48 protein-coding genes, 2 tRNA genes and 1 pseudogene (1 of these 51 running past the window's edge) are annotated in these 56,585 nt (G+C 68.2%); 33 read left to right on the top strand and 18 right to left on the bottom strand.

Annotated elements, in window-relative coordinates; genetic code table 11:
* Positions 1–71, bottom strand: partial view of a signal recognition particle protein gene (gene ffh / locus TSB10GB4_RS01690; protein ID WP_186394301.1) — the 5' end (the start) only. It extends 1,504 nt beyond the left edge of the window; 71 of the gene's 1,575 nt are visible here — the first part of the coding sequence; the start codon lies at positions 69–71; its stop codon lies beyond the left edge, outside the window.
* Positions 72–383: 312 nt separating this feature from the next.
* On the bottom strand, positions 384–1,082 hold the full coding sequence (locus TSB10GB4_RS01685) for a YggS family pyridoxal phosphate-dependent enzyme (RefSeq protein WP_186394300.1): 699 nt from the start codon (positions 1,080–1,082) through the stop codon (positions 384–386).
* A 188-nt stretch (positions 1,083–1,270) separates the two neighbouring features.
* On the opposite strand from TSB10GB4_RS01685, the gene leuS reads away from it, so the two are divergent.
* Genes leuS through holA form a run of 3 tightly spaced genes read left to right on the top strand, consistent with a single transcriptional unit; the run spans position 1,271 to position 5,492 of the window.
* The gene (leuS, locus tag TSB10GB4_RS01680) at positions 1,271–3,880 is read left to right on the top strand and encodes a leucine--tRNA ligase (RefSeq protein ID WP_186394299.1); all 2,610 of its coding nucleotides are present in this window, start codon (positions 1,271–1,273) and stop codon (positions 3,878–3,880) included.
* A complete protein-coding gene (gene lptE / locus TSB10GB4_RS01675; protein WP_186387542.1) occupies positions 3,867–4,445 on the top strand; it encodes an LPS assembly lipoprotein LptE in 579 nt (192 codons plus the stop codon). The genes leuS and lptE overlap by 14 nt, the downstream gene beginning before the upstream one ends.
* Before the next feature lie 6 nt (positions 4,446–4,451).
* Entirely contained in the window at positions 4,452–5,492 is a 1,041-nt protein-coding gene (holA, locus tag TSB10GB4_RS01670; RefSeq protein ID WP_186394298.1) for a DNA polymerase III subunit delta, read from the top strand.
* Between the two features lie 40 nt (positions 5,493–5,532).
* On the opposite strand, the gene TSB10GB4_RS01665 is transcribed toward holA, so the two are convergent.
* On the bottom strand, positions 5,533–6,084 hold the full coding sequence (locus TSB10GB4_RS01665; protein ID WP_186394297.1) for an RNA methyltransferase: 552 nt from the start codon (positions 6,082–6,084) through the stop codon (positions 5,533–5,535).
* A 178-nt stretch (positions 6,085–6,262) separates the two neighbouring features.
* Here TSB10GB4_RS01665 and TSB10GB4_RS01660 point away from each other — a divergent pair, with 178 nt between their 5' ends.
* Positions 6,263–7,237, top strand: a complete 975-nt coding sequence (locus tag TSB10GB4_RS01660) for an NADPH:quinone oxidoreductase family protein (protein WP_186394296.1) — start codon at positions 6,263–6,265, stop codon at positions 7,235–7,237.
* Positions 7,238–7,264: 27 nt separating this feature from the next.
* Here TSB10GB4_RS01660 and TSB10GB4_RS01655 read toward each other — a convergent pair whose 3' ends face one another.
* On the bottom strand, positions 7,265–8,068 hold the full coding sequence (locus TSB10GB4_RS01655; RefSeq protein ID WP_186387538.1) for an exodeoxyribonuclease III: 804 nt from the start codon (positions 8,066–8,068) through the stop codon (positions 7,265–7,267).
* A gap of 282 nt (positions 8,069–8,350) precedes the next feature.
* On the opposite strand from TSB10GB4_RS01655, the gene lysM reads away from it, so the two are divergent.
* Both lysM and TSB10GB4_RS01645 read left to right on the top strand, forming a co-directional pair.
* Positions 8,351–8,788, top strand: coding sequence for a peptidoglycan-binding protein LysM (gene lysM / locus TSB10GB4_RS01650; RefSeq protein WP_186394295.1), 438 nt, complete (start codon positions 8,351–8,353; stop codon positions 8,786–8,788).
* Between the two features lie 152 nt (positions 8,789–8,940).
* Positions 8,941–9,660, top strand: a complete 720-nt coding sequence (locus TSB10GB4_RS01645; protein WP_186394294.1) for a GH25 family lysozyme — start codon at positions 8,941–8,943, stop codon at positions 9,658–9,660.
* A gap of 176 nt (positions 9,661–9,836) precedes the next feature.
* On the opposite strand, the gene TSB10GB4_RS01640 is transcribed toward TSB10GB4_RS01645, so the two are convergent.
* Together TSB10GB4_RS01640 and TSB10GB4_RS01635 are read right to left on the bottom strand one after the other, a co-directional pair.
* Positions 9,837–10,970, bottom strand: coding sequence for a Fic family protein (locus TSB10GB4_RS01640; protein WP_186394293.1), 1,134 nt, complete (start codon positions 10,968–10,970; stop codon positions 9,837–9,839).
* A gap of 319 nt (positions 10,971–11,289) precedes the next feature.
* Entirely contained in the window at positions 11,290–13,311 is a 2,022-nt protein-coding gene (locus TSB10GB4_RS01635) for a protein meaA (RefSeq protein WP_186394292.1), read from the bottom strand.
* A gap of 367 nt (positions 13,312–13,678) precedes the next feature.
* Between TSB10GB4_RS01635 and ccrA the strand changes: the two genes are divergently transcribed.
* The 3 genes from ccrA to TSB10GB4_RS01620 all read left to right on the top strand — a co-directional run bounded on the left by ccrA (position 13,679) and on the right by TSB10GB4_RS01620 (position 17,344).
* Positions 13,679–14,974: a crotonyl-CoA carboxylase/reductase gene (ccrA, locus tag TSB10GB4_RS01630; RefSeq protein ID WP_186394291.1), complete on the top strand. Its 1,296-nt coding sequence runs from the start codon at positions 13,679–13,681 to the stop codon at positions 14,972–14,974.
* A gap of 195 nt (positions 14,975–15,169) precedes the next feature.
* A complete protein-coding gene (locus tag TSB10GB4_RS01625; RefSeq protein ID WP_208984348.1) occupies positions 15,170–15,691 on the top strand; it encodes a CAP domain-containing protein in 522 nt (173 codons plus the stop codon).
* Between the two features lie 12 nt (positions 15,692–15,703).
* Complete coding sequence (locus TSB10GB4_RS01620) at positions 15,704–17,344, top strand: AMP-binding protein (RefSeq protein ID WP_186394290.1); 1,641 nt, start codon at positions 15,704–15,706, stop codon at positions 17,342–17,344.
* Between the two features lie 43 nt (positions 17,345–17,387).
* On the opposite strand, the gene TSB10GB4_RS01615 is transcribed toward TSB10GB4_RS01620, so the two are convergent.
* The 4 genes from TSB10GB4_RS01615 to TSB10GB4_RS01600 form a co-directional block, all read right to left on the bottom strand.
* Positions 17,388–18,527: a GNAT family N-acetyltransferase gene (locus tag TSB10GB4_RS01615; RefSeq protein WP_186394289.1), complete on the bottom strand. Its 1,140-nt coding sequence runs from the start codon at positions 18,525–18,527 to the stop codon at positions 17,388–17,390.
* A 334-nt stretch (positions 18,528–18,861) separates the two neighbouring features.
* Complete coding sequence (locus TSB10GB4_RS01610; RefSeq protein WP_208984338.1) at positions 18,862–20,241, bottom strand: lipopolysaccharide biosynthesis protein; 1,380 nt, start codon at positions 20,239–20,241, stop codon at positions 18,862–18,864.
* Between the two features lie 172 nt (positions 20,242–20,413).
* Positions 20,414–20,490 (bottom strand) — tRNA-Arg (locus TSB10GB4_RS01605).
* Positions 20,491–20,785: 295 nt separating this feature from the next.
* Entirely contained in the window at positions 20,786–21,799 is a 1,014-nt protein-coding gene (locus TSB10GB4_RS01600; RefSeq protein WP_186394288.1) for an AraC family transcriptional regulator, read from the bottom strand.
* 177 nt (positions 21,800–21,976) lie between these two features.
* Between TSB10GB4_RS01600 and TSB10GB4_RS01595 the strand changes: the two genes are divergently transcribed.
* The 12 genes and pseudogenes from TSB10GB4_RS01595 (at position 21,977) to TSB10GB4_RS01540 (ending at position 37,799) form a co-directional block, all read left to right on the top strand.
* The gene (locus TSB10GB4_RS01595; RefSeq protein ID WP_186394287.1) at positions 21,977–22,417 is read left to right on the top strand and encodes a cupin domain-containing protein; all 441 of its coding nucleotides are present in this window, start codon (positions 21,977–21,979) and stop codon (positions 22,415–22,417) included.
* Positions 22,418–22,617: 200 nt separating this feature from the next.
* Positions 22,618–23,448, top strand: a pseudogene (locus tag TSB10GB4_RS01590) (alpha/beta hydrolase); the annotation flags it as partial.
* A gap of 51 nt (positions 23,449–23,499) precedes the next feature.
* Positions 23,500–23,958 carry a cupin domain-containing protein gene (locus TSB10GB4_RS01585; RefSeq protein WP_186394340.1) on the top strand — a complete coding sequence of 153 codons (459 nt, stop codon included), beginning with the start codon at positions 23,500–23,502 and terminating at the stop codon, positions 23,956–23,958.
* Complete coding sequence (locus TSB10GB4_RS01580) at positions 23,955–25,190, top strand: flavin-dependent oxidoreductase (protein ID WP_186394286.1); 1,236 nt, start codon at positions 23,955–23,957, stop codon at positions 25,188–25,190. Before TSB10GB4_RS01585 ends, TSB10GB4_RS01580 begins: the two co-directional genes overlap by 4 nt.
* A 123-nt stretch (positions 25,191–25,313) precedes the next feature.
* Entirely contained in the window at positions 25,314–26,501 is a 1,188-nt protein-coding gene (locus tag TSB10GB4_RS01575; RefSeq protein WP_244296408.1) for an ABC transporter substrate-binding protein, read from the top strand.
* 219 nt (positions 26,502–26,720) lie between these two features.
* On the top strand, positions 26,721–27,545 hold the full coding sequence (locus tag TSB10GB4_RS01570; RefSeq protein ID WP_186394285.1) for an ion transporter: 825 nt from the start codon (positions 26,721–26,723) through the stop codon (positions 27,543–27,545).
* Between the two features lie 190 nt (positions 27,546–27,735).
* Complete coding sequence (locus TSB10GB4_RS01565; RefSeq protein ID WP_186394284.1) at positions 27,736–29,295, top strand: radical SAM protein; 1,560 nt, start codon at positions 27,736–27,738, stop codon at positions 29,293–29,295.
* A gap of 41 nt (positions 29,296–29,336) precedes the next feature.
* Positions 29,337–31,031, top strand: a complete 1,695-nt coding sequence (locus tag TSB10GB4_RS01560) for an AMP-binding protein (protein WP_186394283.1) — start codon at positions 29,337–29,339, stop codon at positions 31,029–31,031.
* The gene (locus TSB10GB4_RS01555) at positions 31,028–33,217 is read left to right on the top strand and encodes a cytochrome P450 (protein ID WP_186394282.1); all 2,190 of its coding nucleotides are present in this window, start codon (positions 31,028–31,030) and stop codon (positions 33,215–33,217) included. The genes TSB10GB4_RS01560 and TSB10GB4_RS01555 overlap by 4 nt, the downstream gene beginning before the upstream one ends.
* On the top strand, positions 33,210–33,461 hold the full coding sequence (locus TSB10GB4_RS01550; protein WP_186394281.1) for an acyl carrier protein: 252 nt from the start codon (positions 33,210–33,212) through the stop codon (positions 33,459–33,461). Before TSB10GB4_RS01555 ends, TSB10GB4_RS01550 begins: the two co-directional genes overlap by 8 nt.
* Positions 33,461–35,149, top strand: a complete 1,689-nt coding sequence (locus TSB10GB4_RS01545) for a carbamoyltransferase C-terminal domain-containing protein (protein WP_186394280.1) — start codon at positions 33,461–33,463, stop codon at positions 35,147–35,149. The genes TSB10GB4_RS01550 and TSB10GB4_RS01545 overlap by 1 nt, the downstream gene beginning before the upstream one ends.
* A gap of 28 nt (positions 35,150–35,177) precedes the next feature.
* Entirely contained in the window at positions 35,178–37,799 is a 2,622-nt protein-coding gene (locus tag TSB10GB4_RS01540) for a tetratricopeptide repeat protein (RefSeq protein WP_186394279.1), read from the top strand.
* An 18-nt stretch (positions 37,800–37,817) separates the two neighbouring features.
* Here the strand turns inward: TSB10GB4_RS01540 and TSB10GB4_RS01535 are convergent, their stop codons facing one another.
* Entirely contained in the window at positions 37,818–39,002 is a 1,185-nt protein-coding gene (locus tag TSB10GB4_RS01535) for a GGDEF domain-containing protein (RefSeq protein ID WP_186394278.1), read from the bottom strand.
* A gap of 495 nt (positions 39,003–39,497) precedes the next feature.
* Positions 39,498–39,573, bottom strand: a tRNA-Ala gene (locus TSB10GB4_RS01530).
* 340 nt (positions 39,574–39,913) lie between these two features.
* Here TSB10GB4_RS01530 and TSB10GB4_RS01525 point away from each other — a divergent pair.
* From TSB10GB4_RS01525 to folD, 3 genes are read left to right on the top strand one after another with little or no spacing between them, the layout of a single operon-like run.
* The gene (locus TSB10GB4_RS01525; RefSeq protein ID WP_186394277.1) at positions 39,914–40,204 is read left to right on the top strand and encodes a YggT family protein; all 291 of its coding nucleotides are present in this window, start codon (positions 39,914–39,916) and stop codon (positions 40,202–40,204) included.
* 20 nt (positions 40,205–40,224) lie between these two features.
* Positions 40,225–40,575 (top strand): DUF167 family protein, encoded by a 351-nt coding sequence (locus tag TSB10GB4_RS01520; protein ID WP_186394276.1) that lies wholly within the window; start codon positions 40,225–40,227, stop codon positions 40,573–40,575.
* Positions 40,576–40,625: 50 nt separating this feature from the next.
* Positions 40,626–41,522, top strand: a complete 897-nt coding sequence (folD, locus tag TSB10GB4_RS01515) for a bifunctional methylenetetrahydrofolate dehydrogenase/methenyltetrahydrofolate cyclohydrolase FolD (protein WP_186394275.1) — start codon at positions 40,626–40,628, stop codon at positions 41,520–41,522.
* A gap of 99 nt (positions 41,523–41,621) precedes the next feature.
* Here folD and TSB10GB4_RS01510 read toward each other — a convergent pair whose 3' ends face one another.
* Positions 41,622–42,230 (bottom strand): VUT family protein, encoded by a 609-nt coding sequence (locus tag TSB10GB4_RS01510; RefSeq protein ID WP_244296414.1) that lies wholly within the window; start codon positions 42,228–42,230, stop codon positions 41,622–41,624.
* 214 nt (positions 42,231–42,444) lie between these two features.
* Positions 42,445–42,747 (bottom strand): 50S ribosomal protein L28, encoded by a 303-nt coding sequence (gene rpmB / locus TSB10GB4_RS01505; protein ID WP_186387515.1) that lies wholly within the window; start codon positions 42,745–42,747, stop codon positions 42,445–42,447.
* A 543-nt stretch (positions 42,748–43,290) separates the two neighbouring features.
* On the opposite strand from rpmB, the gene TSB10GB4_RS01500 reads away from it, so the two are divergent.
* The 3 genes from TSB10GB4_RS01500 to TSB10GB4_RS01490 all read left to right on the top strand — a co-directional run bounded on the left by TSB10GB4_RS01500 (position 43,291) and on the right by TSB10GB4_RS01490 (position 46,760).
* Positions 43,291–44,148: a DUF3108 domain-containing protein gene (locus TSB10GB4_RS01500; RefSeq protein WP_186387514.1), complete on the top strand. Its 858-nt coding sequence runs from the start codon at positions 43,291–43,293 to the stop codon at positions 44,146–44,148.
* 201 nt (positions 44,149–44,349) lie between these two features.
* Positions 44,350–45,303 carry an acetyl-CoA carboxylase carboxyltransferase subunit alpha gene (locus TSB10GB4_RS01495; protein ID WP_186387513.1) on the top strand — a complete coding sequence of 318 codons (954 nt, stop codon included), beginning with the start codon at positions 44,350–44,352 and terminating at the stop codon, positions 45,301–45,303.
* A gap of 272 nt (positions 45,304–45,575) precedes the next feature.
* A complete protein-coding gene (locus TSB10GB4_RS01490) occupies positions 45,576–46,760 on the top strand; it encodes a murein L,D-transpeptidase family protein (protein ID WP_244296412.1) in 1,185 nt (394 codons plus the stop codon).
* Between the two features lie 35 nt (positions 46,761–46,795).
* Here TSB10GB4_RS01490 and TSB10GB4_RS01485 read toward each other — a convergent pair whose 3' ends face one another.
* From TSB10GB4_RS01485 to ispG, 3 genes are read right to left on the bottom strand one after another with little or no spacing between them, the layout of a single operon-like run.
* Positions 46,796–47,524 (bottom strand): DUF429 domain-containing protein, encoded by a 729-nt coding sequence (locus tag TSB10GB4_RS01485; protein WP_186394273.1) that lies wholly within the window; start codon positions 47,522–47,524, stop codon positions 46,796–46,798.
* Positions 47,525–47,551: 27 nt separating this feature from the next.
* Positions 47,552–48,436: a pyridoxal kinase gene (gene pdxY, locus TSB10GB4_RS01480; RefSeq protein ID WP_186394272.1), complete on the bottom strand. Its 885-nt coding sequence runs from the start codon at positions 48,434–48,436 to the stop codon at positions 47,552–47,554.
* Positions 48,433–49,701, bottom strand: coding sequence for a flavodoxin-dependent (E)-4-hydroxy-3-methylbut-2-enyl-diphosphate synthase (gene ispG, locus TSB10GB4_RS01475; RefSeq protein ID WP_186394271.1), 1,269 nt, complete (start codon positions 49,699–49,701; stop codon positions 48,433–48,435). The genes pdxY and ispG overlap by 4 nt, the downstream gene beginning before the upstream one ends.
* A gap of 184 nt (positions 49,702–49,885) precedes the next feature.
* Between ispG and TSB10GB4_RS01470 the strand changes: the two genes are divergently transcribed.
* From TSB10GB4_RS01470 to TSB10GB4_RS01455, 4 genes are all read left to right on the top strand, one after another.
* Entirely contained in the window at positions 49,886–50,797 is a 912-nt protein-coding gene (locus TSB10GB4_RS01470) for a 4-hydroxy-3-methylbut-2-en-1-yl diphosphate synthase (RefSeq protein ID WP_186394270.1), read from the top strand.
* A 90-nt stretch (positions 50,798–50,887) separates the two neighbouring features.
* Positions 50,888–51,643 (top strand): hypothetical protein, encoded by a 756-nt coding sequence (locus TSB10GB4_RS01465; protein ID WP_186394269.1) that lies wholly within the window; start codon positions 50,888–50,890, stop codon positions 51,641–51,643.
* Positions 51,644–51,830: 187 nt separating this feature from the next.
* Positions 51,831–52,613 carry a 3-hydroxybutyrate dehydrogenase gene (locus TSB10GB4_RS01460; RefSeq protein ID WP_186394268.1) on the top strand — a complete coding sequence of 261 codons (783 nt, stop codon included), beginning with the start codon at positions 51,831–51,833 and terminating at the stop codon, positions 52,611–52,613.
* Positions 52,614–52,716: 103 nt separating this feature from the next.
* Positions 52,717–53,733, top strand: a complete 1,017-nt coding sequence (locus TSB10GB4_RS01455) for a patatin-like phospholipase family protein (protein WP_186385973.1) — start codon at positions 52,717–52,719, stop codon at positions 53,731–53,733.
* Between the two features lie 483 nt (positions 53,734–54,216).
* Here the strand turns inward: TSB10GB4_RS01455 and TSB10GB4_RS01450 are convergent, their stop codons facing one another.
* Positions 54,217–54,765 carry a L,D-transpeptidase gene (locus tag TSB10GB4_RS01450; RefSeq protein ID WP_371328842.1) on the bottom strand — a complete coding sequence of 183 codons (549 nt, stop codon included), beginning with the start codon at positions 54,763–54,765 and terminating at the stop codon, positions 54,217–54,219.
* A gap of 122 nt (positions 54,766–54,887) precedes the next feature.
* Between TSB10GB4_RS01450 and TSB10GB4_RS01445 the strand changes: the two genes are divergently transcribed.
* Both TSB10GB4_RS01445 and TSB10GB4_RS01440 read left to right on the top strand, forming a co-directional pair.
* Entirely contained in the window at positions 54,888–55,721 is an 834-nt protein-coding gene (locus TSB10GB4_RS01445) for a pentapeptide repeat-containing protein (protein ID WP_186394267.1), read from the top strand.
* Positions 55,722–55,852: 131 nt separating this feature from the next.
* Positions 55,853–56,585: IS110 family transposase (locus TSB10GB4_RS01440; protein ID WP_186394098.1), on the top strand; the 733-nt coding region annotated here is incomplete at its 3' end.

The following is a 56,585-nucleotide window of genomic DNA, read 5'->3' as shown; positions in this document are numbered from 1 at the left end:
TCCGACAGCGCACCGCGCCGCGTCAGCTTGTCGAGAATGCCGCTGAGGCGATCTGACAGACTTTCGAACATGCCGTCTCCTTAAACTCTCTCGAGGCAGCGGCTGTCGCTGCTTCCGTGTCCCCCGGGCGGGACGAAGCGCGATCCGCAAAGCGGTGTGACACCCGAGGGCGCATCGCGCTGTCGGGTGTGAACCTCCGGGATCTCTTTATACCTCTGCGGGTCCCGGGCGGCGGATCGTAGTGTCGTCACTCTTTCGGAGTTAACGGGCTGATACCCGCAAACGCCAGCGAAAGTCAAGGGAGCCGGCGCATTCCCCTGCAAAACGCCCCCCTTTGCAAAACGCCCCCCCTTTGCAAAACGCCGAAGGCACGGCCTGCCGGCTCAGGGGTAGTCGCGCGTGCCGAAAATCGCCGAGCCGACGCGCACATGGGTGGCGCCGACGCGCACGGCGCTCTCGAAGTCCGAGGACATGCCCATCGACAGGCCGGCAAGACCGTTGCGCTCGGCGATCTTGCGCAGCAGCGCGAAATGCGGGCCCGGCGTGTCGTCGACCGGGGGGATGCACATCAGGCCGAGCAGCGGCAGGCGCAGTTCGTCCCGGCAGAAGGCGACGAACTCGTCCGCCTCGCGCGGGGCGATGCCGGCCTTTTGCGGCTCCTCGCCGGTGTTCACCTGAATGAAGAAGCGCAAGGTCCGGCCCTGTTCCGCGCATTCGGTGGCGAGCGCGCGGGCGATCTTCTCCCGGTCGAGCGTGTGGATCACGTCGAACAGGGCGACGGCGTCCTTCGCCTTGTTCGACTGCAGCGGGCCGATCAGGTGCAGCTCGATATCGGGAAACTCCCCGCGCAGCGCCGGCCACTTGCCCTGCGCCTCCTGCACCCGGTTCTCGCCAAAGACGCGCTGGCCGGCGGCGATCACCGGACGGATGGCCTCGGCATCGAAGGTCTTGCTGACGGCGATCAGCGTGACCGAGCCGGGCGTGCGCGCGCCGTCCTGCTCGGCGGCGGCGATCCTGTCGCGGATTCCGGAGATCCGGCCGGCGGCGTCGGTCTTGGTCGGTTCGGCGGCGTGCGCGGACATCTTGCTGGCTCTTCGTGCGTGGGCGTTGCGGTGGCTGCCATGGACATGCGACGGGTGCGGCGCGAATGCAAGTCCTGGAGGGGAGAGGCGCGCGCCGCCGGCCTTGCCGGTTGACCGGGCCGGCGATTTCTGGTGACAGTCGCGCCACATCATTTCTTTTCACGGCAACGAGCGAAGCACACGAGATCATGGCGACGGAGCGCTACAACGCCCGCGAAGCGGAAAGCCGCTGGCAGAAGGTCTGGGACGAGGCGAAGGTTTTCGCCACGCGCAACGAGGATCCCCGGCCGAAGTATTACGTGCTCGAGATGTTCCCCTATCCGTCGGGGCGCATCCACATGGGGCATGTGCGCAACTACGCCATGGGCGATGTCGTGGCGCGCTACAAGCGGGCGCGCGGCTTCAACGTGCTGCACCCGATGGGCTGGGACGCCTTCGGCATGCCGGCGGAAAACGCGGCGATGCAGAACAAGGTGCATCCGCGCGACTGGACCTATCAGAACATCGCGACGATGCGCGGCCAGTTGAAGATCATGGGCCTGTCGCTCGACTGGGAGCGCGAGTTCGCCACTTGCGATGTCGAGTATTACACCCAGCAGCAGCACCTGTTCCTGGATTTCCTGAAGGCCGGCCTTGCCTATCGCAAGAACTCCAAGGTCAACTGGGACCCGGTCGACATGACCGTGCTGGCCAACGAGCAGGTGATCGACGGGCGCGGCTGGCGCTCTGGCGCGCTGGTCGAGCAGCGCGAGCTGACCCAGTGGTTCTTCAAGATCTCCGACTGGTCGGAAGAGCTGTTGTCGGCGCTCGACACGCTCGACCGCTGGCCGGACAAGGTCCGCCTGATGCAGAAGAACTGGATCGGCCGGTCCGAGGGCCTGCGCGTGCGCTTCGCCTTCTCGACGCCCGCGCCGACCGGCGACACGTCGCTGGAGATCTTCACCACCCGGCCGGACACGCTGTTCGGCGCCTCGTTCATGGGCCTGTCGCCGGACCATCCGATCTCGCGCAGGCTCGCCGAGGGCGATCCGAAGATCGCGGCCTTCGTCGAGGAGTGCCGGCGCATCGGCACCTCGGCCGAGGCCATCGAGACGGCGGAGAAGATCGGCATCGACACCGGGCTGACGGTCGTCCATCCGCTCGACCCCTCGATCACGCTGCCGGTCTATATCGCCAACTTCATCCTGATGGACTACGGCACCGGCGCGATCTTCGCCTGCCCGGCGCATGACCAGCGCGACCTCGACTTCGCCCGCAAGTATCACCTGCCGGTGCGTCCGGTGGTGCTGCCGAACGGAGCGGATCCGGAGACCTTCGAGATCCGCGACGAGGCTTATACGGATGAGGGCACGATCTACAATTCCGCCTTCATGGACGGAATGTCGATCGCGGATGCCAAGGAAGCGGTGGCCGCGCGGCTGGAGGGGGCGATGCTGGACGGGGCGCCGCAGGCGCAGCGCCAGGTCAATTACCGCCTGCGCGACTGGGGCATCTCGCGCCAGCGCTACTGGGGCTGCCCGATCCCGGTCATCCATTGCGACGACTGCGGCGTGGTGCCGGTGCCGGTCGCCGACCTGCCGGTGCAACTGCCCGACGACATCGACTTCGACAAGCCGGGCAATCCGCTCGACCGCCATCCGACCTGGCGCAACGTCGCCTGTCCGAATTGCGGCAAGCCGGCGCGGCGCGAGACCGACACGATGGACACGTTCGTCGATTCCTCGTGGTATTTCGCCCGCTTCACCGATCCGCGCGCCAAGACGCCGACCGACAAGGCGGTGGCGGATGCCTGGCTGCCGGTCGACCAGTATATCGGCGGCATCGAGCACGCGATCCTGCACCTGCTCTATTCGCGCTTCTTCGCCAGGGCGATGAGCGTCACCGGGCATCTCAGCGTCAAGGAGCCGTTCCGCGGCCTGTTCACGCAAGGCATGGTGACGCACGAGACCTACAAGGCGCCGGGCGGCGGCTGGGTCTCGCCGGCCGAGGTGCGCATCGAGGGCGACGGCGAGGTGCGCAAGGCCTTCCTGCTGGAGAGCGGCGAGGAAGTCGCCATCGGTTCGATCGAGAAGATGTCGAAGTCGAAGAAGAACACCGTCGACCCGACCGACATCATCGAGACTTACGGCGCCGACACGGCCCGCTGGTTCATGCTGTCCGACAGCCCGCCCGAGCGCGACGTGCAGTGGACCGAGGACGGGGTGCAGGGCGCCTGGCGCTTCATGCAGCGCGTCTGGCGGCTGATTTCCGAGATCGGCGAGAGCGTGCCGCAGACGGCGCGCCCCGATGCCTTCGGCGAGGCGGCGACCGCCCTGCGCCGGGCGACCCACAAGGCCTGCCAGGCGATCTCGGCCGATATCGAGGCGCTGTCCTTCAACCGCGCCGTCGCCCGGATCTACGAACTGGTCAACACGCTGTCCAAGGCTTTGCAGGGCAGCGCGGAGGGCGACGACATGCGCTTCGCCCAGCGCGAGGCGGCGGCCTTCCTGGTGCAGATGATGGCGCCGATGGCGCCGCACCTGGCCGAGGAATGCTGGCGGGCGCTCGGCCACGAGAGCCTGCTGGCAACGCAGGGCTGGCCGCAGATCGAGGCGGCTCTCCTGGTCGAGGCGACCATCACCCTGCCGGTGCAGGTGAACGGCAAGAAGCGCGCGGACCTCGTCGTCTCACGCGAGGCTTCCAATGAGGAGGTCGAAGCGGCTACCTTGCTGCTCGAGGCCGTGCAGCGCGCGCTGGACGGCAAGCCCGCCCGCAAGATCATCGTGGTTCCGCAGAGGATCGTGAATGTCGTCGTGTGACCATCCGCAACCGCAGCAGCCCGCCCGCCGGCGGACGCTCGCCGTTCTCGTCATCGGTGCGGCGCTGCTTGCCGGCGCCTGCCAGGTGCGGCCGCTCTACGGCACCATCGGCGGAGTGTCGGGAGCCTCCCCCGCCGTCGCCAGCGAGCTGGCGGCCATCGACATCGATCTGGTGGAGACCTCCTCCAGGGAGGATCTCGACCGGGTCGGCCAGGTGCTGCGCAACGAGCTGATCTTCGGCTTCCGCCGCGGCCGCGAGGCGGGCGAGCAGCGCTACCGGCTGCGGATCCTGATCGACCGGCCGCTCAACGAGGTCGGCGTCGAGCGGCTCGCCGACGTGCCGTCGGCCTATACGGTCACCGTCAACGCCACCTATGTGCTGAGCGAGCTCGGTACGGGCCGCACGGTGACCACGGGCCGCGCCTTCGGCTCCGCCTCCTTCGACTTCTCCAGCCAGCGCTTCGCCAACCTGCGCGCCCAGCGCGATGCCGAGGACCGGGCGGCGAAGATGGTGGCCGGCGACATCCAGACGCGGCTCGCCGGCTTCTTCGCGTCCCGCGGCTGATCCGCGATGGTCGCGCTCAAGGCCGGCGAGATCGACCGTTTCATCGCCGAACCGCCGGCCGACGTCTCCCTCGTCCTCGTTTTCGGGCCTGATACCGGGCTCGTCTCCGAGCGCGCCCAGGCGCTGGTGACGCGCGCTTCCGGCGGCGTCGACGATCCGTTCTCGCTCGTGCGCCTGGATGCCGCCGAGGTGGTCTCCGACCCGGCGCGGCTGATCGACGAGGCCTCGACCGTGCCGCTGTTCGGCGGCCGACGGGTGGTCTGGCTGCGCGACGGGGCGGGCAAGAACCTGTCGCCGGCGGTCGATCCGCTGTTCGGCGAACTGCGCGCGGAAAGCGCGCTGGTGGTGATCGAGGCGGGCGACCTGAAAAAGGGCACGGGCCTGCGCGGCAAGTTCGAGCGCGACCGCAAGGCGGTGGCGATCCCCTGCTATGGCGACGAGGCGCGCGATCTGGAGCGGGTGATCGACGGCGAATTGCGCGAGGCCGGCCTTGCGATCAGCCGCGAGGCGCGACAGGTGCTGATGGGGCTGCTCGGCGCCGACCGGCTGGCCAGCCGCGGCGAGGTGCGCAAGCTCTGCCTCTATGCCTATGGGCGCGAGCGCATCGATGTCGCCGATGTCGAGGCGGTGATCGGCGATGCCTCGGCCTTTGCCGTCGACGAGTTGATCGATGCGGCCGCGCTTGGCGATCTCGGCACGCTTGACCACGGGCTGGAGCGGTTGTCGGCCAGCGGCCAGCGCGCCGACATGATCGCCTCGGCGGCGCTGCGGCATTTCCAGTTCCTCGCCCGCGCCAGGGCGGAGGTCGATCGCGGCGTGCCGCCGGCCCGCGTCGTCGAGCAGGCGCGTCCGCCGATCTTCTACAAGCGCCGCGACCTTGTCGCGCGGGAGCTGTCGCTGTGGTCGGGAGACGACCTTGCCAAGGCGGGCGAGCGGCTGGCGGATGCGGTGGCGGCGGCGCGCAAGTCGCCGGCCCTGGCCGAGGCGCTGGTCGGCGATGTGCTGCTGACGCTCGGCCGGGTGGCCCGCTCGCGCGGCCGGCGCTGACCTCGCGCCGCCGATCCACCCTTGGAGCGCGCGTCTCCCGTTAGTCCGGCTGGCCGGGGATCTTGCGTCCGGTGCGCATGATCGGGCCGCCATGCCTGTGCTCCGGGCGCGGCGTCTTCGGGCCGCCGGCGGTCAGCGGGCGTGCGGCATATTGTCCATGCACCCGGTGGCGGTCATAGAGCACCACCGCCCCGGCGATCGCGATGTTCAGGCAGAACTTGCTCGGGATCTTGATGATGTGCTGGCAGGCCGCCTGCATTTCCGGCGAAAGCGAGCCGCGCTCGGGGCCGAGGATATAGGCTGCCTGCAGCGGATGCATGAAGCTCGGCAGGTCGACAGCCTCGTCGGTCAGTTCGACGCCGACAAGCTGGCAGCCCTGCGGCAGGTCCATCTCGGCGATTGAGGGCCAGTGGAACAGCGGCAGATGGCCGGTGCTCTTCGACGTGTCGGAGGCCGGCGCCCTGCGGATCCGCTTGTCGGCATCGACGGTGAAGAAGAAGCTCGCCCCGAAGGCATGCGCCGAGCGCATCAGGTTGCCGAGGTTCATCTGCTTGGAAATGCCTTCCGCCCCGACAGCGAAATAACCGCGCATGACGCCTTGCGACCTCCTTTTCGTTGTGCCCGGCCGGTGCCGGGCAACCGCAGGTGCCCGGAGATAGCGGCTGGCCGCGGCCCTGGCAAGTTTGCGGGCCTTCGCTGCTTCCAGGACTTCGCAGGCCGTGCTAGGCGAGGCTTGGGGAAAACTTGGGGAACAGTTGGGGGAATCATCCGTGAAAGCCATCTTGTGCGAACGCTTCGGCGCGCCCGAGGATCTCGTCCTGCGCGACATCGAGATGCCGACGCCCGGGCCGGGGGACGTGCTGGTGGAGGTCCACGCCGCGGCGCTCAACTTCTTCGATACGCTGATCATTCAGGGCAAGTACCAGTTTCGTCCCGAGATGCCGTTCTCACCCGGCGCGGAGTTCGCCGGCCGGGTGCTGGAGACGGGCGAAGGGATCGAGGCGTTCGAGCCGGGCGACCGGGTGATGGGCTATGTGCGCTGGGGCGCGGTGCGCGGCGCGGTGATCGCCAGCGAGGACGATCTCATCGCCCTGCCGGACGAGGTTTCGGACGAGGCGGCGGCCGGCCTGTCGGTCACCTATGGCACAACGCTGCATGCCTTTCGCGACCGGGCGCGGCTGGAGCCGGGCGAGACCGTGGCCGTGCTCGGCGCCTCGGGCGGCGTCGGACTTGCCGCTGTCGAGATCGCCAAGGCGATGGGCGCGCGGGTGATCGCCTGTGCCTCCAGCGCGGACAAGCTGGAGCTCGCCCGCGCCCATGGCGCCGACGAACTGGTCAACTATGCCGAGGACGACCTCAAGCTCCGGCTGAAGCAGCTCACCAATGGCAGCGGTGTCGATGTGGTCTACGATCCGGTCGGCGGCGACTACGCCGAAGCGGCGCTGCGCGCCACGGCCTGGCGCGGCCGCTATCTGGTTGTCGGTTTTGCTGCCGGCGAGATCCCGAAGCTGCCGCTCAATCTGGTCATGCTGAAGGGCTGCGACGTGCTCGGCGTGTTCTGGAGCGATGCCATCGTACGCGAGCCGGAGGCGCATCGCGACAATATGGAGCAGTTGCTCGCCTGGGTGCGCGAGGGGCGTATCGTGCCGCATCTGCACGCGGCCTATCCGATCGAGGAGACGGCGCGCGCCCTGCGCGAACTCGCGGACCGCAAGGCCCAGGGCAAGGTGATCATCCGCCCGTAAGGGCGTTGGAGCAGGCTGCAGGCGGCTTTAAGCCTCCAGCCGCACCAGCACCGGGGCGTGGTCGGAGGGCTGGTCCCAGCCGCGGGCGTCGCGCAGCACCTGCATGGAGACCGCCTGGCCGGCCAGCGCCGGGTTGGCCCAGACATGATCGAGGCGGCGGCCCTTGTCGGCCGCCGACCAGTCCGCGGCCCGGTAGCTCCACCAGGTGTAGAGCTTCTCCTCCATCGGCACGAAGGCGCGCATCACGTCGGTAAGGCCGGCGGCGGTGCGCACCGCCTCCAGCTTCTCGCATTCGATCGGCGTGTGGCTGACGATCTTCAAGAGCTGCTTGTGCGACCACACGTCATGCTCGTAGGGCGCCACATTGAGGTCGCCGACGACGATGGCATTGCCGGACATCGCGGCGAAGCGCTCGCCCATCTCGTCGAGAAAGGCGAGCTTGTGCGCGAACTTGTCGTTGAGCTCCGGATCGGGCAGGTCGCCGCCGGCCGGCACATAGAAGTTCTGCAGGGTGAAGCGGTCGCCACCGAAGGGGATGCCGGTCGAAAGATGCCGGCTGTCGCCCTTGGTGCAGTAGTCGATCCGCTCCTCGTCGAGGAAGGGGCGGCGGGAGATCGTCGCGACGCCGTGATAGCCCTTCTGGCCCTTGATCGCGATATGCTCGTAGCCGAGCTTGCGGAAGGCGGAGAGCGGAAAATTGCCGTCCGCGCACTTGGTTTCCTGCAGGCAGATCACGTCCGGCGCATGGTCGAGGATCAGCTTCTCGACGATCGGCAGGCGCAGCCGCACCGAGTTGATGTTCCAGGTGGCGATGGTCAGGCGGTCGGTCATGGCGATCCGGGTCTGGCAGGGCGGGGCGGAGCCTGAGCGGCTTCCTGACTGATTGCCAGTTGCCGGCGCGCCTTGCAAGGCCGGCCTTTCTCCGGCCCGGCGGATTTCTGTGTTGCCTGTCACAGGAATCCGGCCCTGGCGGCTGTATTGACTGCGGCTGACACTGGTGTCGAACGGCGCGGGCAAGCCGCGCTGTTGCAGTGGGAGACGCGGCACCTGCCGCGTCAGATGGGACCGCGCGGCGTCAGCCGCGTTGGGGCAGGACCGAAGGGGAGCCGCGACATGGGTTTTTTTGATTTCGTGAAGGATGCAGGCAAGTCGCTGTGGGGCAGCAAGGAGCCGGAGGCCGATGCGGCCGCGGCGATCGAGAAGGAAGTGGCGGCGCTCGGCCTCGACGGCGACGTCAAGGTGGAAGTGTCCGGCGACACGGTGAAGATCGCCGGTGCCGCCCCGACCCAGGAAGCCCGCGAGAAGCTGATCCTGGCCGCCGGCAACGTGCTCGGCGTTGCCAGGGTGGAAGAGGAGATCGCGGTCGCCGCCATCGCGCCGGAAGCCAGCTTCCACACGGTGGCAAAGGGCGACACGCTGTGGGCGGTGGCCAAGAAGGCCTATGGCGACGGCTCCAAATACATGGTGATCTTCGAGGCCAACAAGCCGATGCTGGCCGAGCCGGACAAGATCTATCCGGGCCAGGTGCTGCGCATTCCGCCGCTCGGCTGAGGCCGGCGCTGCGATCACGATCATGTGAGGCCGAACCGAAAGGTTTGGCCTCATCTCATTTCCGCTTCGCTCGATTGCTAAGTGCTTCCTTAACGCTTTGGTCATAGTGTCCAGACCCGGTTGAAAGGGGGCTTTGGACCAAAGAGAGAGCGATGACTGCGCGCGTGCTGATCCTGTTTTGCACCCTTTTCGTGGCGTCCTGCGCGGCATTCGATTTCGAAGATCCGAAGCCGCAGGACTATCCCATCCACGGCATCGATGTGGCGCGCTACCAGGGCGACATCGATTGGCACCGGGTGAAGAAGGCCGGCACCGAGTTCGCCTGGATCAAGGCGACCGAGGGCGGCGACTATCTCGATCCGAAGTTCATGGAGAACTGGACGAACGCCAAGGCGGCCGACGTGCGGCGCGGCGCCTATCATTTCTATTTCTTCTGCCGTCCGGTGGAGGACCAGATCGCCTGGTTCATCGAGAACGTTCCGGTCGACCCGGATGCGCTGCCGCCGGTGCTCGACATGGAATGGAACGGACACTCCTGGTGCCGGGAGCGCCCGGGCCGCGAGAAGGTCCTGCATGACATGGACCTGTTCCTGCGGGCGATGGAGAGCCATTATGGCAAGCGGCCGGTGATCTATTCCTCCGTCGATTTCCACCGCGACCGGCTGGTCGGGGCGAAGCGCGGCTACGACTTCTGGCTGCGCTCTGTCGCGGCCCATCCCAACCGCCGCTACGAGGACCGCCGCGACTGGGTGTTCTGGCAGTACACGGCGAAGGGCCGCGTCGACGGCATCAAGGGCGATGTCGACCGCAACGCCTTCCACGGCTCGCGTCGGCAATGGCAGCGCTGGCTCCAGGGCCACCGCACGCGCTAGGGCGATTTCCGATCAGGTGGACTCGCCTGATCGATTAGAAATCCCTCCAGATTCAATACCTAGAGCATATTCTCGTCGTTCAGATCGAACCGATCTGAACGACGAGAATATGCTCTAGGCGTGCGGGACTGGGCTGGAGTGGGGCGGGGCGCTGATTGGAGACCGGCAGCGAATATTTACGCTCGCACAATTTCCATCAAAGGCTCGAACCTGTAGAGGGCTCCTCGTCGTCCGCTGGCCGGACGCAGTTCCTGCAGCAGGCCGTTTTCGTGGAGCAGCCGGGTGATCCTGATGGCGACATGCTTCGGTATTCCAGATCGCTTGATCAGGTGACTGTTCTTGAACACCGGTTGCGCGAAAATGCTGTCTTGCGCTGCGATGTGCCATTTGGATCCCGATAGCTCCCGGAATTTCTCCTTCATCTCGTCATAGAGAGCAGTGATCTTCTGTGCCGTGATTAGATTGCTTTCCGCTTGCTCGGCGATGGCCTGCAGGAAAAAAGCCGTCCATTTTGTCCAGTCGTCGTCGCGCGATACGGAGCGCATGAGTTCTATGTAGTCTTCCTTGTGCTCCTCGAAGAACGCACTGATGTAGAAATAGGGCTTGTGTATCAGCCTGAACTTCCAAAGCAGCAGCGTGATGAGAAGCCGCCCGATTCGGCCGTTTCCGTCGTTGAACGGATGCAGCGCTTCAAACTCCACATGTGCGATGGCGACTTTAAAAAGATGCAAGAACTGGGAATCGTTGATGAAGTCGATCAGTGCGCGCATCGCGGGACGCAGGTCCAGAGGATTGATCGGCTTGAAATAGATGACCTTGCGACGGTCGTCCCCAACGTAATTCTGTTCTGTTTTGTATTCGCCCGGAGATTTCCTTGCTCCGCGACCGAAGCTCAGGAGTATCCGGTGCGCATTCTTGATCAACGTCTCGTTGATCGGGTCTCCGTTGATCATCGCATCGTGTGACCGACGCAATACCGCACTGAACAGCGCGACTTCCACCACATCGTCCCTGGTGCCATGCGCGTGCAGATTGTCTTCGCTTTCAGCCTCGTAGATCATGACCTCGTCGACGGTAGAGATCGTTCCTTCCATGCGGGAGGAGATGACCGCTTCATTTTGCCGGAGCGGTGCGAGCAGAAGTTCGCTGTTGGGCAGAGAGAGCAACATCTGGTCGTAGCGGGAGATCGCATCCTGTGCTCGGCTGAGCGGCTCGATGAGCTGGTTCAGATCCAGCGCCTGCGGCGGGAATCTCCCATAGTGATAGTCGACCATCTCGCTGCGGTCATAGGCGTCCAGATTGGCGACCATAAACCAATCCCGCTTTCAGAATGAGTTGAGCTTCGATTTTGTGTACGGCTTTTTGCAAAATTTGCAACGCTAATCGGGTTGTGTTGGGCGTGTGCCCCTCTACGCGGGTTTTGGTGGGTTTCTGGAGGTTTTCGTAACTCAATCCGGCTTGAGAGATGTGGGATGACGACAAGCTGCTTTGAGTTGCTCAAATGTGGAATTTTGCAACGCAAACTCGGGGTCGCGCCACCGTTCAGCACAGCTTGCTCCCCCGCCATCCGTCAAGCGAAGCGCTCTGTGCCGAATGCGTGATGTGTGCGAGCCTATCGGGCCGGCGCCCTCACGCAGCCGCTTCCGCCCGCGAGCCGACGATCTCCACCACTTCCTTCATGATGTCGGTGAGCTGGAAGTTCTTCGGCGTGTAGACGGCGGCAACGCCCATTGCCCGCAGACTGGCGGCGTCTTCCTCGGGAATGATGCCGCCGACGACCACCGGGATATCGTCGATGCCGGCGGCGCGCAGCCGCTCCATCACGTCGCGCACCAGGGCAAGGTGCGAGCCGGACAGGATCGACAGGCCGATGACATGGACGTCCTCCTCCAGCGCGGCATTGACGATCTGCGCCGGCGTCAGGCGGATGCCCTCGTAGACGACTTCCATGCCGCAGTCGCGCGCCCGCACGGCGATCTGCTCGGCGCCGTTGGAATGGCCGTCGAGGCCGGGCTTGCCGACCAGGAACTTCAGCCGCCGGCCGAGCTTGGCCGACACGCTCTCCACCGCAGCGCGCACCGGAGCAAGGTCCTGCGCATCGGCGCGTGCCGCCTTGCCGACACCCGTCGGCGCCCGGTATTCGCCGAACACCTCGCGCAGCGCCGCGCCCCATTCGCCGGTGGTGACGCCGGCCTTCGCCGCCGCGATCGACGGCTCCATGATGTTGGTGCCCTCGCTCGCCGCCTGCTTCAGCGCGGCGATGGCGCCCGCCACGGCGCCTTCGTCGCGCGCCTCGCGCCAGGCCGTCAGCGTGGCAATGGCTTCCGCCTCGACATGCTCGGGCACCGTCAGGATGCCGCCGTCCTCGCCGGTGGCGAGCGGCGAGGGCTCGCTCTCGGTGAAGCGGTTGACGCCGACGACCACCTGCTCGCCCGCCTCGATGGCGGCAAGGCGGGCGGCGTTGGAGGCGACCAGCGCCTGCTTCATGTAGCTCGTTTCCACCGCCGCGACGGCGCCGCCCATCTCCTCGATGCGGGCAAGCTCGGCGCGCGCCTCGCTCTTCAGCGCCTCGACCTTGCTGCCGATCACCGAGGAGCCGTCGAAGATATCCTCGAATTCCAGCAGGTCGGTCTCGTAGGCGAGGATCTGCTGCACGCGCAGCGACCATTGCTGGTCGAAGGGGCGCGGCAGGCCGAGCGCTTCGTTCCACGCCGGCAGTTGCACGGCGCGGGCGCGGGCGTTTTTCGACAGCACCACGGCCAGTGCCTCGATGAGAATGCGGTAGACGTTGTTTTCCGGCTGCTGCTCGGTGAGCCCGAGCGAGTTGACCTGCACCCCGTAGCGGAAGCGGCGGTAGCGCTCGTCCGCAACGCCGTAGCGGGTCTGGCAGATCTCGTCCCACAGTTCGGCGAAGGCGCGCATCTTGCAGATCTCGGTGATGAAGCGCATGCCGGCATTGACGAAGAAGGAGATGCGCCCGACCGCCTCGGGAAAATCCGCCGGGTCGATGGCGCCCGACGCCCGGACCTCGTCGAGGATGGCGATCGCCGTCGCCAGCGCGAAGGACAGTTCCTGCACCGGCGTCGCGCCGGCCTCCTGCAGGTGGTAGGAGCACACGTTCATCGGGTTCCACTTTGGCATCGCCCGGTAGGTCCAGGCGATGACGTCGCGGGTCAGCCGCAGCGAGGGCGCGGGCGGAAACACATAGGTGCCGCGCGACAGGTATTCCTTGATGATGTCGTTCTGCGTCGTGCCGGAAAGCTGCGCCCGGTCGGCGCCCTGTTCGTCGGCCGCCGCGACATAGAGCGCCAGCAGCCAGGGGGCGGTGGCGTTGATCGTCATCGACGTGTTCATCTGCTCAAGCGGGATGCCGTCGAACAGCGCCCGCATGTCGCCGAGATGGGCGATCGGAACGCCGACCTTGCCGACCTCGCCGCGCGCCAGCGGGTGATCGGGATCGTAGCCGGTCTGGGTCGGCAGGTCGAAGGCGACGGACAGGCCCGTCTGGCCCTTGGCGAGGTTGCGGCGATAGAGCGCATTGGAGGCGGCGGCCGTCGAATGGCCGGCATAGGTGCGGAAGATCCAGGGCTTATCGCGCCGGATGCCGGCGGCGCCCGTCTGCGGGTTGGCGGGGGTCGCTCTGTCGCCCATGGAAACACTCCTCGCAAGCTTCGCGCCCGCGGCAGCGCCCAAGGGCCCCGCATGCCGGGCATCTTCCTGATTTTCCTCAGGCTCCCGACCTTGCGACCGGTCACCCTCCTCCCGAAATCGCGCGGCCCTGCGGCCTCGCACACGCACTATTTCTAGGTGCAATGCAAAAACACTCTTGGGCAAATGCGCCAATTAAGCAATAGTCCAATAGCGGGGCGCCCGTTTTTCGCACGATAGTTTCGCGAAGCGGGCATCTGAGCCGGCTTGCGATAATGCGCTGCAGCATTATCGTGTGGAGGACGGCGCCATAGCGGAGGCGGGGGGCGCTGTATCCGCGAAGGCTGACAAACGGGAGGATAACGGCAATATGGGCAGTGCTCAGCAGGCAAACGACAATCGCGAGGCGGAGGATCGCCCGGTGAAGGACCTTTACGAGATCGGTGAGATCCCGCCGCTCGGCCATGTGCCGAAGTCGATGTATGCCTGGGCGATCCGGCCGGATCGGCACGGGCCGCCGGAAGAGGCGATGAAGCTGGAAGTGGTTCCCACCTGGGAACTCGACAGCAACGAGGTGCTGGTGCTGGTGATGGCCGCCGGCGTCAACTACAACGGCATCTGGGCCGGGCTCGGCGAGCCGATCTCGGTCTTCAAGGTGCACGACATGCCCTATCACATCGCCGGGTCGGATGCCTCGGGCATCGTCTGGGCGGTCGGATCCAAGGTGAAGCGCTGGAAGGTCGGCGACGAGGTCGTCGTCCATTGCAACCAGGACGACGGCGACGACGAGGAGTGCAACGGCGGCGACCCGATGTTCTCGCCAACCCAGCGGATCTGGGGCTACGAGACCCCGGACGGATCGTTCTCGCAGTTCTGCCGGGTGCAGTCGCAGCAGTTGATGCCGCGACCCCAGCACCTGACCTGGGAGGAGGCGGCCTGCTACACGCTGACGCTGGCGACCGCCTATCGCATGCTGTTCGGCCATGCGCCGCACCAGTTGCGGCCGGGCCAGAACGTGCTGGTGTGGGGCGCCTCTGGCGGTCTCGGCGTGTTCGGCATCCAGCTTGCGGCTGCCGCCGGCGCCAATGCCATCGGCATCATCTCCGACGAGGACAAGCGCGACTATGTGCTGTCGCTCGGCGCCAAGGGGGTGATCAACCGCAAGGACTTCAACTGCTGGGGCCAGATGCCCAAGGTCAACTCGCCCGAGTACAACGAGTGGCTGAAGGAGGCGCGACGCTTCGGCAAGGCGATCTGGGACATCACCGGCAAGGGCAACGATGTCGACATGGTGTTCGAGCATCCGGGCGAGGCGACCTTCCCGGTCTCCTGTCTGGTGGTCAAGCGCGGCGGCATGGTGGTGTTCTGCGCCGGCACGACCGGCTTCAACCTGACCTTCGACGCCCGCTATGTCTGGATGCGGCAGAAGCGCATCCAGGGGTCGCATTTCGCCCATCTCAAGCAGGCCTCGGAAGCCAACAAGGCGGTGATGGACCGGCGCATCGATCCCTGCATGAGCGAGGTCTTCCCCTGGGAGGACATCCCGCGCGCCCATACCAAGATGTGGAAGAACCAGCATGCTCCCGGCAACATGGCGGTGCTGGTCTGCGCGCCGACCACCGGTCTTCGCAGCTTCGAGGATGTGCTGGCGGCCAGCAAGGCCTGAACCGGCGGTCGCTTCCTGCCCCGCCGCGGAATGTCTCTCGCGGCGGGGCATCAACGCTTTCTCAAGGGACCGGGCCTATCCTTGCGCGACGGACCATGTGCGTCATGGTCGGACGACGTGAGCAAAGCGGCGCCGCGCGGCCGCCGCCTTTCGTTTTTCCTCGCCCCGCGCCGCGCGGGACGTTATGAGGACTGCATGATCTCTTGGTTCCGTTTCGGGTGTGTCGCCCTTGTCGGGCTGCTCGCCGCCGCCTGCATGCCGGAGCGCGAAGGCGTCGTTCCGCCCTATTACCGGGATCTTGCCCGGGTCGACGCCTCCGTCGACGCGGCTTCGGCGCAGCAGATGATCTCCAGCTACCGCCAGTCGAACGGCGCCGGCCTGCTGATGGTCGATCCGGTCCTGATGCAGGCGGCGCAGAAGCAGGCGATCGCCATGGCGCGTGCCGAGGACGTGAGGGCGTCGCTGGAGCCGGGCAACAGCCTGGCGACGCGGCTTGCCGTCGCCGGCGAGGGCAAGACCTACGCGGTCGAAAATGTCAGCGCCGGCTACCGGACGATCGCCGAGGCGTTTTCCGGCTGGCGCGATTCGCCCAAGCACAATGCGGTGATGCTCGACGGCAAGGCCACCCGCATGGGCATCGCCACGGCCTATGCCGCCGGGTCCCGACACAAGGTGTACTGGTCGCTGGTGCTTGCCGGGCCGGCCGGCCAGCCCTAAGTCCGTCAACCGATGCTTGAGCGCGCCGACAGCTACGAGGCTCTCGTTTCCGGATTCCGCTGGCGGATCCCGGCGCGCTACAACATCGCCGACGCCGCCTGCAGTGCCTTCGCCGCCCATGAGCCGGGGCGCGAGGCACTGTTGCATCTTCGCGAGGACGGCAGCCTCGAACGCTGGACCTATGGCTGGCTGGAGGAGATTTCCTCCAGGCTTGCCAATGGCTTGCGGGCACATGGACTCGCGCGCGGTGACCGTGTGGCGCTGCTGCTGCCGCAGTCGCCACAGACGTTGCTCAGCCATCTTGCGGTCTACAAGCTCGGCGCCATCGCGGTGCCGCTGGCAAACCTCTTCGGCGTCGACGCGCTGCGCTACCGGCTCGCCGACAGCGGCGCGGCGGCGATCGTTACCGACAGCGCCGGCCTCGCCAAGATCGCGGAGATCCGGGACGAGCTAGGCGCGCTGAGGCTTCTCGTCTGCACCGATGGCGCGGCGCCTGGGGCCCTGTGCTTCGACACGCTGATCGAGAAGGGCTCGGCCTCCTTCGACGGCGCGGCGACCGGGCCGGACGATCCGGCGATGATGATCTACACCTCCGGTACGACGGGACAGCCGAAGGGTGCGCTGCATGGCCACCGGGTGCTGGCCGGGCATCTGCCGGGGATCCAGATGGCGCATGAATTCCTGCCGCAGCGGGGAGATCTGTTCTGGACGCCGGCCGACTGGGCCTGGGCGGGCGGGCTGCTCAATGCGCTGCTGCCGGCGCTGACGCTCGGCGTTCCGGTCGTTTCCTACCGCTTCGAGAAGTTCGATCCCGAGCGGGCTTTCGCGCTGCTGGCACGGTTTTCCGTCCGCAATGCCTTCATCCCGCCGACGGCGCTGAAGATGATGCGGGCGGTGGCCGATCCCCGCGCCCGCTTCGACTTGCGCTTGCGGACAATCGGCTCGGCCGGCGAGGCGCTGGGCCGCGAGACCTATGACTGGGCGCGCGAGGACCTCGGCCTCACCGTCAATGAATTCTATGGCCAGACCGAGTGCAACGCGGTGCTGGCCTCCTGCGCGGGGCTCGGTGTCAGCCGCGCGGGGGCGATCGGCAAGCCGGTGCCCGGCCACGAGGTCGCGGTGATAGGCGAGGACGGCCGCGCGCTGGCGCCGGGCGTGCAGGGCCAGATCGCCGTGCGCCGGCCCGACCCGGTGATGTTCCTGCGCTACTGGGGACAGGACGAGGCGACCGTTTCGAAATTCATCGGCGACTGGATGACCACCGGCGACCAGGGCGTCGCCGACGAGGACGGCTATGTCCATTTCGTCGGCCGCGACGACGACATCATCACCTCGGCCGGCTACCGCATCGGCCCGGGCGAGATCGAGGACTGCCTGCTGGCGCATCCGGCCGTGGCGCTCGCCGCCGCCGTCGGCAAGCCGGATCCGCTGCGCACCGAGATCGTCAAGGCCTTCATCGTGCCGGCCGCCGGGGTCACGCCCGACGCGGCGCTGGAGACGGAGATCCGCGACCATGTGCGCACGCGCCTGTCGGCGCACGAATATCCCCGCGAGATCGCCTTCGTCGACGCCTTGCCGCTGACCACCACCGGCAAGGTGATACGCCGGTTGCTGCGGGAGGATATTCCGACCGCCCTGGAGGCGGACGAATAGGCGGCGCCGGCTTTCATGATGCCCGCGATGTAACGTCGCCGTCTTAGTCCCTGCCGCTGGCGCGGATCCTGCGCAGGCGGGCGAGCGCGGCGCGCGCCAGCCGCCGCAGGTGGCTGTCGGCGGCGATGTCGAGACGGGCAAGGGCGCCGCGCAGGGCGCCGACCGGCCCCTTCGAGACCACCAGCGTGGCATAGGGAACCGTGCCGCGCCACAGCGGCGCGATCATCGGATGATCGGGAATGGCAAGGGAATCGGTGTCGGAGACCCCGGCCTCGTCGAGCGTGCAGCGCATGGTCCGGCGGGCGAGCTGCGCCCCCGGCGAAAAGCGCGCCAGACGCTCGTCATGAGCGATCTTCCAGGCAAACACCCGGTCGCGGTCGCGAACCGTCACCAGCATGGCGGCGGGCGCCCCGTCCGCCTCCAGCGTGTCGATGCGGATCTGCCCGCGCGCGGCCATGGCCGAGACGAAGGCGCGAGCGAAGGCGGCGCGTTCGGGCCGGCAGGCCAGCGCCGTGCCGCGCCGCCCCTTCCAGCCGGAAGCCTCCAGGGCAAGGAACCGCTCGAAGGCGGCCTCGACCTCTTGCGCCGTCGACAGGCTTTCGAAGCGGCCGGGCGGATGCGCTTCCTGCAGCCGGCGCAATTGCCGGCCGAGTTCCTTGCGGCGGCGCGTGCCGATCAGGCGGAACTGCTCCTCGCCGGCCGGGCCGGCGGCATGTCCGGCGCGCATCCCGGGCGCCGTCCGGGCGACATGCCAGCCGCTTTCCCGCGCCAGGGCGTCGAACACGCCGGAGACCGGCCCGTCGGTGCGCAGCCAGGGAAACAGCAGGGTCGAGGCGCCGAAGGCGCGCGCCGCCGCATCCAGCAGCAGCGCCAGGGCGGCGGGGCCGGCGGCAGGGGCCAGAAGCGGCGTGCCGAGCGGTCCGTAGTCGCCGGCGCAGGCCGAGGTCACCGGAACGGCGAGGCCGGCACGGCGGCGGTGGAACGGGACGAGGGCGAGAAAGGCACCGTCCGCCTCGTCGCGCACGGCGAGGAGGGCCACCTCGCCGATTTTCATATGGGCGAGATAGGGCAGCAGGAAATCGGGACCGAAAAACGGGTTGGGCTCCAGCGCGGTCTCGGCGAGCGCCCGCCATTGCGCCAGATGCGCGGCGGCCTCGCCGGCGGAGAAGAGGAGGACGCTCATCGCCCGCTCCGGCCGGATCTCGGCAGGCGCACCAGGGGCGGGAGTGCGGGGATCCTTGCGGCGGCGCGCGGGGATTTCCAGGGCGCGCAGAGCCGGCCCGCCCGCGCGCGCGCTGCTTGCCCTGCTGTTCTCGGCGATCGCCATGCCGGTTCCTTCGGCCGCCGGCCTGGCGCGCCCGACCCATCGCGGGGGCAGTCGCCGGCAGCACGCCCGGAAGATGCCACAGGACGCGGGCAATTGAACGCGTTTCGTTGATAACTGGTTAACCCTGCGGGGATTGGGGCGCGAATTTGGACGAAGGCCCGGGCCAAGCGGGCAGGCCTTGCGGAGCGGCTCACGGTGCGGTCCGGCCCGGTCTGGCGCCGAGAATGAACGGATCGACGCCCAGATGCCGGCGGGTCTGGTGGCGCAGGGCGCCGGCCTCGAAGACCATGGCGGTGGCGGTGGCGATGGCCGCGCCATCGATCCCGAGCAACGGAATGAGCGTGACGTTGAGCGCGATATTGATAATAAAAGCAAGGACATAGATCTGCGCGCAGCGGCCCTGCTGGTCGGCCATGGTCAGGAGGGCGTCGGCGGGGCCGACGGAGGCGCGGGCGAGGACGCCGGCGAGCAGGATCAGCATCGCCGGATAACCTGCGAGGAAGCCGGGGCCGAACAGCGACAGCAGCAGGGGCCCGGCCGGCACCAAGAGGGCGCACAGGGCCAGGGTCGGCCAGAAGGTCCAGCGGGCGGTGTCGTGGACAAAGCTGCCGAGCTCGTCGCGCGAGCCGCCGTGATAGAGACGGGAATAGCGGTGGGCGCTGGCCGAGCGCACGGCGAAATAGACGAAATGGGCGAGCGCCGGCGTCTTGGAGGCGGCGAAATAGATCGCCACCTGCTGCGGGCTCTCCCACAGGCTGACCATGACCACATCGGCGCTGGTGATCAGTTGGAAGAAACCCTCGACCAGCAGGATCGGCAGCGAGAGGCGCAGCCAGTCGCGATAGGTCCAGTCGCCGCGCGCCGGGCGGGCGCCGGGCTCGCGCGGCAGGGCGCGGGACAGCACCAGCATCTGGGCGAGCGTTACTCCCCAGGTGGCGAGGATGGTGACGATGCAGGCATTGGTCGCGGTCGCCGGAATGCCGGCGAAGGCGGCGGCGGCGAGGCCGACGAGGATAGCCAGCGGCCGCCAGATGAAGGTCGGCAGCATCGCCAGCAGCGGCCAGTCATGGGCGCGGGCGATGCCGTCCTGGATGCTGCCGATGGTGAACAGCGGCAGGCAGACGGCGCCGAGCGCCAGCGGCAGCACGTAATGCGAGGCGATCAGGTCGCCGGCCAGCCACACCGCAAGGATGCCGGCAAGGGCGATGCCGGTGGCGGCGAGCCCGCCGGCGAGCCGGCTGCCGACCAGCAGGGCGCTGAGCCGGCCGTGCCGGCCCTGCGCCCGGTATTCGGGGATAAGCCGCAGCACGGAGGACGAGAAGCCGAGCGGGGCGAAGACGCCGAGCACCACGACCAGCGTCCAGACCACGACATAGATGCCGTATTCGTATCCGCCCATCAGCCGGGCCAGGATCACCTGCATGGCATAGGCGAGCACGGCGCCGAGAACGCGGATCGCGAACACCGCCAGCGCCATGCGCTGGGCGCGGGAGACGTCCGGCTCGCCCTTCAGGATCTCCTCGCAACGGGCGAGCAGGGGGCGCGCGCGCGAAAACAGGGCTGCGGGCAAGATCCTTTCGGCCCATGTCACTGGCGACAGGCGCAACGCCGGGAACTCCTCTGCGGTCGACCGGGAAAACCTACCCGGTGAGACTTAACATTCAGTACGGGTTTGTGCGGGGGCAGCCAAGGGCCGGCCACGCGCCAGGGACGGTCGATCGGGCGGGGAGAAGATCAAAAGCTGGTGATCCCGACAGGATTCGAACCTGTGACCCTCAGATTAGGAATCTGATGCTCTATCCTGCTGAGCTACGGGACCATGCTTGCCGGTGCGGCGGGGAAAACTACGTTTCCCGCCGCGCTTGATAGCAAACTGACGTCAAAAATCAATTTGATTGCGCACCGGGGACAGGACGAGGGCGCAGGAGCGCGCAGCCGCGGAACGCCGCGGCGGCGCGGGTGGAGCCGGCGGGGACAAGCGGTCGCGGGATTTTGCGCGAGTTTGCGCGGAATTTTGCAAAATTCCGTCTCAATCTCGCAAAATTTCGATTTTTCCGTCTCAACTCCGGCGTCTGCTGCGCGCCCGCTGCGTGGGGATACGCGCGTTTCGGCGCTCAGGTGCCGGCCGGGGACAAGCTCCGCCGCGCGCTCGGCGAGTGACCGAAACGCTGCTTGTAGTCGCGCGAGAAGCGCCCGAGATGGGAGAAGCCGCAGGAGAAGGCTGCCTCGGTGACGCTCGGCGCGTCGTGATGGGCGATGAGCTGGTAATGGGCGGTGTCGAGCCGGGCATTGCGCAGCACCTGCATCGGCGACAGGCCGAAGACCCGCTGGAAGCCCTTCTGCAGGGTGCGGACATTGATGCCCGCGGCGCGGGCGATGTCCGCAAGGGTGATCGGCTCGGCGAGATTGGCATGGATGTAGTCGAGCGCCAGGCGGATCGCCCGGGGGCGCGCCTGGCCGTCGGCGCGCTCGATGATATGGCTGATGTTGTTGCGCTGGAGCGTCAAGAGCGCATGGGCGAGGTCGTGCTCGGCGCGCAGGTCGCGGCCGCCGAGCGGGCGCTGGAACAGGTGGCCTCCCTCCGCCGCCTCGAGGCAGGCGGCGACGATGCGGTGCAACTGGCGGCCTTGCGGCGAGGCGAGGTCGACCGTCATGTCGAACCGCACCGGGCCGGGCAGCGGCGCGCCGACAAGGTCGCGCGCCACCTCCTCCAGATGCGCCCGGTCGATCTGCACCAGGATCTTGCTGGTGTCCTCGCCCCAGTGCAGCCGGGCGGGGCGGTCGGGATTGAGGACCGCCGCCGCCACCGCCGGCGTCGCCGTCATGTCCTCGCCGCGATGCTGGATGCGGGTGCGGCCCGACAGCGGGATGTGCAGGAGGTAGAAGGACTCCAGCAGGCCCGGTTCGACGGTGACCTCGGTGCCATAGGACAGATAGTTGAGCGACAGGTTGCGCCCCTGCACCGCGTTGTGGCGCACGCTGAGGCTGGCGCGGCGGTCGCCGAGCTCCAGCCGATGGTCGCAAAGCTTCTGGCTGACGCGGTGGCGCGCCTCGTCGAGGTCGCTGGTGCGCAGCAGCGGATGGCGCGCGAAATATTCCCGCGCCGGAAAAATGCGTTCGGCAGTCATGGTGTCCCCCGGGGGATCAGGGTCCCGACCGGGTGATGAACGCAAGTTCCCGGCGATATTTCAAGTCTAAAAGAGTTGCCGCAAGAGAGGTTCGTTTTCTGGATAAGGGTTTTTGCGGTTCCGGTGCAGGCTCGGCTGAACAAAACGCACAAAACCTGTCCAGACGGAGCCTCGACAATGCAACCTGGCGTGACAAAGGCCGATACCGGCCTCAACGGACATTCCTGGACCGTGGTCGGGCACACCTATGTGCCCAAGCTGAAGAGCGAAGACGCCTTCATCTGGCATGCGACGATCCCGGACGGGACCTTCGTGCCGCCGCATATCCACCCGACCCAGGACGAATGGATCTACCTGATCGAGGGCAATCTGGAGGTCGAGTTCGGCGACGACGTGGTGCGGGCCGGGCCGGGCGACACGGTGCGCATGCCGATGGGCGTCGCCCACGGCATCTTCAACCGCTCGGGCAAGACGGCGCGCTGCGTCTTCGGCGTGTCGCCGACGCGCAAGCTCTACGAATTGTTCATTGTGCTGGACGGGGTCACCGATCCGGCCGAGCTGGTGCGCCTGTCGGCCCTGCACGAGGTGGACTTCCTGCCGCCGCCGGAGGCCGCCTGACCACAGGCCCGGCCGCTGGCGCGCCGGGCGAGAGAGCGGGCGGCGTGCTGCGCCGCCTGATCGCCCGCCTGAAAGCCCATCTGAACGCCCGGCTGAAAGCCCGGCTTATCCGCCCGTCGGCGGGACGCCTGATCGGCCCGTCGCAGGCGGAGCCGCCGCGCCCGTCGCAGTGTTCCCCCGAGATCCAAGACCCGAGACCGATGCCCCTGCTGCCCCCCGCCCGAGACTGGGACGACGCCTTCGCCAACATGGCCCATGTGGCAAACTCGCACGAACTGCCCGGCTTCTGGTCGGGGCGTGCGGCCGACTACCGCGCCGCCCTGCAGGCGGCCGGCCACCGGCTCGACCTCGATATTGCTTATGGCGCGCATCCGCGCGAGGTCTATGACATCGTCTGGCCGCAAGGGACGCCGCGCGGCCTCGCCGTCTTCGTGCATGGCGGCTACTGGATGCGGCTCGACAAGTCCTACTGGACCGACTTTGCCGAAGGGGCGCGGGCGCGCGGCTGGGCGGTGTGCCTGCCGAGCTACACCTTGACCCCCGAGGCGCGCATCTCGCAGATCACCGGCCAGATCGCCCGCGCCATCGCCCATGCGGCGGCGCGGGTGGAGGGGCCGATCCGCCTGTCGGGCCATTCGGCCGGCGGCCATCTGGTGACCCGCATGATCTGCGCCGACAGCCCGCTGGAGGCGGGGGTGCGCAACCGCATCGAACACACGCTGTCGATCAGCGGCCTGCACGACCTGCGGCCGCTGCTGCACACGGGGATGAACGACACGCTGCATCTCGACCTTGCCGAGGCGCGGGCCGAAAGCGCCGTGCTCGCCGAGCCGGGCCTTGCCGCTCCCCTGACCTGCTGGGTCGGCGGCGGCGAGCGGCCCGAATTCATCCGCCAGGCGAAGCTGCTCGCCGATATCTGGGGCGGGCTCGACGTGCCGGCGCGCGCCCATGTCGACGGCGACCACAATCATTTCACGGTGCTGGAGGGGCTCAAGGACCCGGCATCGCCGATCACCGACGCCTTTGTCGGCTCCCCGGCGGGAGCAGCAAGCGCGCGCCAGACAGAACGGAGAACGAGTGCGATGGAGCCCGGTATCGTCAAGTCCCGCGAGAGCCTGGACCAGATCCGCTGGAACATCCTGGGCCAGACCTATGTGCCCAAGCAGATGACCGAGGAATGCTTCTCCTGGCACGCGACGCTGCCGCCCGGCACTTTCGTGCCGCCGCATATCCACCCGGACCAGGACGAGTTCCTCTATATCCTGGAAGGGCGCTTCACCTTCCTGCTGGACGGCAAGGAGGTGATCGGCGAGCCGGGCGACCTGGTCAAGCTGCCGCGCGGTGTCCCGCACGGGATCTTCAACAAGTCGGACAGCACCATCAAGACGCTGTTCTGGGTGACGCCGACCCTGCAGCTCTACGACCTGTTCTGGGCGCTGCACACGATGGGCGAGGGCGCGGATCCGGCCGAGATCGTCGCGGTGTCGGCCGCCCATGCCATCGATTTCCTGCCGCCGGAAGACAGCGGAGCGGGACAATGACCGTCCTCATCGCGGGCGCCGGCATCGGCGGGCTGACCACCGCGTTGATGCTGCATCAGCGCGGCATCAAGGTGCAGGTGGTGGAACAGGCGCCGCAGGTGCGCGAGGTCGGCGTCGGCATCAACACGCTGCCGCATTCGATCGAGGAGCTGGCCGGGCTGGACCTGCTGGACCGGCTGGACGAGGTGGGCCTCAGGACCCGCGAGCTGCGCTACCTGACCCGGCAGGGGCAGGAAGTGTGGCGCGAATTGCGCGGCCTGCATGCCGGCCACGCGTTCCCGCAATTCTCGATCCATCGCGGCCGGCTGCAGAAGGTGCTCTACGACGCGGCGCGCGAGCGGATGGGCGAGGGCGCGGTGCTGACCGGGCTGCGGCTCTCCGGCTTCGTGCAGGACGAGGCCGGCGTCACGGCGCATTTCACCGATGCGGCGGAGGGCATCGCCTCGCGCACCCTGCGCGGCGAGGTGCTGATCTGCGCCGACGGCATCCACAGCGTCGGGCGCAAGCGGTTCTACCCCAACGAGGGGCCGCCGAGCTGGGCCGGCGTCGTGATGTGGCGCGGGGCGGCCGAATGGCCCGTCTGGGAAGACGGCGAGACGATGGCGATCGCCGGCGGGCTCGGGGCCAAGCTGGTGCTCTACCCGATCGCCCCGGCGAGCGATGGCCGGCAGTTGATGAACTGGGTGGTCAATGTGCGCGTTGCCGACGGCTCGGTGTCGCCGCCGCCGCCCGAGAGCTGGTCGCGCCAGGCGCCGCTGTCGCGGGTGCTGCCCTATGCAAGGCGCTTCAACGTCCCCGGCTTCGACGTCGAGGCCCTGGTGCGGGCCAGCGGCACGGTCTTCGAATATCCGATGGCGGACCGCGACCCGCTGCCGCGCTGGACCCATGGCCGGGTGACGCTGCTCGGCGATGCGGCGCACCCGATGTATCCGGTCGGCTCCAACGGGGCGGCGCAGGCGATCCTCGATGCCAGGTGCCTGGCCGACCACTTGGCGGCGGCCGAGCACCCGCGCGAGGCGCTCTACCGCTACGAGGAAGAGCGGCTGCCGAAAACGGCGGAGGTGGTGCGCACCAACCGGCGCGGCGGGCCGGAGCGGGTGATCGACGAGGTGGAGCGGCTGAGCCCGCGCCGCTTCGACCATATCGACGATGTGCTGTCCTACGAGGACCGCAAGGCGATCGTCGAGGGCTACGCCAGGATGGCGGGCTTTGCCGCGCGCAAGGCCGGCTGAGGGCCGCGGCGCACAACAAGACCGGTGGACGGGAGACCGGCAGGACTGTCGGCGGGCAAGGGCGCTGCGCGCCCTGAGGTCGCCAGAGGCACATCGACCCCGACACGGGGCGAGAAGAGGGGAATGATCATGACTTGCACGTGGACACGCAAACTGACCGGCCTTGCCGCCGGCGTCGCGCTGGGCGCCTTGATGTCCTCGGCGGCCTGGGCGCAGGACATCAAGATCGGCATGGTGGTGACGCTGTCGGGCCCGCCGGCCGCGCTCGGCCAGCAGATCGTCGACGGCTTCCGGCTGGCGCTGGAGCAGAATGGCGGCCAGCTCGGCGGCCAGCCGGTCAACCTGATCGTCGAGGACGACGAGCTGAAGCCGGACGTGGCGCTGCTGAAGGCACGCTCGCTGCTGGAGCGCGAGAAGGTCGACTTCGTCGTCGGCACCGTGTTCTCCAACATGCTGCAGGCGATCTTCAAGCCGGTGGTGGAGGCGCAGACCTTCCTGATCAGCCCGAATGCCGGTCCCTCGACCTTTGCCGGACGCAACTGCAACCCGTATTTCTTCGTCACCTCCTACCAGAACAACCAGCCGGCCGAAGTCAGCGGCATGATCGCCGTCGAGGAGGGGTTCCAGAACGTCTTCGCCATGGTGCCGAACTACCAGGCCGGCAAGGACAATGTCGAAGGCTTCAAGCAGACCTTCTCGGGGACGCTGGCGGACGAGGTCTACACCCCGCTCGGCCATCAGGACTTCTCGGCCGAGATCGCCCGCATCTCCACCTCGGGCGCCGACGCGCTGTTCGCCTTCATGCCGGGCGGCATGGGCGTGCGGCTGGTCAAGCAGTTCGACGCGGCCGGCCTCTCCGACAAGATGAAGTTCCTGTCGGTCTTCACCACGGACGAGTCCACGCTGCCGGGCCAGCAGGACGCCGCGGTCGGCTTCCTGTCGGCCGGCTCCTGGGCGCCGGATCTCGACAACGAGACCAACACGGCCTTCGTTGCCGCCTTCGAGGAGAAATACGGCTATGTGCCGGGCTCTTACGCTGCCCAGTCCTATGACGCGGCGCTGCTGATCGCCAGCGCGCTGGAGAAGACCGGCGGCAACACGGACGACAAGGCGGCGATGCGCGCGGCGCTGGAGGCGGCGGAGTTTTCCTCGGTGCGCGGCAAGTTCTCCTTCAACACCAACCACTATCCGATCCAGGACTTCCACATGCTGACGGTGGTGAAGCGGGACGACGGCAAATACGCCACGTCCTTCGTGCGCAAGGTCGTCTCGGACTACAAGGACAGCCTGGCCCCCGACTGCAAGATGTAAGCAGCTTCCGCCGGCCCTTCCGGCGGGGATGGCGACTGGCGCGCGCGGGCTGTATGGTTCGCGCGCGTTTTTTTTGGGGGGCATGCGCGCCTCGGACGCACTTGACCTTTGCCGTGTCGCGGGGCGAAGAATGATCGGCGTCCCGCGTTCTTTTGAGCGATTGCCTTTCGCGGCCTGGCCTGTTTCGTGGTCGGCTCGCGGTCAGACCGAGAGGTGCGAATGGCCTCTAAACCGCTTGCCGGCCGGCCACTTCGTCGCCGGCTCTATTGCCTCCTCGAGCCGTCTGCATGGCCGAAAAAGGGTCTGTCGCCGCTCAACAAGGCGATTTCGGCGCTGATCGTTCTGGCCACCTTCGTCGCGATCATCGAGAGCGAGCCGTCGATCGTGACCGGGCGCGAGGTCCTGTTCATCCGGATCGAAACCGCGCTGACCCTGATTTTCCTCGTCGAGTATCTGGCGCGGCTGTGGGCGGTCGGGGAAAACCCGAAATACCGGGGTGTCGCCGGCCGGCTGAGATACGTCGTCACGCCCTCGGCGCTGATCGACCTTCTCGCCATCACGCCGCTGTTCCTGACCATGCTGGGCAGCGAAGGCTTCATGCTGCGGCTGTTCCGGCTGCTGCGCATCCTGCGCGTGGCGCGGCTGGGCCGCTTCTCGCAGGCGTTCGAGGCGATCATGACGGCGCTGCGCTCGCGCCGCTACGAGTTGCTGATGAGCGTCGGCTTCGCCGGGATCCTGCTGCTCGTCTCCTCGACGGTGCTGTATCTGGTGGAAGGCGAGCAGCAGCCGGCCGCCTTCGGCAGCATTCCGCGCTCGATGTGGTGGTCGATCGCGACGCTGACCACCGTCGGTTACGGCGATGTCTATCCCCAGACGACGCTGGGACAGATTTTCGCGGGGCTGACCGCGCTGACCGGCATCGGCCTGATCGCCATGCCGACGGGCATCCTGGCCGCGGCCTTCTCGGATGCGATCCAGGCCCAGAGACGCCAGCAGGAGGAGCGAAGGGCGGCGGCGCGGGACCACGACGCCGCCCCCTCGTGACACGGCGCCGATCGCCGGCGTCATCCTGCCGCCGGCCGCGTGAGGGCGGGAACTGCCGAAAGACCAAAGGGATAGGGCGGCACACGGAAGGGGCGGGCTGCGAAAAACATGCCCCGCCCCCTGACGAATCCCGAGCGTGTCATATATGATGTGCGGTGCCACCTGGGGGGCGGCGAGAATCAGGACGCCGATGGACGTATATCTCATCGCTCCATTGCCGGATTTCGGCAGTGAGGCGCTCGTGGCCGACAAGGTGCTGAACATCGACGAGCGCTATGCCCTGCTGGCCTCGGCGGGGATCACCACCGTCGCGGCGCTGCTGGACGGCGATTTCAACATCCGGCTGTGCGACGAGATGATCGAGGACGTCGATTTCGACGACCCGTCCGAGGTCGTCGCCATCAGCATGAACGTCTCCCAGGCCGCCCGCGGCATCGAGATCGCCCGCCGGTTCCGCGCCATGGGACGGCGCGTGATCATGGGCGGCCCGCATGTGTCGCTGGCCCCCGGCGATTTCGACGGGGAGGCGGGCAGCCTGATCATCGGCGAGTTCGAGACCGTAGCAAGCGAGCTGAGCCGCGACCTGCTGGCCGGCAGCCTGAAGCCGCGCTATCTGTGCGGGCAGGCCGACCTTGCCCGCTCCCCGGTGCCGCGCTGGGATCTCTACCGCAACGACCGGGCGATCAGCGGCGTGATCCAGACGAGCCGCGGCTGCCCGTTCGAATGCAGTTTCTGCGACGTGATCCAGTATCTCGGCCGCGTGCAGCGGCACAAGCCGATCGAGAATGTGCTCGTCGAAGCGCAGGTGCTCTACGATCTCGGCTATCGCAGCATCAATCTTTCCGACGACAATTTCACCGTCCATCGCAAGAAATCCCGCGTCCTGCTGGAAGGGCTTGCCGGCTGGAACGGGCGCGACGGCCGCCAGCCGGTCCAGTTCGCCACCCAGGCCTCGATCGACCTGTCGCGCGATGCGGAACTGATCGAGCTGTGCAACATGGCCGGGCTGCGCGACATCTTCGTCGGCATCGAGACCAGCAACGAGGAGGCGCTGAAGGAGGTCAAGAAGCGCCAGAACCTGCGCCGGGACCTTGTCACCGAGATCAGCCGTATCGTTTCGGGCGGATTGGTGGTGACCGGCGGCATGATGGTCGGCTTCGACCAGGACGACCTGGGGTGCTTCGAGCGGCAGTTCGAATTCGGCATGGCCCTGCCGATCGTGAACCTGCGGGTGTCGGTGCTGGTCGCCCCGATCGCCACGCCGCTCTACGAACAGATGGCGGCGGAAGGCAGGCTGGTCGAGGATGGCCTGCAGAGCAGCTTCCCCGGCGGTGATCTGTGGACGAATATCGAGCCACGGCAGATGACCCGCCGCCAACTGGCCGAGGGCGCCATCTGGCTGGTCGAGGCGCTGCACGATCCCGACAATGCGATCAAGCGCTTCGAGCATCTCGCCGCACTGCTGGCGCCGCCGCCGGAGCATCTGCGCGCGAGCGACCACATGGTGACGCCCGGCAAGGGCGCTTCCGGCGTGCTGAAGCTATTGCGGCAGGCGGCCAGGGACCGGCGGGCGCGCCGCGTCATCGACGCCGTCAACGACCTGTCGCACCAGCGCCCCGAGATTGCGCGGGACCTGTCGTCCGCGCTTGCCATTTTCCTCAATTCCTTCACCTCGCTTCACCGGCTGTCGCAGCAGAGCACCAGGCAGGTCCATCTGGGCAGCGGGAAAGCCCTCGCGCAGCCGGCGTGAGGCCCGCGACGGCAAGATCAAGCAATCCGGTGGACAGGCGCGTGACCGAGACAAGCCTTCAACGCGAGATCGCGGCAGTGCTCGAGCAGCGCCACGATGCGCCGCTGATCACGGTGCTGGGTCGGCGTGGCCGGCACCGCACGCTGAGCGGGGCGGCGCTGGCGGCGCGCGCGGTGGAGATGCAGGCGCTCTGGGATCGCTGCCTCGGCGAGGGGCCGCATGTGCTGATGGTGGCGCTGCCGGCCGGCGAGGAGTTTCTGGTCGCGCTGGTGGCGACGCTGCTCAGCGGCGGCACCCTGGTGCCGGTCGCCCCGCCCCGCGCCGCCGACCCGCCGGGCCGGCTGGCGCGCATGGCGCGGACCTGCGGCGCGCGGGCGGTTCTGTGCACCACGAACAACCGTGCCATGGTGGCGGAGCAACTGGCCGGCGGATCAGCAGAACAGGGCGGGGAACCGGCATGCCCGGTTCTGGCCGTCGACGATCCCGTTCCCGTGCGGGAGGCCCCTAACGCCGGGGAGCCCTGCATTTTCCCGGTGATCCAGCACACCTCCGGCTCGACGCGTTTTCCCAAGGCGGTGCCGGTGACAGCCGACCAGATCCGCCACAATTGCGGGATGATCCGCTCGCTCTGGGGCATGAGTGCCGAGACGGTGGTGGTCAACTGGCTGCCGCATTATCACGACATGGGGCTGATGGGCTGCATCCTCTATCCGCTGCTGTGGGGCGCGCATTCGGTGCAGATGAGCCCGTTCGATGTAATCCGCCGCCCGGCCGCGTGGCTGGAGGCGATCTCCCACTGGCGCGCCACGATCAGCGGCGGCCCGACCTTCGCCTTTCTCGAATGCCTCAACCGGATCTCCGAAGAGGACGCAAGTGGGCTCGACCTCAGCTCATGGGAGCGGGTGTTCTGCGGTGCCGAGCCCGTTCCCAGCGGATTGCTGGCGAGGTTCCACCAGCGCTTTGCGGCGAACGGCCTTGCGAGGGGCGCGCTGTTCGCCTGCTACGGGATGGCCGAATGCACCTTGTTCGCGGCCGGCGAAGCCGGTCCCGTGCGCGACGGGGACACGGTTCCGGCACAGTGGTCGATGGTCGAAGGGTGCCTGCTGTCGCAGGCAACGCGCGCGCATATCCGGATCGCCGATCCGCAGACGGGCCAGGCGCTGCCCGACGGGGCGACCGGCGAGATCTGGCTGAAAGGCCCCTCGGTCTGCGAGCGGTATCTTGGCCGCGACACCGGGGAGACCGGGGAGGCCGAGGATTTCGTCAAGGACCCCGACGGCACAAGGTGGCTGAGGACGGGTGACCTTGGCGGCATTTCCGGCGCCTATCTCCACATCACCGGGCGCGCCAAGGACGTCATCATCGTCAATGGCCGCAATGTCGCCTCGGCGGAAGTCGAATGGCTTGCCGCGCGCGAACACGGCGACCTCAACCCGTCCGGGGCGGCGGCCTTCGCGGGGGCAGGCTCCAAGCCCGGCCATGCCGAACTGCTGATCGAATTGCGGGCCGGCGCCGCGCCGATGGACGAGCCTGCATCGCTCGTCGCGCGCATCCGCAAGGCGGTTGCGGCGAGCTGCGGCGTCCGGTTGGATCGCATCGCCCTGCTTCCCCGCGGGACGCTGCCGCGCACCAGCAGCGGCAAGATCCGGCGCCAGCAGGTGGCGCGCGATCTGGCCTCCCTGCATGGCGCGGCCATCTGCCTCGACACGGCGCAGGTTGCGGAGGCCGCATCGTGACTCGGCATGTCTGGTCCGATCCCGACAGTTTCGTGAAGACGCCGGCGATGGCCGTCGCCGTGCTGCGCGACCTGGAACTGCCGCGCATCGACCGCTATCTCGACGAGATCGCCGAGCGCGGCGGCGTCGACCTCGATGCCTTGCGCCGGCTGTCGGCCAACACGCTGGTGGCGATGAGCGGCGAGGCCCATCTCAAGGTGCGCCGGGTCATCGCCCCGTTCTTCAGCCAGTCGGGCCTGGCGCCGTGGCGGCCCTTGATGAAAGAGGCGTGCCACAGCGTCTGCGAGGAGCTCAAAACCGCGCGCGACCCGGACCTCGTCCGGGATGTGACGATCCCCCTGTTTCTCAAGGTCATGCCGCGAATCCTCGGCCTCGACATGCCGCCGACGCGGGAGCATTTCCAAGCCGCCGAAACCGCGCAGCGGCTGACGGAACCCTATCTGTCGCTGCCGACGCTCAAGGCCCTGAACCGTGCCGCGAGCCTGCTGGTCTCGACCTGCGCGCAGACCGGGGAGGGCGAGGGCTCCGCGCCCGAAAGCCTGCTGGCCTATCTGCGCCGCCGCAAGGACGACCTGCCGGACGGGCTGGAGCCGGACTCTTTCGTCGTCGGCCTGCTGGTCGGCTCCAACTCGGCAACGCAATCGCTGGCTTTCGCGCTGCACGGATTGCTCAGCGGCCCGGCGCAGCTTTGGGCCGCTGCCGGCACGCCGGGATGGGGCGCGCAGGAAACCCAGAGGCTGCTCGGCCTCTACCAGTCCACCCGCACCCTGGTCCGGGTGGCGAACGAGGCGAGGGACGTCGCCGGTTGCCCGTATCACCAAGGGCAGTCCGCCGTCGTCGACATCGTGGCGGCAAATGCCTGCCTGCGCGCGGACAGCCTGCGCGCGGACAGGGGGACGCGCCAGAGCCATATGAGCTTCGGCAGCGGCGCGCACAGATGCCCCGGGGTGTTTCTCAGCGAGATGCTGATCGAGACGGCGATCCCGATCCTGGCGCGGACCTTTCCCGACATCACCCTCAAGACCGACGAAGGCCGCTTCGTGGTCACGCCGATGATGCAGGCCCCCACGGCGCTGCCCTGCTCCCTCGACAAGACCTCGCGGCGGGTGAGCGCGCGCCTTTGCGACATCAGGGACATGGGCAGCGCGCACCGGATCCTGAAGGACAACGACGCCTTCGCGCCGCCGCCGATGGAAAGCCATCTGACGGCGCTGTCGCAGGCGAGCGGCGAGGACATGGACCAGGCGATCCGGATCGCGCGAAACGCCCTGTTCTTCATGGACGGTGCGCGGCACGAGGCGCTCAAGCAGGTCTTGATGCGCTTCCTCGGCGCCGCGCAGTTGCAGCCGTGGCAGAGCGTCGTCGCTGCGGCCCTGGACACGGCGCTGCAGGAGCTTTCGGCAATGGCGCGGCCGGATCTGGTGTCGGGCTATTCCGATCCGCTCCGCAGGAGCATCATGACGCGCATTCTCGGCATCTCCTGCCGCGATCCGCAAAGGTTCGATGCCATCGCGCCGCATCTGCAGGACGTGCTGGAGCCCTGGCTTTCGATGCGCAAGCTGCGGCGCGTGCAGGCGGTCTTCACCGAGGCGCTGTCCCTGATGCAGGTGCCTGCCGCATCCGAGGGGCCGCCGTCGCTGCTGGAGCATCTGGTTGCCGATGCGCCGGCGGGCTTGGACGAGGCGGATCTCAAGGCGGTGGTGCTGGTGCTCTACGGTGCCAGCTTCAACCTGTCCCACACGCTGTCGAATGCCCTTCTGTCGATCCTCTCGCAGCCCGTCGAGGAACGCACTGCGGCAAGCGGGCAGGCGTGGGTCGAGGCGAATATCGACGAGCTGGTCGCGCGTTGCAGCGGCCCGAAATTCATCTACCGCGTCGCCCGCACCGACCAGTCCGTTGGGGATCTGGCGATGAAGGCTGGCGACACGGCGCGGCTGAACGTGCATGTGTTGAACCGGCAGGCTCCCGCCGGCAAGGGACATGTTTCCTTCGGCAAGGGCCTGCACCGCTGTGTCGGCGCAACGCTCTCGATGATGGTCCTCAAAGAGGCCATTCCCGCAATTTTCCGCCGCTTTCCGAACCTTGCGCTCGACGTCCAGGCGCATCGCTATCACCCCATGTCGGAAACCGTCGCCCTCAGCACGCTTCCTTGCATCTTCAGCAGAACAGAGCCCAATCATGACTGACACCAGCGAATCGCGCCTGTTTTCCTTCCTTCGCGAGCAGGTTGCCCAGCGGACCAAGACCTCGGCCGACCAGATCCGGATGGACATGTCCCTGTCGGATCTCGGCCTGCAATCGATCGATGCCGTTCTGGTGTGCGGCGAGGTCGAGGATCGTTTCGGCGTGGAGATCGATCCCGCCGAGATCTTCCAGCACGACACGCTCGGCGACTTCGCGCGGTCGATAGCGGACCGCATGGCAGCCTGATGGCGCTGTTTCACCTCGGGCTTTCCACCTCCGGGCACGATCCGGCGCTGGCGATCGTTACTGCCGGCGGGGAGCTCGTCTTTGCCGAGGCGAGCGAGCGTTTCCTGCAGGACAAGCGGGCCTGGGGCATTGCTCCCGACCATGTGCCGCATCTTGCCTCCGCCTTGCGCCAGATCGGCTTCGATTTCGGCTCCGACACCCTGGCGGTGGCTGCCACCTGGAAGAAGACCAAGGCGGAGCTGCCGGTCGAGCTGATGGGCGACCTGCTTCCCGTGACCGATGCCCTGTGGCTGCGGGAGCTGCATGCCGGGATCAACACGCATGCGGGCGCCTCGCTGCTGCGGCTGGGCCTCACGCAGCAGATGCCGGAGCTGCGCCGCTACGACCATCACCTGTGCCATGCGGTGACGGCCTGCGCCTTCGCCCCCGTCGACACCGCCTCGTGCCTGATCATCGACGGGGAGGGCGAGGCCGGGGCCGTGTCGATGTTCGACCTGCGCGAGCGGGTGCTCAAGCGCCGCTGGCGCTCGTGGGGACCCGGCAGCCTTGGAACGCTCTATGCCTGGCTGACGCAGCTTTGCGGCTTCGACTGGCGGCTCGGCGAAGAGTGGAAGGTGATGGGGCTTGCCGCCTATGGGACGGTCCGGCCGGAGATCCGCGATGCGCTGACGTCGCTGCTGGAGGTGGACCGGGGCCGCCTGCGCTTCGTCGAGCGGGAGGCACTCGTTGCCCTGGCGGGAAGGATCAGGACATTCGCCCGCGCGGCGGGCGAGCCCTTGATGAGCGCGGCGGACCTTGCGGCGAGCGGACAGGCCGCCTATGCGACCCTCGCCGACCGGATCCTGTGCGAAAGCGCGGACGGGGCGGACGGAAACCTGATCCTTGGCGGCGGCTGCGCGCTCAACTCCTCCTACAACGGCACGATCGCCGGGCGCATGGGCTACGACCGGCTGTTCGTGCCGCCGGCGCCGGCCGACGACGGCAATGCGGTCGGCGCGGCGCTGCTGAGCTGGATGGAAACGACGAAGACACCCTGCGTGCCCGTGCTGTCGGCGACGCCGTATCTGGGGTCGGTCGCCGCCACGGCCGCGCTGTCGCGGCTGGACGCTCTCGGCGGCATCGCGCGGGTGAGCGATATCTCGGCGAACGGCGAGGACCGGGTTGCCGAGCTGCTGGCCGAGGGAAAGATCGTCGGCGTCATGCGCGGGCGGGCGGAGTTCGGCCCGCGCGCTCTCGGCAACCGCTCGATCCTGGCCGATCCGCGCCCGGCCGACATGAAGGACCGGATCAACCGGCTGGTGAAGGGCCGCGAGCCCTACCGCCCCTTCGCGCCGGTGGTCTGCGAGGAGGATGTCGCGGACTGGTTCGAGCGTGCCCAGCCTTCGCCCTATATGTCGATCACGCTGCGCTGGCACGAGGACAGGCGGACCCTGGTCCCGGCGGTCGTCCATGCCGACGGCACCGGGCGGCTGCAGACCGTCTCGCCGGACAATGCGCCGTGGATGCATGGGGTGGTGCGACGCTTCGGCGAGCGGACCGGCGTTCCGGTCGTCCTCAACACCAGCTTCAACATCATGGGCAAGCCCATCGTCCATTCGCCCGAGGATGCCCTGGCGGTGTTCATGACCTCGGGCCTGTCCGCGGTGGTGATCGAGACCACCTTGATCGAGAAGACGGCCGCGGCCTGAACTGCCGCAGCCGATCCAAGAAGTCGCTATGTCATCAAACACGCCATATACCGCAGGGCGGGAGCCCGACGACGCGGCAGACGCTATCAGACAGGGCATTGCGCTGCGGCAGGGCCGGCGCGTCGACGAGAGCATCCGCCTCTTGCGCGAGGGGATGCGGCGGCATCCCGCCAGCCTTTTGATCAAGCACGAGCTGGCGGTGTCGCTGCACTGGAACGGCGAGCACGCCGAGAGCCTGGCGCTGACCGAGGAGGTCCTGGCGGCCGCACCGGCGCACAAGCCGGCGCTCTATGTGAGGGTCGAACTCCTGACGCGGATGAAGGACTTCGCCGCGGCCGCCGCCGCCGGGGCCGTGCTTTCGCAACGGCATCCGGACGAGTGGCAGGCGCAACTGCGCCATGCGGTGGCGCTGCGCCGTGCCGGCGACCCGTCGGGCGCGCGGGACATCATCGAGCGGGTACTGGGACAGTGGGACGCTCTTCAGCCGCAGGCGAGGGCGAGCTTGCAGGTGGAAGCGTCGCGCTGTCTCGCTGATGCCGGCGAGATACGGGCCGCGCTCGACGCTGTGCGGGCGGCCTTGCGGGAGGCGCCCGACAGCCGCGAGGCCGTGATGCAGGCGATCGGGCTGGAGCGGTTCGCCCTCGATCACACCTCGGCGCTGCGGCTGTGCGACGAGGCCCTGGCCCGCTGGCCGGACGACGAGGGATTCGTTCGCCAGAAGGTCACGACCTTGATGCAGGCGGGCGACATGAGCGGTGCGGAGGCGCTGCTGTCCGCATCGCGCCATCAACACGCCGACCTGTGGATCTGGTTGGATCTCGACCTGCGCCGCTTCGACCGCGCGCGGGGCCGGTTCGACGAGCAACTCGCGAAAGGGGAGACGGCGAGCCCGGCGCTGCAGCGGCTTGAGATCCGCCTGCTGCGAAACGAGGGCCGGGCTGACGAGGCCCATGCACGGATGCTCGCCTATTGGCACCAGGACACCGGCTCCCCGGAAGCTGCGGCGCTGGTCCTGAACGGGCTCGTCGCCGCCGAGCGTATCGAGGAAGCGGAAGCCTTTGCCGCCGGGCTTTCGGACGCCTTGAAAGAGCACACGGCCGTCAGGCGGGCGCTGGCCCATCTGCTGCTGATGGTCGGGGCCATCGAGGCTTTCACGGACCTCCTGATCGAGGATGCAAGGCACGCCCCCTCGATCCTCGACCATGTGACGCGCCTGGTGTCGGCCGCGGGGCGGTGGGGATTCGGGACGGCGCCCTCGCGCGCTGTGATGGCAAGGCTCGAGCACCTTTTGGCCGGAGCCGAGAGCCGGTTTCCCGAGTTCACGCTCAACGTGCTGCGGGCGCAGGTCGCCATGGGAACGAGCGCATGGGCGGAGCTGGCGGAGCGCACCGGGCGCGCCTGCGGCCAGTCGCCCGGCGATATCCTGCTGCTGGCGCTGAAGGCGCGGGCAGAGTTCGAGACGGGCCGGTTCGACAGCGCGCTGGCGACGATCGAGCCCGTGCTGGCGCATCACCCGGCCCATCTCGCGGCATTGAAGCTGCGTCACGCCTTGTTCTTCGTGTTCGGCGATGCCGAGGGCGGAGCGACGTTTCTCCTGGAGCAGGTCTGCTCCGGCGCGCTGCCCCTCGAACCTTGGATGGTTTACGACGTGCGGATGATGGATCGCCCGGAGGTCTTGCCCGAGCTGATCGCGAGCCAGACGAACCGGCCGACCTCGAGCGTCTCCAATGCCGTTCGGCTTTCGCGGCATTTCCTGCGCTTGGACGGTGACCCGGGCGAGTTGGTTCTCCCGTCCTATCCCCTCTACCGACCGATGAGTGGCCAGGATCTGCGCGACCTGTTCGCAGCAGCGGAGCAGGGACAGGCCGAACCGAGCATGCCGACCGTCGTCGGGCTAGTCGGGCGCCGGCTGCAGAGCGAAACCCTCGGCGAGAAGGATGCATGGATGGCGCGCGCGCAGCATGCGACCTACGTCCACAGGGTCATCGCCTCGCGAAATGTCCGCCCGGATACTCCGCTCGAGTTCGAGTTCAGCGGTGCTTTCGCCGAGCTGGACGAGAGAATGGCGTTGCGTCGTCCAACGCTTCTCGTTGGAACGCATCTGGGAATAGGAAACCTTTTTTTCTTCGAAACCTACCTCACCAACGCGGCGTTTCTCGTGAACTGGACGAGCACCCGTTGGGGCGCGGATCCCAAATACCAGATCATTCCGGGCACGAACCGGCTGGCGGCAGCACGCCTCGTCAAATGCCTTAAAGAGGGACTGACCGTTTTCTCGGCCCCGGATTTCCCAGCGGAAACCAACACGAAGCTCGGCTTCCGCAGCGATGCGGTCGGCAGCCTGTTCGGCGCGCGCTGCACGCTGCTCGACACGGTGCCGAAGGTCGCCCAGGCGCTGGGGGTGCCGATCTACTGGCTGCAGGCCCTGCGGTCGGGCACGGATGTGCGGGTCGACGTGCGGCGCATGGCAGGTGCCTTGCCGAACGAGGACACCGCAACCTGGGCCGCGCGCTGGGCGCAGGACTATCTCGACCTGCTTGCCGGCGTCATGACGTCGGGTGCGGACAATCAGAATTTCTCCTCGGTCATGTACCGCTATCTGATGCTGAAAAGGGGTGATTTGAGCATCGCCCGACGCGAACCGGAGTGATCGCCGTTTCCGGCGCAATTATGAGTAGCCTTGCGTGGCAAGGTGGAACCGCGGCGGCCCGGACCGCGGGCGCTGCTCCTTCGATGCCAGCTTGTTCTCGTAAAGGCGCGCGTCGGCAAGGGAGAACAGGCGGTCGCCGTTGGACGGTTCCTCGTCGGAACTCGCAAGACCGATCGCGGCGGACATCGGTGCGGTGCTTTCGCCCAGGCTCAGCGGCGATGCGGCCACCTTGCGGCGGATCGCCTGGGCGAGGGCCTCGGCCTCGGCACGGGCGGTCTCGGGGAGCAGCAGGGCGAATTCGTCGCCGCCGAGCCGCGCCACCAGATCGCCCGGCCGCGAGCAGGACAGCAGAACTTGCGCGAAATGCGTCAGCGCCCTGTCACCGACAAGATGGCCGAACTTGTCGTTGAGGGGCTTGAAGTCGTTGAGGTCGATCAGGATCAGGCACCAGGGCCCACCGGCCTCTTCGGCCCCCTGCTGCTGCAACAGGTTCATGCGGCCGGCGAAGGCGCGGCGGTTGGCAAGGCCGGTCAGCGCGTCCGTTTCCGACAGGCCCCTCAGCTTTCGGTGGAGGCTGTCGACGGCCATCAGGGCAAAGCCGAGGTTCCAGACGATGCCGCTGAAGACCGTGCAGAGCAAGGCATAGGAGGCGAGCGCGTAATAGACCTTGTACTCCAGCGCCTCGGCCAGCACGGCCGCGTTGGACGCGATGACAAGGAGCTGCCCGCTGAGCGCCACCGCAAAGGCGATGGCGGCGATCCTCGTGCCGATGCCGGAGAACCGCTTGCGAAGAAGCTGGAAAAGACAGGCCAGCATCACGATGGACTGGCCGGAAGCATAGACGATCGCGCGGCCGCGTCCGCTGTCGTGCAGGGCGATCATCAGGGCGGCGGCGGCGACGGTGAAGGCGATCGCCACGGTCCATCCGCCCTGTTGACGGTCGAACCGCCGCAAACCGATCCAGAACTGCGCGAACCCCAGGATGATGATCGTGTTGCCGAGGACGGCGGGGACCAGCGCGCCCTCGTTGCCCTGCGTCGCCAGCACGAGGCCGCCCACCAATGACAGCAATGTCCCGGCCAGCCAGTATTGGGCCGCCGTGTGCGGGCGGTACATCCAGGCGAATCCCGCCCAGACCGCCGACACGGTCAGCGAGTTGAGAAAGATCAGAATATAAAGCGTCATGAAGTCGAGATGCGGCATCGTGTGTCATCCTGTCGCTCCCCCCCATAGGAGAGGGCAGATGAACGGCGGCTGAACCGGATCGCTCAAATTTTAGGGGCCTGACCCTAGGCGGCGGGAGGGGCGCAGGCGGAGCGCCGTGCCGCGCGGGACGCGGGATGCCGTTGGCGGCCTTGCCCGCTGCCGTTCGCTGCGCAGGTCATCCTGCCCGCGCGGGCGACCTTGCAGGTCAGTGCGCAGGGCCTTGGCCGGCGCTTCCGGTGCGTGATTTCAACGAAAGGGGAAAGTGGTGGAGGAGAGCGGGGCTCCCGCGAGCCGGAACAATGCCGCGACTGGGGCCCGGGCTTTGGCCCGCCCCCGCGGAGCAGGCGAGCGAAGCGAGTTTTGCGTGAGCGAAAAAGTGGTGGAGGAGAGCGGGGCTCCCGCGAGCCGGAACAAGGCCGCGACCGCGGCCCGGGCTTTGGCCCGCCCCCGGCGGAGCAGGCGAGCGAAGCGAGTTTTGCGTGAGCGAAGAAGTGGTGGAGCCGAGGGGAATCGAACCCCTGACCTCTGCAGTGCGATTGCAGCGCTCTCCCATCTGAGCTACGGCCCCGCTCGTCGAGCGTGAGCGGCATTTAGGGGAGGGCGGGCGGTCCTGTCAAGCGTTTCCCCCACCGGCCGGGACGGCCGCCAACAGGTTGCCGGGACGGGCGCCGACAGGCTACCGGGACGGCTGTTGAGGTCTGCCCCGAGAGCCCCTGAGCGCGCGCCCTGGAGCACTCTCGGCGCGCCGGCGAGGCGGCTGGCGCGAAGCTGGCAAAGGGGATGGCGAAAGCCCGGCGATCTCCCCTGCGCGGCGCTCGGACACGTGGGCCTGGAGCCTTGCGGCGGGCGCGCGTGGCGGCTACATGAGGGGAACAGCCCCTTTCGCTCCAGCCGGAGACCCGTTCCCGATGCGCGCCATCCTTGATGTGATCTTCCTCATCCTCAATCTCTACACATGGGTGATCATCGCCAGCGCGATCTTCTCCTGGCTCTATGCCTTCAACGTCATCAACTCGCGCAACCAGTTCGTCGCGATGATCGGGCAGGTGCTCTACAACCTGACCGAACCCCTGCTGCGGCCGATCCGCCGCTATGTGCCGGCCATGGGCGGGCTCGACCTGTCGCCGATCGTGCTGCTGCTCGGCATCTTCCTGCTGCAGCGGGTGCTGGCCTATTACGTCTATCCCAACGTCTTTTGAGGCGCGCCGGGCCAGCCGCGATGAAGAGCGCAGCGGACACGGCCTGGAGCGTGACGAAGGACGGGGTGCGCCTTGCGGTGCGGGCAACGCCGCGCGCCGCGCGCGACGGCATCGACGGGCTGACGCGGCTGTCCGACGGGCGTAGCGTGCTCTGCGTGCGGGTGCGGGCGGTCGCCGATAAGGGCGCGGCCAATGCGGCCGTCGCCAGCGTGCTGGCCGCCGAACTCGGCCTTGCCAAGAGCGACGTGCGGCTGACCGGTGGGTCGACCGCCCGGCTCAAGACATTTGTCCTTGCCGCTCGCGATGACGCGGACGCGCAAGCGATTGCCGCTCGCCTGGCCGACATCGCCGGCGGCGGGCAGCTAAAGTAACCCGACTTTGCCCGACTTTGCCCAACTTTGACGGTGTTCCCGGAGGTTTCATGACTGCAAAGCTGATCGACGGCAAGGCGCGGGCGGCGCGCCTGCGCGCCGACGTGCGCGGGGCGGTGTCCGCGCTGAAGGCCGGCCCCGGCGTGAGGCCCGGCCTTGCGGTGGTGCTGGTCGGCGAGGATCCGGCAAGCCAGGTCTATGTCGCCAACAAGGTGCGCCAGACCGAGGAGTGCGGCATGCGCTCGATCGAGCACCGGTTGCCGGCGGACACGCCGGAGCCGGAACTGCTCGCCCTGGTGGCGCGGCTCAATGCCGACCCGGACGTCGACGGCATATTGGTGCAGATGCCGCTGCCGGCGCAGATCGACACGGACAAGGTGGTGCTGGCGATCGACCCGGCCAAGGATGTCGACGGGCTGCATCCGACCAATGCCGGGCGGATCGTGCTCGGGCGGCCGGGCCTGGTGCCCTGCACGCCGAAGGGCTGCGTGATGCTGGCGAGCGAGGCGCATGGCGGGGATCTCTCCGGCCTCGAAGCGGTGGTGCTCGGCCGCTCGATCCTGGTCGGCAAGCCGGTCGCGCTGCTGCTGCAGAACGCCAATTGCACGGTGACCATGGCGCATTCGCGCAGCCGCGACATCGCCGAACTGTGCCGGCGCGCCGATATCCTGGTGGCGGCCGTCGGCCGGCCGGAAATGGTGCGCGGCGACTGGGTGAAGCCGGGGGCGACGGTGATCGATGTCGGCATCAACCGGGTGCCGGCACCCGAACGCGGCGAGGGCAAGACGCGGCTGGTCGGCGACGTCGCCTTCGATGAGGCGGTCGAGGTCGCCGGCGCGATCACGCCGGTGCCGGGCGGCGTCGGGCCGATGACCATCGCCTGCCTGCTCGCCAACACGGTGCAGGCGGCCTGCGCGCGCCGGGGCCTGCCGGCGCCGGCGCTGTAGGAGGCGCAGGAGAGGGGGGCTGCGCACGAGCGCTGCTCCCCCCGGAAACGAAAAAGCGCGCCGGAGGGCGCGCTTTTGTGTCTCGAGAGCTTCGCCGGATCAGGCGCGGTTGGCGCGCTCGCTGACGGCGGCCGGCACCAGCACGGCGAGCAGCAGCCGGTAGGGCACCAGCAGGGCGGTGGCGACCAGCAGCTTCACCGTCAGGTCGCCGGCGGCCCAGGACAGCCAGCGCGGCGCCTCCAGCGCGAAGATGCCGAGGAACGGGGCGGCGGCGGTGGCGAACTCGTCGCCATAGCCGAGCAGCGGGGTGGCCGCGAGCGAGAAGGCAAGGCCGAAGAACAGCACCGTGTCGAGGACCGAGGCCAGCGCCGAGGAGACGGCAGGAGCCAGCCACCAGGCGAAGCGGCGCAGCCGGTGGAAGACGGCAATGTCGAGCAGATGCGCCAGCAGGAAGGCGGAACCGGAGGCGACCGCGATGCGCGGGGTCGCCAGCCACACCGACAGCAGCACGGCCAGTGCGAAGCCGACCAGCACGACCTTGCGTGCAGCTACCGGGCCGAAGCGGCGGTTGGTGAGGTCGGTGACCAGGAAGGCGGCCGGATAGGTGAAGGCGCCCCAGGTCAGCAGGTCGGCAAGGTCGAGCCCGCCGAGGCGCGCCGCGACCGGATATTGCACGAGAATGTTGGAGGCGACGATGACCGCCGCCATGGCGACGACCGCCTGCACGGCCCGGGCGGCGGTGAAGGAGGCCGGCGTGAAGCGGGAGGAGGTTTGCGTCATGGCGAAAAGGTCCCGGTCTGGTGGGGTTCGGAACCGGCCGCGCCGATGCCGGAACGCGAAAAGAGGCGCGATGGCGCCTCTTGCAAGCTTGGTCGTCGGTGATCGCATCAGGCCCGGCAGGCTCGCCTGCCGGATGCGCGGATCAGGCCGCGGCGGCGGCCGAAGCGGCGAGGCGGCGCTTGATCTCGGTGCGCAGGATGCGGGCCTTCGGCGACAGGTCGCTCTCGGCGGCCTTCAGCAGGAAGGCGTCGAGGCCGCCGCGATGCTCGACCGAGCGCAGGGCATGGGCGGAGATGCGCAGCTTGTAGGTCTCGCCGAGCGCGTCGGAGATCAGCGACACGTTGCACAGGTTCGGCAGGAACCGGCGGCGCGTCTTGTTGTTGGCGTGGCTGACGTTGTTACCGGTCATCACGTCCTTGCCGGTGAGTTCGCAACGGCGTGCCATGGGACACCTTTTTCTTTGTTTTCGGGACAGGCCCGATCGTTTCAAGGGTCTCGGGGCGAGCCCCGATCGTTTCAAGACGGGGCGGATGCCCCTTTCGGAGATTGCCGGGGCGTTCGCGGACCGCACGGCCCGGCGCCCATTGACCGGCAATGGTTGAAAAGTCGGCCTGTGCTATACGGGGCGCGCGCCGCGCCGTCAAGGCATCTTGCACGGGAAAGCGCGAAAGCCGCCGGGCGCGGCGGTCCCATGCTCGCCCCGCCGTGGCAGCGCGGCAACGCGGGCGCGAAACGGCAGGCGATGCCGGCCGTGTCATTTGCACTGCGTTAACCATGCGGTTACCCTGTCTGGCGAGAATGCAGGCAGGAGCGGCGCGCCGTCCCGCATGGCAAGGTCCGGTTGTCCGGGCAGGCCGTCCGGTCCGTGCGGGGCTGGTCTTCGTTGTTCCGGCCAGGTCCGGCCTGTGTCTCGACGGGGCAAGGGGCAGGTTCGGCAGGGTCGAGGTGTGTCAGGCCGGCCGTGGCCGCGCGGTGTCATGAGGTTCCGATGTCCAGGCTCTCTGTTTCCCTTGCAAGGTCCCGTCGCCTGCTTCCCGCAGGGCTGGCCGCTGCCGCCCTGTTCGCCGCCCCGTTCGCCGCCTCCCCGGCGCTGGCGGAAACCGCGCGGCTCGGCGGTGTCTACGACATCTCCGTTTCCGGCTTCAAGATCGCCCGCGGCTCGCTGTCGCTGGTGCTGCAGGCCAACGCCTATTCGGCCAAGGTCGGCATGGAGCCGGCGGGCATCGGCACGCTGTTCTCCGCCGGCAAGGGCGGGGCCGAGGCCTCCGGCTGGGTGTCCGGCAAGAAGGTGGTGCCGTCCAGCTACAAGATGGCCTCGCGTGCCGCCGACCGCGATTTCTTCGTCGACCTGGCGCAGGGCTCGGGCGCGGTGCGCTCGATGCAGGTGACGCCGAAATTCAAGCCCAATCCGGAGCGGATCGAGGTCACCAAGCAGCACATTCGCGACGTGGTCGACCCGCTCAGCGCCATCCTGATGCCGGTGAAGGCCACCAAGGGCCAGCCCGACGCCTCGGTCTGCGACCGCCGCATCCCGGTGTTCGACGGCTGGACCCGCTTCGACATCCAGCTCGGCTACAAGGAGGTCCGCGAGGTCTCCGGCAAGGGCTATGACGGCAAGGTGGTGGTGTGCTCGGCCCGCTGGATCCCGGTCGCCGGCCATCGTCCCTCCACCCAGTCGGTGCAATACATGGCCGAGAACCGCCAGATGGAAGCCTGGCTGGCGCCGCTCGGCTCGGGCCGGGTCTTCGTGCCCTACCGGATCGAGATGGGCACCAAGAGCGGCACGCTGGTGGTGGAGCCGCGCCAGCTCGACTTCAAGCCCGGCAACGATCAGGCCGCCCGCTGAGACAAAACAGCTCCGAACTGACCTCCGATTTCGCAAGCGCCGGCGCGGACCGTTCCCGCCGGCGCTTGCATTTTCGGCGCCGCGAGCCCATGTCGACGCGGCGGGCAACTTGACAGCGGCAGCCTCCCTCGCCAGTGTCGCGCCGCAACTGACCCGGCGCCGGCATGAGGCCGCGCCTCCGACTTTCTGGACCGGTATCCGATGCACAGCTTTCTCGAGTTCGAAAAACCCGTCGCCGACCTGCAGGGCAAGATCCACGAGTTGCGGTCGGTCGCGGGATCGGGCGAGACGGTCGAGGTATCGGGCGAGATCGAGCGGCTGGAGGCGAAGGCCGAGCAGACCCTGCGCGACCTCTATTCGCGGCTGACGCCCTGGCAGAAGACCCTGGTGGCGCGCCATCCGGACCGGCCGCACGCGGCCGACTACATCACCGGGCTGGTCGACGAGTTCACGCCGCTGGCCGGCGACCGCGGCTATGCCGAGGACGCGGCGATCATCGCCGGCATCGGCCGGTTCCGCGGCCGCTCGGTGGCGATCCTCGGCCAGGAGAAGGGCGCCGACACCCAGTCGCGGCTCAAGCACAATTTCGGCATGGCGCGGCCCGAAGGCTACCGCAAGTCGGTGCGCATCATGCAGATGGCCGAGCGCTTCGGCCTGCCGGTCGTCTCCTTCGTCGACACCGCCGGCGCCTATCCGGGCATCGGCGCCGAGGAGCGCGGCCAGGCCGAGGCGATTGCCCGCTCGACCGATGCGTGCCTCGCACTGGGAACCGCCAACATCGCCCTGATCATCGGCGAGGGCGGCTCGGGCGGGGCCATCGCCATCGCCACGGCCAATCACGTCGCCATGCTGGAGCATGCGATCTACAGCGTGATCTCGCCGGAGGCCGGCGCCTCGATCCTGTGGCGCGACAGCGCCAGGGCGCAGGACGCGGCCACCAACATGAAGATCACCGCGCAGGACCTGATCCAGCTCAAGGTGATCGACGAGATCGTCGAGGAGCCGCTCGGCGGCGCGCACCGGGCCAAGGCCATCGTCATCGACCGCGCCGGCTCGGTGCTCGACGCCGCGCTCGCCCGCTTCGACGGCATGAGCGCCGGGGAGATCCGCGCCCATCGCCGCGACAAGTTTCTCGCCATCGGCCGCTCGCTGTAAGGCCGGCGGCACCGCCCGTCGCTCCTCGCCGCGAAAACGCCGGAATCTTGCGTCAGCAAGACGATACGGGGTGGGGACCGACCTCAGACAGGCTCGGCTGTTGCCGGTCGGGACGGGACTTGCGCTCCCCGAGGGTAACCCCCATTTGACTGGTCTTGCGTGTTGCAGCGGCTCATATTGTCCGCATGACGGGCAGGGGCACGAGCTTCGGACGGGCAGGCATGATGGCGCCGGGTATCGCGCGATTTGGCAGGAACACTCGCAGGGTGCTGATGACGCTGGCTCTGGCCGGCGCGCTCGCCGGCTGTCAGGCCGACGAGATGATGGGCACCGGCCCGAAGCACCTGCGGGACGTCAGGAGCAGCATCAAGACCAAGATGTCGGGGCTGGACATGACCATGTCGAGCCCGATCATGCTGCGCATCTTCAAGGAAGACTCGACGCTGGAAGTGTGGAAGCAGACCCGCTCGGGCCGCTACGCGCTGTTGCAGACGTTCGAGATCTGCAAGTGGTCGGGCGAACTCGGTCCCAAGGTCAAGGAGGGCGACCGGCAGGCGCCGGAGGGCTTCTACGAGATCACTCCGGCGCTGATGAACCCGAATTCCAGCTATCATCTTGCCTTCAATCTCGGATTTCCCAACCAGTTCGACCGCTCCCACAACCGCACCGGCTCGCATCTGATGGTGCATGGCGCCTGCTCCTCGCGCGGCTGCTACGCGATGACCGACGAGCAGGTGCAGGACATCTACGCGCTGGCACGCGAGAGCTTCAAGGGCGGCCAGCGCTCGTTCCAGGTGCAGGCCTTCCCCTTCCGCATGACCGCGGAAAACATGGCCAAGCACCGCAAGTCGGAGCATTACGACTTCTGGCAGATGCTGAAGCGCGGCTACGACCATTTCGAGGTGACCAAGCAGCCGCCGAAGATCGACGTCTGCGAGAAGCGCTACGTCTTCGACGCGGTGCCGCTGGTGGAGGGGGTGCCCTTCCGCGCCACCGCGAAATGCCCGGAATTCAGCGTACCGCCGACGGTCGAGATGGCGGTGGCGCAGAAGCAGCGCAAGGACGAGCAGAAGATCATCGAGATCGCCGAGGCGGAGGAGCGGGCCGAGCGGCGCCGCGCCCAGATCGCGGCGATCTTCGGCGGCGGCAGCAAGACCGCGAGCGCGCCGGATGGCGACACACCGGCCGCGGCGCAGGACGGCCAGCCGGTGGCGGTCGCCGCGACCACGCCCGCCGCCACGCCCGCCGCCACGACGGCCACCACGGCGACGACCACGGTCGCCGCCGGCCCGGCGGCCGATGCGGCCCAGGCGCAGAAGTCGGCTTTCGCCCCGACCGAGGCGACGTCTTCGGGCGGCTTCTTCAGCCGGCTGTTCTCCGGCGGCGGCTCGAAGACGGCAGAGGCCGCCGAAGGCACGCCCGCGCCGGACGCGCCGGTTCCCGCCGCCAAGCCGTGATCGCCAAGCCCTGATCATTGGGATTGTCGTAGGTTTTACGCCCAGATCGCCATGCGAAGGCCCCTTGCGTCGCGCTCCGGCGCGCGCGGGAACGGCGTGGCGAGCCCCTGCGCGATGCGCTCGGCGATCACCGCGTTGACGCAGGCATCGATCAGATCGTCGCGGCCGGCCCCGGAGGGCGGGCGCTGGCGCAGGAAGGCCTCATCATAGCCGTAACGGCCCAGCAGGGCGATGCGTTCCTCGATGCCGGGCATGCTGGCCGCGCTTTTCACCTTTTTCGGCAGGCTCATCGCCCGTTCGCCGTTGAGCCGCCAGAAGGCAAGCTCCGGGTGGACCTCATGGACGCGCACCTCCAGCGCCGGGGTCATCACAGCGTCGATCTCGCGGATCTTCGGGAAGAGGTGAAAGGCCTGGCGCGAGACCTTGCGCGGCGGATCGGAGGTGGCGAGCGCGGCGGCGCAGGCCTCGCCATAGTCGTCGCAGAAGACGGCGGCGCGCGCCGGCACGGAAAAGACCGAGGACTGGCGCTCGCCGAGCAGCGGACGCACGCAGCGCTCCGGCCCGCGTCCGCCAGCGCCGGCGCGCTCCGGCAGGCCGATGGGCATGTCGACGGCAAGGACGGAAATGCCCGGATCGGCGAGAAGCTCGGCGAAACGCGGGAGCTGCAGCAAGGTGTGGCGCGGCGGGGCGTCCTGCGCCTCGTAGTCGCGCAGGACCGCGATCCACCCCAAGCGGCAGCCATCGATGCCGGCGACCCGCAGCATCCCCCGCGCCTCCCGCGTCCCGGCCGCTCAGGCGCGCAGCGGCGCGTCGAGCACGCGGCGGCAGGAGACCAGCGCCATCGGGTTGACCAGCGAGGACTGTTCGTCGGCGAGCAGCAGGTCGCGGGCCCGCCGCTTGACCGAGCGGGCGACCATCTCGAACACGGTGCCGGCGGAGCGCTTCAACACGGTCTCGTCGTCGAGCCCGGCCAGCAGTCCGGCGGTGAACATGGCTGCCATCAGGTCGCCGGTGCCGTGCGGCGCGTCCGGCACCAAGCCATGTTCGGCGGCGATGGTGGCGCGCGGCGTCACCAGCAGGTTGCAGGTGGCATTGCGGCGCAGGGCGGGGGCGGAGGTGACCAGCACCCGCTGCGGCCCGAGCGCGCGGGCGGCGGCGATGGCCTCGGCCTCGCTCTCGATCCGGCGCCCGCTCATCCATTGCAGTTCGAAGAGGTTGGGTGTCGCCACATCGGCGAGCGGCAGCAGCGTGTCGCGCACCGCCGCGGCGGTTTCCGGCGGCACATAGAGATCGCCGTTGTCGCCGCTGATCGGATCGCAGAGATAGAGCGCGCGCGGATTGGCCCTGCGCACCGCCGCGACGAGGCGGGCGACGGCGGCGGCCTGTGCCGGACTGCCGAGATAGCCGGAGACGACGGCGCCGATGCGCGGCAGCAGATCCGCCGTGATCAGGTTCTCGGCGAGGGCATCGAAGCCCGCATCGTCCTGGACATGGCGGTGGCCGCGCCCCTCGTCGGGATTCCAGGGCAGCAGGATGGTGGGCAGGAACCAGACCCGGTGGCCGAGCCGCTCCAGCGCGAAGACGGTGACGCGGCCACCAACGGATCCGCGCACCACCTGGGAATTGACGACGAGGATGTCGCGCGCGTCCGTCGCGGCGGGGGTGAGCGTGCTCATTCGGCGGCGGACCGTTCGGAGCCGAAGCGGGTGCGGATATAGTCGTCGACCATGGTCTTGAAATCCTCGGCGATGTTTGGCCCGCGCAGGGTCGCGACCTTCCTGCCGTCGACGAAGACGGGGGCGGAGGGCGCCTCGCCGGTGCCGGGCAGCGAGATGCCGATATCGGCGAACTTGCTCTCGCCGGGGCCGTTGACGATGCAGCCCATCACCGCGACGTTGAGCGCCTCGACGCCGGGATATTTCTCCCGCCACACCGGCATGGAGCGGCGGATGTCGTCCTCGATGTCGCGGGCGAGCTCCTGGAACACCGTGGAGGTGGTGCGACCGCACCCCGGACAGGCGGCAACGACGGGAATGAAGGCGCGGAAGCCCATCACCTGCAGCAGCTCCTGCGCCACCTGCACCTCGCGGGTGCGGTCGCCGCCGGGCTCGGGCGTCAGCGACACGCGGATCGTATCGCCGATGCCCTGCTGCAGCAGGATGCCCATGGAGGCGGCGGAGGCGACGATGCCCTTGGTGCCCATGCCGGCCTCGGTGAGGCCGAGATGCAGGGCATAGTCGCAGCGCGCGGCGAGATCCGCATAGACGGCGATCAGGTCCTGCACCTGGCTGACCTTGGCCGACAGGATGATCTTGTCGCGGCCCATGCCCAGCTCCTCGGCCCTTGCGGCCGACAGAAGCCCGGAGCGGACGATCGCCTCGCGCATCACCGCGCCGGCGGAGACGGGGGCGGGGCTGGCGGCGTTCTCGTCCATCAGATGGGTGAGCAGTTCCTGGTCGAGCGAGCCCCAGTTGACGCCGATGCGCACCGGCTTGTCGTGCTTCAAGGCGATCTCGACGATCTCGGAGAACTGCCGGTCGCGCTTGTCGCGGAAGCCGACATTGCCCGGATTGATGCGGTATTTCTCCAGCGCCTCGGCGCAGGCCGGATGGTCGGTCAGCAGCTTGTGGCCGATATAGTGGAAGTCGCCGACCAGCGGCACATGGACGCCGATCCGCTCCAGCCGCTCGCGGATGCGCGGCACGGCGGCGGCGCTCTCGTCGCGGTCGACGGTGATGCGGACGATCTCCGAGCCGGCGCGGGCCAGTGCCGAGACCTGCGCGACGGTGGCGTCGATGTCGGCGGTGTCGGTGTTGGTCATCGACTGGACGACGACCGGGGCGCCGCCGCCGACCGTGACCGAGCCGACCCTGACCGGCACCGAGACGCGCCTTGCGGCCGGTCCGGCCTGCGTTTCGCGGATGGGGCTGTTGCTCTGCATGTCGCCGACCTGTCCCGATCTCGCGGCAGACCGCGCCGCCGCCTCGCAAGGATACCGCCGATTGAATAGGGCGCGCCACGGTGTTTCGCAAGGCCGCCGCCGCCTCGCTTGACGCGGGCGGTGCGAGACCGCATCTGAAGGGAGCCGCGCCCGGGGCCGGCACCGGGCAGGGAGCCTGACCATCATGCTGCTACTGATGCTGAGCCGGACGCTCGATCTCGCCCGCGACCGGCTGGGCGCGCTGTTTGCCGCCGGCTGGGGCTACATGCTGTTGCTGGTGGCGCTGAACGTGGCGATCAGCAGCCACTTGATGCCGGTGACGGGCTTCTCCACCGGCTCCTACATGCTGGAGCCGCTGGCCGGCGGGCTGGGAGCGGATCGGGAGCGGGCGTTGCGGGCCCTGGCGGCGCTGGCCAATGTCGCCACCGGGTTCTCCATCGCCGTCGCCTATCTGCGGCGGGTGCTGCTGGGCGAGCGGGCGTTTCCGCTCGCCTTCGGCCGCCGCCACGTCAGGGTTGCGTGGAAGCTGCTGCTGCTCGGCGTCCTGTTCGTCGCGTTCTTCGTGCCCTTACTGCTGCTGGGGGCGATGCTGGCGCCGGTGACGGGGCCGATCGGCGCGGCGCTGCTGCTGGCGAGCCCCTTCATCGCGCTGATGCTGGTGCAGCGCTTGTCGCTGGTGCTGCCGGCGGCGGCGCTGGACGACACCATGTCGCTGAAGGACTCCTGGCATCTGACCGCCGGGATCGGCTGGGCGCTGGCGTTCGCGGCGCTCGCCGTGGCGCTGCTTGCGGGACTGGCGTCGGGATTGTGGGTCGGGCTGGTGTGGCTGATCGGCAATGCCTTCGTGCCGGCCACCGGCATGGCCGCAGAGCTGCGCTCGGCGCTGGTGCCGATGGGGGTGATGGTGATCGTCACCTGGCTGTTCGGCTCGCTGCACGCCACCGCCTATGCGCTGACGCGCGAGCGCTTCGTGGAAAAGGCCGGCCTCAGTCTCGCGGATGCCGAACGGGCAGCACAGCGGCGGACCGAGGCGGAGCGCGCGCGGGCCCGCGCGGCGGTGCGTTCGGTGCTCGGCGACCGCTCCGGGCGGGAGTGAGATCCCGCGCAGGACGCCCGCCTTGCGATCATGACTTGCCTCGCCTCCCCGCCTGTCGCAGAACTGGACAGTTTTTTTGAAGGGGGCTCCATGTTGGCAAGGACAACCGGCCGGCTGTTCACCGGCACGTTCAAGGCGCTGTTTGGCGATTTCGACGGCTTCGTGCGCATCGTCTGGGCCTGGTATGTGCTGGTGGCCGTTGTCGCGGCGCTGGGCCGGATGCTGGCGGCCGACTCCGCCGCCGTCGCCGCGGTGGTGTCGGTGGTGTGGCTGTGCTCCTCCGCCTCCATTGCGGTTGCCTGGCACCGCAACCTGCTGCTCGGCGAGCGGCCGGCGGCGTTCAACCTGACCTTCGGACGGCGGGAGATCGCCTATCTGCTGAAGACGCTGCTGATCGCCCTGATCGCGGCGGTGCCGGCCCTCGTGCTGATAACCCTTGCCAGCGCGCTCGTCACGGTGGGGGTCGTGGCGCTGAGCGCGTTGGTGGTGCTGGCGGTGTTCCTCGTGCTGCCGCCGATCATGCGGCTGTGCCTGGTGCTGCCGGCTACCGCGCTGGACGAGCCGCTCGGCTTCGGCGAGGCGTTTTCCCGCAGCGCCGGCCTCGGTGTGCCGATGGCGCTGGCCGGCGTCGCCACCGGCCTGTGCGTCGGCGCGCTGGATCTCGGGCTGACGCAGCTCGCCGGCCTGCTCGGCGGCGGGGCGGCCTTCGGCGCGATCGCCGTGTTCATCCTGTCGCTCGGGCTGCAAATCGCCATGACGGCGCTGCAGATCGGCATCCTGACCGGCGGCTATTACATCCTGCGCGAGCGCCAGATGGCGCCGCCGGCGCACACGCCCCCCGACTGAGGACGGGCCGTGAGCCGCCCGCGTGCGGCCGCGTTTCGGCCGGGGCTTGTTGCAGCGCAGCGTGATCTCATGTTCTATGTGGCGGCCTGCCGCCGGGCGCTTTCCTGAGGCGGGCGCACCGCCACGCGCCGGCGGCACCGATTTTCGGACCGTTTCCAGCGTCCGCCAGGACAGGAGATCCCTTCGCATGCTCACCAACAAGTCCGCCCTCGTCACCGGCTCCACCTCGGGCATCGGCCTTGCCATCGCCCGCATCTATGCGGCGAACGGCGCCAATGTGACGATCAACGGGTTCGGCGATGCCGCGGCGATCGAGGCGGAGCGCGCCGGAATCGAGAGCGAGTTCGGCGTCAAATGCCGCTACTCGCCCGCCGACATGACCAAGCCGGACGAGATCGCCGCGATGGTGGCGGAGGCCGAGGCGGCATTCGGTTCGCTCGACATCCTCGTCAACAATGCCGGCATCCAGCACGTCTCGCCGGTCGAGGAGTTTCCCATCGAGAAGTGGGACGCGATCCTCGCGATCAACCTGTCCTCGGCCTTCCACACGATCCGCGCCGCGGTGCCGGGCATGAAGACGCGCGGTTGGGGCCGGATCATCAACACCGGCTCGGCGCATGCGCTGGTCGCCTCGCCGTTCAAGAGCGCTTATGTGGCGGCCAAGCACGGCATCGCCGGCCTCACCAAGACCATCGCGCTGGAAGTCGCCCAGTGCGGCATCACCGTCAATGCGATCTGCCCGGGCTATGTCTGGACGCCGCTGGTCGAGCGGCAGATCCCCGACACGATGAAGGCGCGCGGGCTGACCGAGGAACAGGTGAAGCGCGACGTGCTGCTGGCCGCGCAGCCGACCAAGGAATTCGTCACCGTCGAGCAGGTCGCCTCGCTGGCGCTGTATCTGGCCGGCGACCAGGCGGCCTCGATCACCGGCACCATGCTGCAGATGGATGGCGGCTGGGTCGCCCAATAGGCCTTTCAGGACAGTCAGCGGCTGCGGATCGCCCGGCACAGCGCCGGGCGAGGACGCCCGCGACATATCCCCGACCGATCCAACGAGAGACCCGAGGTAACCGATGAGCAAAGGCCCCAAGCCGATCAACCTCGCCCTGCAGGGCGGCGGCGCGCATGGCGCCTTCACCTGGGGCGTGCTCGACTGGATGCTGGAAAGCAACCGTTTCGTCATCGAGGGGATCAGCGGCACCTCGGCCGGGGCGATGAATGCGGTGGTGCTGGCCGACGGCTTCCACAAGGGCGGTGAGGAGGGCGCGCGCGAGGCGCTGGAAAAGTTCTGGAAGGCGGTCAGCGACCAGGCCTGGCTGAGCCCGCTGCGGCGCTCGCCGATCGACATCATCATGGGGCAATGGAGCCTCGACATGTCGCCGAGCTATCTCGCCTTCGACATCGCCTCGCGCTTCGCCTCGCCTTACGAGTTCAACCCGCTCAACATCAACCCGCTGCGCGACGTGGTGGCGAAGGCGGTGGATTTCGAGGCGGTGCGCGCCTGCGACCGGATCAAGGTCTTCGTCAGCGCCACCAATGTGCAGTCGGGCAAGATCAAGGTGTTTTCCGACGGCGAGATCACGCTCGACGCGGTGATGGCCTCGGCCTGCCTACCGCATCTGTTCCAGGCGGTGGAGATCGACGGCGTGCCCTATTGGGACGGCGGCTACATGGGCAACCCGCCGCTTTTCCCGCTGTTCGGCACGACCGGCACCAGCGACACGGTGCTGGTGCAGATCAACCCGGTGGAGCGCAAGGAGACGCCGCGCACGGCGCGCGAGATCCTCAACCGGCTCAACGAGATCACCTTCAACTCGACGCTGCTGCGCGAGATGCGCGCGATCGAGTTCGTCACCCGGCTGATCGAGGACGGCAAGCTCGACCTGAAGCACTATCAGAAGGTCCATATGCACCGGATCTCGGCGGTGGAGCTGAACCCGCTGCAGGCCTCGTCCAAGGTCAATGCGGAATGGCGCTTCCTGACGCATCTGCGCGACATCGGCCGCAAGGCGGCGCAGGACTGGGCGGATGAGAATTACGAGGCGGTCGGCACGCGCTCCAGCGTCGATCTGCGCACCGAATTCCTGTGAGGCACTGTCCCGGGTGATTCGCCGGACGGGGGACGAGCCGCGACCCGGCCGGCATTTTCCGCGCTTCGTTAACCGATCTTAACCGGCTTCGCGCTTCGCCTCGCGGAATGCGTCGCAGGACCGGTTAGCGACCCGTTAACGGGGGCGATATCTTGGGCTCGGGAAGGGTGCGCGCACCAGATCTGCCAAAACCAGCGTGCCAACGATTTGGCAAGGGTTTTGCTCCATCATTGGCACGCTGATAGTCAGGTTGTGCGTCGTCAGCGATTGGCGGACGAGGGAAGGCGGCAAATGCGACCCCGCTGTCTTCCTTCGTCCCGCCAGCATCCGTCCCGCCAGCATCTCATCCGGACACATGAGCTTCATGCTCCGGATTGCGACCGCCGAACGGCGCAAGGCGCCGCGACGGCTGCAACGTCCGATGATTATTCCCCAAGTCCAGTCGCTTGCGCAACCGGCCCGGCCGGCCATCGCCGGTAAAGGTTACCGCGTGATGACGATTCGCGCATTCTGTTTGCCGGTCTCCAGGATCAGTTCGAACAGGCGGCGGGCATTGTCGGGATGCAGGCGGACGCAGCCGTGGGAGGCGGGGCGGCCGAGATTGCGGATCTCGGTGGTGCCGTGGATGGCATAGCCGCCGTGAAAGAAGATCGCATGCGGCATCGGCGAGCCGTGATACCTGCTGGAGAAATAGCGGCGATACATGCGGCCGGGACGGAAATTGCCGACCGGCGTGCGATAGCCGCGCCGGGCGGTGGACACCGGCCAGTCGTGGATCTCGACGCCGTTCCTGTAGACGCGCATGCGCTGGTCGGACAGATCGATGCGGGCGGTGATGTCGGCCGCCGCGACCGGCGGCGTCAAGGCCAGGGAGGTGGCCAGGAAGAGCATGAGGAAGAGCAGCAGAGAGCGTGCTCGAAAGACGGCCGGCACAGCGGCGCGCAGGGCCTCTGCCCCAGGCCGCCGGGCGCTCGTCGGCGAAGTCTTGCCGGCAAGTTGCCTCATGTCTTCCTCAAGGTTCGGCTGCGACATTCCGGCCCATCCATCCCCAGGATATTAACAGCGAAATATCGGAAGATGCCCTTAAATTGCCGGCCGAATGGCCTTACCTGTCAGGAACGGGAGAGGCGCCGGGCCGACGGGAGAGGTTCGAGATGACAAGATCAAGTGGCGGACTGCAATGCGCGCTCGCCTTCGCCGCGCTGATGGCCGCCGGCCAGGCGCTGGCGGAGACCGATGTGGAGCGGCTGAAGCGCAGCGGCGAATGCGCCGGCTGCGACCTGCGCCTGTCGGAACTGCGCGGCCTTGCCATCGACAGCGCGATGCTGGAGCGGGCCAACCTGCGCGAGGCGGACCTCAAGGAATCCGTGCTGACCGGCGCCAATCTCAAGGGCGCGGACCTGCGCCGGACGGAGATGGAGCGGGCCAATCTGGCCGGTGCCGACCTGACGGGCGGATCGATGCGCGGCGTCGACCTGGAAAAGGCGGTGCTGACGGGTGCAAGGCTCGACGGCGCGGATCTGCGCAATGCCGACCTGATCGAGGTCAACCTGGAGGGCGCGAGCCTGGTCGGGGTGGACCTGCGTCAGGCGCTGCTCATCCGCATCTCGGCCGAGGGCGCCGATTTCAGCAAGGCGAAGATGGACAGCGCCAATCTGGAGCGCGCCAACCTGACCGGAGCCAACCTTGCCGGGGTCCGGGTGTCCTATGGCGATTTCGACCGGGTCAGCGCGGTGGGCGCCAATTTCCAGGGCGCCGACCTGAGCGGCGCGCATTTTTCCAGCGCCGATCTCACCGGCGCCAATCTCTCTGGCGCCAATCTCGATGGTGCCCTGATGCGCCGGACCCGGCTGGTCGGCGCCGACCTGACGGGCGCGCGCGGCCTCGACGGGGCGCGCATGGTCGGGGCCTGCGGCGATGCGACCACGAAGCTGCCCGCCGGCATCGCGCTCAAGACCTGCAGCGATATGGATGACAAGGACCGCTAAGGCGTGGGGTGTGCGCCGGTGTGCCTTCGCCGCCGCTCTGGCAACCAATAGGCTCCGTTGGGGTGGACGGCCCCCATCCGGCGTCGTTTTGCGCCAAGATGATGGTCCCAACACATCGAAGGAGCCGCCCAATGAACGAGATTACGCGCATCGGCATGGACACGTCCAAGCATCTCTTCCAACTCCACGGGGTTGATGCCGCCGGAGAGACGGTGCTGCGCAGGCAACTGCGCCGCGGGCAGCTTGAAGCGTTCTTCACGAGCTTGCCGCCGGCGCGGGTGGTGATCGAGGCCTGCACCGGCGCCCACCACCTGGCGCGCCGGCTGCGAAGCTGGGGCCACGAGCCCCGGCTGATCGCGCCGCACCGCGCCAAGCCCTATGTCGGGCGCAACAAGAACGACGCGGCCGACGCGGCCGGACTGTGCGAGGCGGGCGGGCGTCCTGGCATGCGCTTCGTGCCGGAGAAGAGCCCCGAGCAACAGGCCCGGCTGATGCTGATGGGCGTGCGCGCCAGCCTGATCCGGGCGCGCACCCAGGTTGCCAACGCGATCCGCGGCTATGCGGCCGAGTTCGGGCTGATCGCGCCCAAGGGGCTGTGCCGCATCGAGACGCTGCTGGAGCAGGTGGCGAGCGACCCCGCCCTGCCGCCGCTCGCCCGCAAGCTGTTCGCGCTGCAGGGCGAGCAATATGCCGCGCTGGCGCCGGCGCTTGCAAAGGTCGAGGCGGAGCTCGAAGCGTTCGTGCGCGACGACGACCTCGCCCGGCGGCTTAAGGCGATCCCTTCGGTGGGACCGGTGGGCGCGGCCTTGTTGACGATCAAGACGCCGGATCCGCGCGTGTTCGCCTCGGCCCGCGGGTTTGCGG

It is taken from the genome of Stappia sp. TSB10GB4, from assembly GCF_900185745.1.
Classification (GTDB): domain Bacteria; phylum Pseudomonadota; class Alphaproteobacteria; order Rhizobiales; family Stappiaceae; genus Stappia.
This window is presented reverse-complemented; position numbering and strand designations above follow the sequence as displayed.

Bases quoted from the DNA above. Each gene is read 5' to 3' on its own strand.
- TSB10GB4_RS01685 (WP_186394300.1), bottom strand. From the start codon at position 1,082: ATGTCCGCGCACGCCGCCGAACCGACCAAGACCGACGCCGCCGGCCGG.
- leuS (WP_186394299.1), top strand. From the start codon at position 1,271: ATGGCGACGGAGCGCTACAACGCCCGCGAAGCGGAAAGCCGCTGGCAG.
- lptE (WP_186387542.1), top strand. From the start codon at position 3,867: ATGTCGTCGTGTGACCATCCGCAACCGCAGCAGCCCGCCCGCCGGCGG.
- holA (WP_186394298.1), top strand. From the start codon at position 4,452: ATGGTCGCGCTCAAGGCCGGCGAGATCGACCGTTTCATCGCCGAACCG.
- TSB10GB4_RS01665 (WP_186394297.1), bottom strand. From the start codon at position 6,084: ATGCGCGGTTATTTCGCTGTCGGGGCGGAAGGCATTTCCAAGCAGATG.
- TSB10GB4_RS01655 (WP_186387538.1), bottom strand. From the start codon at position 8,068: ATGACCGACCGCCTGACCATCGCCACCTGGAACATCAACTCGGTGCGG.
- lysM (WP_186394295.1), top strand. From the start codon at position 8,351: ATGGGTTTTTTTGATTTCGTGAAGGATGCAGGCAAGTCGCTGTGGGGC.
- TSB10GB4_RS01645 (WP_186394294.1), top strand. From the start codon at position 8,941: ATGACTGCGCGCGTGCTGATCCTGTTTTGCACCCTTTTCGTGGCGTCC.
- TSB10GB4_RS01640 (WP_186394293.1), bottom strand. From the start codon at position 10,970: ATGGTCGCCAATCTGGACGCCTATGACCGCAGCGAGATGGTCGACTAT.
- TSB10GB4_RS01635 (WP_186394292.1), bottom strand. From the start codon at position 13,311: ATGGGCGACAGAGCGACCCCCGCCAACCCGCAGACGGGCGCCGCCGGC.
- ccrA (WP_186394291.1), top strand. From the start codon at position 13,679: ATGGGCAGTGCTCAGCAGGCAAACGACAATCGCGAGGCGGAGGATCGC.
- TSB10GB4_RS01625 (WP_208984348.1), top strand. From the start codon at position 15,170: ATGATCTCTTGGTTCCGTTTCGGGTGTGTCGCCCTTGTCGGGCTGCTC.
- TSB10GB4_RS01620 (WP_186394290.1), top strand. From the start codon at position 15,704: ATGCTTGAGCGCGCCGACAGCTACGAGGCTCTCGTTTCCGGATTCCGC.
- TSB10GB4_RS01615 (WP_186394289.1), bottom strand. From the start codon at position 18,527: ATGAGCGTCCTCCTCTTCTCCGCCGGCGAGGCCGCCGCGCATCTGGCG.
- TSB10GB4_RS01600 (WP_186394288.1), bottom strand. From the start codon at position 21,799: ATGACTGCCGAACGCATTTTTCCGGCGCGGGAATATTTCGCGCGCCAT.
- TSB10GB4_RS01595 (WP_186394287.1), top strand. From the start codon at position 21,977: ATGCAACCTGGCGTGACAAAGGCCGATACCGGCCTCAACGGACATTCC.
- TSB10GB4_RS01585 (WP_186394340.1), top strand. From the start codon at position 23,500: ATGGAGCCCGGTATCGTCAAGTCCCGCGAGAGCCTGGACCAGATCCGC.
- TSB10GB4_RS01580 (WP_186394286.1), top strand. From the start codon at position 23,955: ATGACCGTCCTCATCGCGGGCGCCGGCATCGGCGGGCTGACCACCGCG.
- TSB10GB4_RS01575 (WP_244296408.1), top strand. From the start codon at position 25,314: ATGATCATGACTTGCACGTGGACACGCAAACTGACCGGCCTTGCCGCC.
- TSB10GB4_RS01570 (WP_186394285.1), top strand. From the start codon at position 26,721: ATGGCCTCTAAACCGCTTGCCGGCCGGCCACTTCGTCGCCGGCTCTAT.
- TSB10GB4_RS01565 (WP_186394284.1), top strand. From the start codon at position 27,736: ATGGACGTATATCTCATCGCTCCATTGCCGGATTTCGGCAGTGAGGCG.
- TSB10GB4_RS01550 (WP_186394281.1), top strand. From the start codon at position 33,210: ATGACTGACACCAGCGAATCGCGCCTGTTTTCCTTCCTTCGCGAGCAG.
- TSB10GB4_RS01545 (WP_186394280.1), top strand. From the start codon at position 33,461: ATGGCGCTGTTTCACCTCGGGCTTTCCACCTCCGGGCACGATCCGGCG.
- TSB10GB4_RS01540 (WP_186394279.1), top strand. From the start codon at position 35,178: ATGTCATCAAACACGCCATATACCGCAGGGCGGGAGCCCGACGACGCG.
- TSB10GB4_RS01535 (WP_186394278.1), bottom strand. From the start codon at position 39,002: ATGCCGCATCTCGACTTCATGACGCTTTATATTCTGATCTTTCTCAAC.
- TSB10GB4_RS01525 (WP_186394277.1), top strand. From the start codon at position 39,914: ATGCGCGCCATCCTTGATGTGATCTTCCTCATCCTCAATCTCTACACA.
- TSB10GB4_RS01520 (WP_186394276.1), top strand. From the start codon at position 40,225: ATGAAGAGCGCAGCGGACACGGCCTGGAGCGTGACGAAGGACGGGGTG.
- folD (WP_186394275.1), top strand. From the start codon at position 40,626: ATGACTGCAAAGCTGATCGACGGCAAGGCGCGGGCGGCGCGCCTGCGC.
- TSB10GB4_RS01510 (WP_244296414.1), bottom strand. From the start codon at position 42,230: ATGGCGGCGGTCATCGTCGCCTCCAACATTCTCGTGCAATATCCGGTC.
- rpmB (WP_186387515.1), bottom strand. From the start codon at position 42,747: ATGGCACGCCGTTGCGAACTCACCGGCAAGGACGTGATGACCGGTAAC.
- TSB10GB4_RS01500 (WP_186387514.1), top strand. From the start codon at position 43,291: ATGTCCAGGCTCTCTGTTTCCCTTGCAAGGTCCCGTCGCCTGCTTCCC.
- TSB10GB4_RS01495 (WP_186387513.1), top strand. From the start codon at position 44,350: ATGCACAGCTTTCTCGAGTTCGAAAAACCCGTCGCCGACCTGCAGGGC.
- TSB10GB4_RS01490 (WP_244296412.1), top strand. From the start codon at position 45,576: ATGACGCTGGCTCTGGCCGGCGCGCTCGCCGGCTGTCAGGCCGACGAG.
- TSB10GB4_RS01485 (WP_186394273.1), bottom strand. From the start codon at position 47,524: ATGCTGCGGGTCGCCGGCATCGATGGCTGCCGCTTGGGGTGGATCGCG.
- pdxY (WP_186394272.1), bottom strand. From the start codon at position 48,436: ATGAGCACGCTCACCCCCGCCGCGACGGACGCGCGCGACATCCTCGTC.
- ispG (WP_186394271.1), bottom strand. From the start codon at position 49,701: ATGCAGAGCAACAGCCCCATCCGCGAAACGCAGGCCGGACCGGCCGCA.
- TSB10GB4_RS01470 (WP_186394270.1), top strand. From the start codon at position 49,886: ATGCTGCTACTGATGCTGAGCCGGACGCTCGATCTCGCCCGCGACCGG.
- TSB10GB4_RS01465 (WP_186394269.1), top strand. From the start codon at position 50,888: ATGTTGGCAAGGACAACCGGCCGGCTGTTCACCGGCACGTTCAAGGCG.
- TSB10GB4_RS01460 (WP_186394268.1), top strand. From the start codon at position 51,831: ATGCTCACCAACAAGTCCGCCCTCGTCACCGGCTCCACCTCGGGCATC.
- TSB10GB4_RS01455 (WP_186385973.1), top strand. From the start codon at position 52,717: ATGAGCAAAGGCCCCAAGCCGATCAACCTCGCCCTGCAGGGCGGCGGC.
- TSB10GB4_RS01450 (WP_371328842.1), bottom strand. From the start codon at position 54,765: ATGTCGCAGCCGAACCTTGAGGAAGACATGAGGCAACTTGCCGGCAAG.
- TSB10GB4_RS01445 (WP_186394267.1), top strand. From the start codon at position 54,888: ATGACAAGATCAAGTGGCGGACTGCAATGCGCGCTCGCCTTCGCCGCG.